Below are 57,671 nucleotides of genomic sequence, written 5' to 3' on the forward strand. Positions count from 1 at the left end.
CCTTCTTGGCTTCTTCTTCGGCTTTCTTCTTGGCTATATCTGCCAATTGTTTCTCTTCTGCCTTCTTGGCTTCGGCGGCTTTCTTCGCGTCGTCGGCTTTCTTGGCTTCATCAGCCTTCTTCGCCTCGTCCGCTTTCTTCGCCTCATCGGCCTTCTTGGCTTCCTCGGCCTTTTGAGCCGCTTCTTCTTTCTTTTGTTCCGCAGCCTTCACCGCTTCCTGCTCGACCTTTTTCTGCTCCATCTGCTCGACTTCGGTCTGGCGTGCGGCGGATTTCTTCGCCTCACCCGCAATCTTCTGATTGGTCTGGGTGGTTGCCTGACTTTTCGATTTCAGCTGGTACAGGGTCGCCTGGACAATCGGCTTGGCCGGCGGCAGCTCCGGGGTCAGGGCGAAACTGACGAACAGCATGCCGAACACCAGCACGTGCAAGCCAATCGCCCAGACACTAGGCCAGAAGTAGCTTTCCGAGGCGGACGGCTCTCGCTGTTGCTGCATCAGGGCGCCTCGGTGATCAAGCCAACGTTACCGACCCCGGCTTTCTGCAACCCGCCCATGGCGCCCATGACGGAGCCATAATCGACGGACTTGTCGCCACGGATGAAGACCTGGGTACGCTTGCCGCCTTCAGTGCCGGCGCGAATGATCTTGGTCACCGCGTCGGTCATCTGTGGCAGGGTCATGGCCCGGTCCTGCTGCTTCTCGGTGTCGACTTCGCTGCCAAGGTTCCAGTAGTAGGTCTTGTCCGACTTGATCGAAATGGTCAGCACCTGGGTGTTGTTGTCCTGCGGCAAGGCTTCGCTGGAAACCTTGGGCAGATCCACTTTCACGCCCTGATTGAGCATCGGCGCAGTCACCATGAAGATGACCAGCAGCACCAGCATCACGTCGATGTAAGGCACTACGTTCATCTCGGCGACCGGCTTGCGCTTGTGTCGGGCTCGAGTGATTAAAGCCATCGGGAAATACCTGCTTATTCTTCGCTGGTGTGCACTTTGCGGTGCAGGATCGCCTGGAATTCATCGGCGAAGGTGTAGTAGCGGCTCAGCAAGGTTTCGCTGCGGGCAGAGAAACGGTTGTAAGCGATAACGGCCGGGATCGCGGCGAACAGACCGATCGCGGTGGCGATCAGGGCTTCGGCGATGCCCGGTGCCACGGTGGCCAGGGTTGCCTGTTGGGCGCTGGCCAGACCACGGAAGGAGTTCATGATGCCCCAGACGGTACCGAACAGACCGATGTACGGGCTGACGGAACCGACGGTGGCGAGGAACGGCAGGCTCTGCTCGAGCTTTTCTTCTTCACGGGAGATGGCGACGCGCATGGCACGGGCCACACCTTCCATTACCGCTTCAGGGTCGACACCTGGCTGCTGACGCAGACGGGAGAACTCCTTGAAGCCGGCACGGAAGATCTGCTCGACACCCGAATCCGGATCCGGGTTGCTGCCGGCCTGACGGTAGAGTTTGGACAGGTCGATACCCGACCAGAAGCGCTCTTCGAAGCTCTCCAGGGCACGTCGACCGGCGCGCAGCAGGTTGCTGCGCTGAAAGATCATGATCCATGAGGTCACCGATGCGGCTACCAGGGTCAACATTACCAACTGCACCACGATGCTGGCATTGCTGACCAGGCTCCACATGGAGGAATGGTCGACGACGTTAGCTTCCACGCTTTATCTCCTGCTTTGAGTGTGTACCCGTGCCGACCGCGTCGGCAAAGGCCGCACGCAGGTCTTCGGGAAGGGCCCGGGGTTTCAAACTGTTAGTGCGCACACAGGCCACCAGAAACTGCCCTTCGCAGAGCAGCACATTATCCGTTGCCCGCCTGACCTGCTGTCGAAAGCGCAGGCTGGCACGGTTCAATTCGATTACATCAGCGCTTACCAGAAGCTCGTCGTCCAGTCGCGCCGGCGCGTGATAACGCGCTTCGCTGGAATGCACGACGAACAACAGGTCCTCCCCTGCCAGCGCCGACTGGGCAAAGCCCAGCTCCCGGAGCCGCTCGGTTCGAGCCCGTTCCATAAACTTGAGGTAATTAACGTAATACACGATGCCGCCCGCATCGGTGTCCTCGTAATAAACGCGACAACGATGTGCGAACGGCTCAAGCCCGTTTTGCGCGCGCATACTCTAGTGCTTACTCCTCGGGTTGCCAATCCGGCCAGGCAACTGTTTTTCATTGTTCGAAGGCTTTACCGCAAAAGTACCGTCCTGAGACAGTACAAACGCTGAATAAATCGACAATAAATGTGTATTAATCGTCCACGGCATCGAGAAACTCGTCTACCACGGGCATCTCGCCCATTCGTGTCGGAATGTTTAAACCAAAATGCAGGTACGCGTGACGAGTAACCACCCTGCCCCGCGGCGTCCGCATGATGTAACCCTGCTGAATCAGGTAAGGCTCGAGCACGTCTTCAATGGTGTGCCGTTCTTCGCTGATCGCTGCCGCCAGACTGTCGATGCCCACCGGACCACCGTCGAATTTCTCGATCATGGTCAACAGCAGACGCCGGTCCTGATGATCGAAACCGTGCTCGTCGACATCCAGCAGATTGAGCGCCAGATCCGCGACAGCCTTGGTGATGTGGCCCTTCGCGCGGACTTCGGCGAAATCCCGCACCCGGCGCAACAGTCGGTTGGCGATCCGCGGCGTACCACGGGCGCGGCGGGCAATCTCGAAAGACCCTTCGGGATCCAGCGGCAGGCCGAGGATGCTCGCCGAACGGCTGACAATCGTCGCCAGGTCAGCGGTGCTGTAGAACTCGAGACGCTGGACAATACCGAAACGGTCACGCAACGGGTTGGTCAACATGCCCGCCCGCGTCGTCGCGCCAACCAGAGTGAACGGCGGCAGATCGAGCTTGATCGACCGCGCCGCCGGCCCTTCACCGATCATGATGTCGAGCTGGAAATCTTCCATCGCCGGGTACAGCACTTCTTCGACGATCGGCGAGAGGCGATGGATTTCATCGATGAACAGCACGTCGTGCGGCTCAAGGTTGGTCAACAGCGCCGCCAGATCCCCCGGACGTTCCAGCACCGGGCCGGACGTGCTCTTGATCGACACGCCCATTTCCTGGGCGATGATGTTCGCCAGCGTGGTTTTACCCAGCCCCGGCGGACCGAAGATCAGGGTGTGGTCGAGGGATTCGCTACGGCCACGGGCGGCCTGGATAAACAGTTCCATCTGCTCGCGAACGGTCGGCTGGCCGATGTATTCGGCCAGGCTGACGGGACGTATCGCCCGATCCTGGACTTCTTCGCGCTCACGCGGGCTGTGCGTGGCGGCGATCAGACGATCAGCTTCAATCACTTAAATCATTCCCTTCAGGGCGCGTCGAATCATGTCTTCGCTGCTCAGGCCTTTCTCTTTGATCGCGGAAATCGCCTTGCTCGCTTCCTGTGGTTTGTAGCCCAGGGAAATCAGCGCGCTGACCGCATCGTTCTCGGCGGTGTTGACCGGCGCGGGGCCGTCCGGCTGGTTCGGCACCAATGCGAACATGGCCGGCGAGGTTTCCCAGGCCTTGAAGCGATCCTTGAGTTCGACCAGCAGACGCTCGGCAGTTTTCTTGCCCACGCCCGGCACCTTGGTCAACGCCGAGGTGTCCTGGGACTGCACGCAGCGGATCAGCTCGTCGACTTCCAGACTCGACATCAAGGCCAGGGCCAGTTTCGGCCCCACACCATTGAGACGGATCAACTCGCGAAAAAAGTCTCGCTCACGCTTGCCGGCAAAACCATAGAGTAACTGCGCGTCTTCGCGTACGACCAAATGGGTGTGCAAGGTCAGCGGTTCACCGACCGACGGCAGACGATAAAGGGTGGTCATGGGCACTTCCAGCTCATACCCGAGGCCGTTTACATCCAGAATCAGGTGCGGCGGCTGTTTCTCAGCCAGAGTGCCGCGCAAGCGTCCAATCACGTTTCAGATCCTTGAGCGTTGGCCAGCCGTGGGCTGGCGACCGACAGAACATGGATTGACGGCCGACGACCCAGGCGCGAAATCCACATTCCGTGAAATTGACTGCTGATGCTATCAGAGACGCAGGCGCCCGCCACGACTGCGTGCCGTTCCCAAGCCGTGCGGCAACAGACTGGAGCGGGTGTGGGCGTGACAAATGGCAATCGCCAGGGCATCCGATGCGTCGATTTGCGGTTTGCTGGTCAGCTTGAGCATGTGCATGACCATCATCTGCACCTGCTCTTTATTGGCAGCGCCAGTTCCCACCACAGCCTGCTTGACCTGGGTGGCCGTGTACTCGGCGATTTCCAGGCTTTCTTCGGCGCCAGCAACGATAGCGGCCCCACGGGCCTGCCCGAGCTTCAGCGCCGAATCGGCGTTTTTCGCCATGAACACCTTTTCGATGCCCATAGTGACCGGGCCGTAGGTCTGGATGATTTCCCGCACGCCGCGATAGACGATCTGCAACCGTTCATGCAGCTCGCCGGCGCCGGTGCGGATACAACCCGAGGCGACGTAGATGCAACCGCCGCGTCCGGTATCGCGAACAATGCCGTAACCGGTAATGCGCGAACCGGGGTCGATACCAAGAATTAAAGTCATAAGCCTGCTGGTTCGAAAAAACACAAAAACAAATGTGGGAGATCCCGTGCTTGAGGGTAAGCCTCAAACACGGAATCTCCCACATTGAATCGTAGTCGCTCTTAACCGAGCTGAGCGGCCACGTCTTCCGGAATGTCCGCGTTGGAGTAGACGTTCTGCACGTCGTCCAGGTCTTCCAGCATGTCGATCAGCTTGAGCACCTTCTCCGCGCCCTCCAGATCCAGTTCGGCGCTGGTGGTCGGCTGCATGACGATTTCCGCGTCATCACCCTTGAAGCCGGCGGCTTCCAAGGCATTGCGTACCGCGTAGAAACCGGTGAACGAGGTGAACACGTCGATCGAGCCGTCTTCGTGGCTGACCACGTCGTCGGCATCGGCTTCCAGCGCCGCTTCCGTCAGTGCGTCTTCGTCGACGCCCGGGGCAAAGCTGATCTGCCCCTTGCGTTCGAACAGGTAGGCTACCGAACCGTCGGTACCGAGGTTGCCGCCACACTTGCTGAACGCGTGGCGAACAGCTGCTGCGGTGCGGTTGCGGTTGTCGGTCATGCACTCGACCATCACCGCCACGCCACCCGGGCCGTAACCTTCGTAGGTCAGCTCTTCAACGTTGTCGGCTTCGGTCGCGCCGGCGCCACGGGCCACGGCACGGTCGATGATGTCGCGGCTCATGTTGGCGCCCAGTGCCTTGTCCAGTGCCAGACGCAGACGCGGGTTGGAGCCCGGATCACCGCCGCCCTGACGGGCCGCCACGGTCAGCTCGCGGATCCACTTGGTGAAGATCTTGCCTCTCTTGGCATCCTGGCGTTCTTTGCGGTGCTTGATGTTCGCCCACTTGGAATGACCTGCCATAACTCGCTCCGAATTCTCTTGAACAATGCCCGCCATGCAAGTGCATCGGCCAGCAAAAAAATCTTGTTTTCAATCACTGCAGAAAGAAAAAAGGCGCATCCGAAGATGCGCCTTCAGGCCCGTCTTACTCGGCCTTTGGCGTTTCGCGCAAACGAATGTGCAATTCGCGCAATGCCTTCGCATCCACGACACCCGGCGCCTGCGTCATCACGTCGGCAGCACTCTGGGTTTTCGGGAAGGCGATCACTTCACGGATCGACTGAGCGCCGGTCATCAGCATCACCAGACGGTCCAGACCGAAGGCCAGACCACCGTGCGGCGGCGCGCCGTATTTCAGGGCGTCGAGCAGGAAGCCGAACTTCTCTTCCTGTTCCGCTTCGTTGATGCCCAGCAGACGGAACACCGCCTGTTGCATCTCTTTACGGTGGATACGGATCGAACCGCCGCCCAGCTCGGTGCCGTTCAGCACCATGTCGTAGGCACGGGACAGAGCGCCGGCCGGGTTGGCTTCCAGCTCTTCCGGCGAGCACTTCGGCGCGGTGAACGGGTGGTGCAGCGCCGAGAAGCTGCCGTCGTCGTTCTCTTCGAACATCGGGAAGTCGACGACCCACATCGGCGCCCATTCGCAGGTCAGCAGCTTCAGGTCGTGACCGAGCTTGATACGCAGCGCGCCCAGGGCTTCGCTGACGATCTTGGCCTTGTCGGCGCCGAAGAACACGATGTCACCGTCGACTGCGCCAACGCGATCGAGGATCACGTTCAGGTTGGCTTCCGGGATGTTCTTCACGATCGGCGATTGCAGACCGTCAACACCGGCAGCACGCTCGTTGACCTTGATGTACGCCAGGCCCTTGGCACCGTAGATGCCGACGAACTTGGTGTAGTCGTCGATCTGCTTGCGCGGCATGCTCGCCCCGCCTGGTACGCGCAGTGCGGCGATACGGCATTTCGGATCGTTGGCAGGGCCGCTGAAGACCTTGAAATCAACTTCTTTCAGCTGATCGGCCACGTCGACCAGCTCCAGCGGGTTACGCAGGTCCGGCTTGTCGGAACCGTAACGGCGCATGGCTTCTTCGAACGTCATGTGCGGGAATTCACCGAATTCCAGATCCAGCACTTCCTTGAACAGGTTGCGGATCATGCCTTCGGTCAGGCCCATGATGTCTTTTTCGTCGAGGAAGCTGGTCTCGATGTCGATCTGAGTGAACTCAGGCTGACGGTCGGCACGCAGGTCTTCGTCGCGGAAGCACTTGGCGATCTGGTAGTAGCGGTCGAAGCCGGCAACCATCAGCAGTTGCTTGAACAGCTGTGGCGATTGCGGCAGCGCGAAGAACGAACCGGCGTGGGTACGGCTCGGCACGAGGTAGTCGCGCGCGCCTTCCGGCGTGGCACGGGTCAGGATCGGCGTTTCGACGTCGAGGAAGCCGTTCTCGTCCAGGTAGCGACGGATGCTGGTGGTCATGCGCGAACGCAGACGCAGCTTCTCGGCCATTTCCGGACGACGCAGGTCCAGGAAGCGATAGCGCAGACGGGTTTCTTCGCCAACGTCGGAGAACTCGTTCAGCGGGAACGGCGGGGTTTCCGACTCGTTCAGCACTTCGAGTTCGTAGCCCAGCACTTCGATCATGCCCGACGCCATGTTGGCGTTGGTGGCACCGGCCGGACGCAGACGCACCTTGCCGGTGATCTTCACGACGTATTCGCTGCGCACGCGATCGGCGGCGGCGAAGCTCTCGGCGCGATCCGGATCGAACACTACCTGGGCCAGACCGTCACGATCACGGATATCGAGGAAAATCACCCCGCCGTGGTCGCGACGACGGTGAACCCATCCGCAAAGGGTAATTTCCTGGCCTTCCAGGCTTTCGTTCAGTTGGCCGCAATAATGGCTGCGCATCATGGTAGTGGTTCGCTTCTCGTAATTCGAAATTCGGTGGAGATCCCGCTGCACTCAAGCACTGTGCAACTAGTGGAAACTCGCGCGTGTCGTTCGACCTGGGTTTGAACCCTAGTCAGATTTGTCGCCACCGGCCAGATTCTTCTTCGCGCCGGTCTTGAAATCGGTTTCGTACCAGCCGCTGCCGCTGAGGCGAAAGCCCGGCATCGACAGCTGCTTCTTGAGTTCCGGCGCCTGGCAGGCAGGACAATCGACCAGTGGTGCGTCGCTGATCTTTTGAATGGCTTCCAACTGATGACCACAGGAAGCACATTGGTAATCGTACATCGGCATGGGGTTGTCTCGGCAATCAGATTGCCAGCACGCGCAGGGCTGTGCGGCGAAAGAGCGGGATTATATCCATTAAATGCGGCCTGTGCAGCCGGAAGACTGCACAGGCCGTCTCGTCAGTGACATCCCGCGCCGTGCATCCCCGGAGAATCCCGTAGACCATGCACCACACACACCACCCGTATCAGACCGCTGAAGTTTTTCACCCCGCCATGGCGCAGGTGAACTTCACGATCGACACGGGACAACAGCGTGCCGACCGAACAGCAATTGTCCTCGGCCATCCGGCCCAGGATGTTCCAGTAAACCTGCTCCAGCCGCATGCAGGTCGCGAACCCGTTCAAGCGTACCGATCGGGACAACGGCCGGATCAGCTCCATGTCGAACCCGCCGAGAAACGGCTCCTCGAACTTGTCCTGCTGTAAAACGACAGCAATGTCGCCTCGCCTGTCTCCACCTTCCATATTGCTGACACTCCTTTGTCATTTCTGCGCCTGTGATCAAGGCGAAATCCTGAGATCTCATTAAAAGCGCAGGTGCAAAGGCAGATCCAGATGACTTTTTGACCATCCACGTAGGATAAGCCAACGCGATACGGAGGATCATGGAGCGGTGGGGTGTCTTCCTTGTTTCCTACCGTCGTGAGTGAAATTTCCGGGGGAACAAGAGAACAGCGCACGAACCATGGATGTCCATGCGCTTCCCTTCATCAAGCCTCGAGCAGTGCGCGCAACATCCACGCGGTTTTCTCGTGAACCTGCATGCGCTGGGTCAGCAGGTCGGCGGTTGGCTCATCGCTGACTTTATCCAGCAAAGGGAAAATCCCCCGCGCCGTGCGGGTGACTGCTTCCTGACCTTCGACCAGCTGCTTGATCATGTCCTCGGCACTCGGCACGCCCACCTCTTCTTTAATGGAGGAAAGACGTGCATAAGTCGCATAGGCGCCCGGCGCTGGGAAACCCAGCGCCCGGATGCGTTCGGCGATCGAGTCGACCGCCAGTGCCAGTTCGTTGTATTGCTCCTCGAACATCAGATGCAGGGTCCGGAACATCGGCCCGGTGACGTTCCAGTGGAAGTTGTGAGTCTTCAGATACAGCACGTATGTGTCGGACAGCAGGCGCGAGAGCCCTTCGACGATGGATTTGCGGTCTTCTTCACTGATACCGATATCGATTGCCATGCTTACCCCCTAACGGCGATTGAAATTCATCCAGCAGGTGTCGGTTCACTGTAGCAAGGCCACCCCCACCCCGCAGCCCCCGTATCGGCCCGATAGAGGCGACAAATCGTCCCACGCGTTGCCGCTGGCCGGCGTGATTTGAGTAGCCGCAGGCTTTGCTGTTAAATAGGCAGTGTGTCGCTACGCCCCGTTTTCCGGGCCTGCGCATAGGCTGATGCCGTGCACGTGTCCAACGCCTCTTATTGTTCCGAAGCGAACCGTGCGCCTTCAGCTCTTCCTTGTGAGCCGTCATAACGTGAGTCAATAAAAATGTTGAAAATCGTCCACCTGCTAATGGGCGCAGCAGCCTTGCTGCTGTCCTTCATACCCAGCCTGAAGTCCGAAGCGGTACCTTACCTGCAACAACCCGATGCACTTTACCTGGCCTTTTTCGGCCTGCTGAACCTGATCCTTGCACCAGTTATCCCTTACTGGAACAAAGGTCCGCGCCAGCATCTGCAAAATCTGGTCAGCGCCCTGCTGGTCCTGACCGTTGTCCTGCAAACACTGACCCTGATCGCGCCGATGCCTGTCATCGCCGGCCAGCCAGCCGTGCTGTTCAGCCTGGTGATCGCACTGGTCGCCGTGGTTCTGCACCTGGCCGTCAGCTTCTACAAATCCTCCCCGGCCGCTGCCGCGCAAAGCTACGACATGAGCAACCGCGATACCGGCACCGTCAAGTGGTTCAATACCTCCAAGGGCTTCGGCTTTATCTCCCGGGATTCCGGCGATGATATTTTCGTGCACTTTCGCGCCATCCGTGGCGAAGGCCACCGCGTTCTGGTCGAAGGCCAGCGCGTGGAGTTCTCGGTGATGAACCGTGACAAGGGCCTGCAGGCCGAGGACGTGATCGCCGCCCTGCCGCGTCGCTGATCCACGTCCCCCGCAATAAAAAAACCGCGAACAGCCAGGCTGTTCGCGGTTTTTTAATGAATGCGTTTTTAACGGGAGCACGCCCGCGCACTTCTCAATAGTGTGGCGGCGGTGCGTCTTCTTCGAAAGAACCGAACTGGCCCACCATCTCTTCCTGGCGCTTGAGTACCGCTGCCATCTGCAATTGCAGACGCTCGACCACTCGCTGCTGCTCCACCAGCACATCGTTCAATGCCTGAATGGTGTCGTCCTGAAACGCCAAGCGACTTTCCAGCTCGGTAACACGTTGTTCGAGGCTCATCACTCAGCCCTCCAGAAAGGTGAAATCTTCGTCCAGCACCAGACGCAGGCGCTCGCGGATCGCGGCCACTTGCTCGGCACTGTAAGGCCTGGCGGGATGTTTGCCCCAGACCGGTGCCGGCCAGGCGGCGTCGTCCCGTTTACGCACGATCACATGCATATGCAGCTGGCTGACCACATTACCCAGGGTCGCCACATTCATCTTGTCGGCGTCGAAGGAATCCTTGAGTACCTCGGCCAGGGTGGTGGTTTCCTGCCACAGGCGCTGCTGGTCGGCGACATCCAACTGAAACAACTCGCTGATATCGTCGCGGCGAGGCACCAGGATGAACCACGGGTAGTTGGCGTCGTTGGACAACAGCAGTCGGCAGAGCGGGAAATCGCCGATAATCAGCGTGCCCTGTTGAAGTCGTGGATCTAAAGCAAACACTGCGCGCACTCCCGGCGAAATGACCTGTTTTCAGCTTAGCGCCCCGCTGTGAAAGCAGCGCGCCAAGCGACTGGACGGCAGCATACCTGCGATTGGAGTGACCTTCACGGCGAACAGCGTTGCCACAAGAATTCCTCCACGCCCCGGAATGTGACATTTATGCCTCGCGCGCACCAGGACAGAACCGGAAATGCGAATAAATCGAGCAAAATGACCGGCGCACACCTCAGCGTTTACGTTCATCCAGCGACCCAACTGTATGAATTCAGTACAGCCTTTGAATTTTTTTGCACCAAAACCGCACAGTGCGTCTACGCTCAGTGCGTCGGGCATCCGCCGAATACTCACCGACGGGGTGAACCGGTAACGTTTTTGGTTGTCGCGCTTCGACTTTCAGGGAGCAACACCATGCGAAGGACGGCGTCAAGCCTGTTTGAAAGGCCCTCGAAGCCCCCGGTTTTATGAGGTTTTTACAGCGTCAGACGAGCACCTTGAAAAAAACCGGAACAATTCAGCGGTTTGTGCACGCTTGTTGCATTCATACCCATATGGACTATAAGCGCACCACAAGAAGTGGATGCCTTGAGCCCCATAAAAACAGTGGCAGGGTTGCCCGATGGAGATTCAAGCGTTTTGCCAAGGGACTCTTTTTTACCGATGCTCAAGCCCTGTAAAACAGCGCTGAAGTTGTCAGTCCCATTGCATTTGGACTGTAAATTTGCGACATCTACCAAGCCGTTTGCGACACGCTCGTAAAGAAGCTGAAAGGTTGGATTCGCAAGTATCGCCAACATGGTCGGCGTGATATAAGTTTGCGCCGACACAAAAAGAAAGAGCCGCCCAGATAATAAAACAGGTGGGACGGCAGTACTCTTCTAAAACCAAAGGAGCAAATCACGATGCGCGTGATGAAGTGGAGCATGATCGCACTGGCAGTTGCAGCAGCAGCCAGTACTCAAGTGGCTACAGCCGCACCGTTTGTAAGTGACCAGGCTGAAGCGAAAGGCTTTGTTGAAGACGCGAAGTTTGATGTGTTGCTGCGCAACTATTACTTCAACCGCGACAAGAAGAACACCACCTCCAATGACCAGAAAGACTGGACCCAGGGTTTCCTGAGCAACTTCAGCTCCGGCTACACCCAAGGCACCGTGGGTGTTGGTGTTGATGCATTCGGTTACCTGGGTATCAAACTGGATGGCGGCGACGGCACCACCGGTTCGGGCAACACCAGCCTCGACTCCCAAGGCCATGCCCACGACTCCCTCGGTAAAGCAGGCGCAGCGATCAAGGCCCGCATCTCCAAAACCGAGCTGAAATTCGGTGAATTCCAGCCAAGCACCGCTCCGGTCTTCGCCGTTGGCGGCTCCCGTCTGATTCCTCAGACCGCTACCGGTTTCCAACTGCAGAGCAGCGAAATCCAGAACCTGGATCTGGAAGCAGGCCACTTCTACTCGGCCTCCAGCCAGGACGAGATGAACAGCAACGGTGAACTGCACTCGCAATACGCCAGTACCACTGATGATCCTGTCACTGGCAGAACCATGGACTTCGCCGGTGGCAAATACGGCGTCACCGACAACCTGAGCGTCTCGCTCTACGGTTCGAAGTTCAAGGACATCTGGAACCAGTACTACGCCAACGTGAACCTCACCACTCCATTCGGTGGTGACACTTCGCTGAACACCGACTTCAACATCTACCGCACCAACGACACCGGTAGTGCCAAAGCCGGCGACATCAGCAACACCACGTTCTCCCTGGCAACCGCGCTGTCGTTCCTGAAAGCGCACACCGTGACTCTGGCCTTCCAGAAAGTCGACGGCGACACCCCGTTCGACTACGTCGGTGTAGGTGACAACAACCGTGGTGGCGACTCGATCTTCCTCGCCAACTCCATCCAGTACTCCGACTTCAACGGTCCTAGCGAAAAATCTGCACAGATTCGTTATGACCTGAAAATGGCCGAGTACGGCGTTCCGGGCCTGAGCTTCATGACCCGTTACGTGAAAGGCTGGGACATCGACGGTAGCAAAATGGATGCTGACAGCCCTTACCGTACGTACGGTTACGGTGAAGATGGCAAACATCACGAAACCAACCTGGAAGCCAAATACGTAGTTCAGACCGGCCCTGCCAAAGATCTGTCCTTCCGTATTCGTCAGGCATGGCACCGTGGTAACACCGACCAGGCTGAAGGTGATATCAACGAGTTCCGTCTGATCGTCGACTACCCACTGTCGATCTTGTAATCGCGAACATTTAGTTCGCGGTAACAACAAAAAGGCCCATCTTCGGATGGGCCTTTTTTGTTGTCTGCTTCTCGTACTAATTGCCTGACCGACAAGTCAGGCAATTAATTAGCAACCTATCATTACACCGCCGATTCCTGAACCACACGAATCACTCGTTGCGGAAAAGGAATATCAATGCCTGCAGTCTTTAAACGATCACGGGACTGTTCGTTAAACATGAACATCACATCCCAGTAATCCGCGGTTTTAACCCAGACGCGCAGAGAAACAGTGATCGAACTGTCACCCAGTGTCGAAATAACAGCCTGAGGTGCCGGATCCTGCAGAACACGATCATCCTTGGCCAGATCCAGCAGCACCTGACGGGCCTTTTGCAGATCGGCTTCGTAATCCACACCTACGTCGAACACAACCTTGCGGGTCGGCTGACGGTTGGTGTTGGTGATGATGCCGTTCGACAGGTTGCCGTTCGGCACGATGATGGTCTTGTTGTCACCGGTGCGCAGCACGGTGTGGAAGATCTGGATGCTGTCGACAGTACCCGCCACACCCTGGGCTTCGATCCAGTCACCGATGCGGAACGGACGGAACAGCAGAATCAGCACGCCGCCGGCGAAGTTCGCCAGGCTGCCCTGCAACGCCAGACCGATGGCTAGGCCGGCCGCACCGATCGCCGCGACGAACGAGGTGGTCTCGACGCCGATCATCGATGCCACGCTGACAATCAGCAGTACCTTGAGAATGATGTTGGCCAGGCTGCTGATGAAACCTTGCAGGGCCAGGTCGGCATTGCGCAGGGCCAGCAGGCCGCCGAGCTTTTGCGTGACCTTGTTGATCAGCCACCAGCCGATGGCCAGGGTAATCACCGCCAGCAACACACGGCTGCCGTATTCCATGATCATCGGAATCCACGCCTGGGACGCCTTGACCAGGTTGTCCACCTCAGCATTCAAATCCATCTTTTATCTCCTGATTGCCGGCTTCCCGGGCTGTAAAAAACCAGCGGCAGAAAGACCGGGCCGTAAAGGGCTCAATCGTTTCTGCCGTTGCTTGGGCCTCGGACGCTTTAAACGCCGAGAGGTTCCCGACCGAAAAGCTTAGTCGCGGAAGTTGTTGAACTGCAGTGGCATGCCGAATTCCTTGGCACGCAGGGCCGCGATGGCTTCCTGCAGGTCGTCACGCTTCTTGCCGGTCACACGCACCTGCTCGCCCTGAATGGCGGCCTGTACCTTGAGCTTGGCTTCCTTGATGTGGCCGACGATCTTCTTCGCCAGTTCCTTGTCGATGCCTTCCTTGAGGACGGCGTCCTGCTTCATCAGCTTGCCCGAGGCGAAGGAATCTTTGACTTCAAGGCACTGCACGTCGATCTTGCGCTTGACCAGGGCCAGCTTGAGGATCTCGATCATCGCTTCCAGCTGGAAATCGGCTTCAGCGGTCAGGTGGACGGTCAGGTCCTTTTCCTTGAATTCAAAGCTGCCCTTGCCTTTCAGGTCATAACGACGATCGAGTTCCTTCACGGCGTTCTCGACCGCGTTGGTGAGTTCGTGTTTGTCCAGTTCGGATACCACGTCGAACGACGGCATGTAATCTCTCCAATAAAAAGGCGCGCTCGTACGGGACGCGGCGCGCTTGGCTTGCGGTTAAAATCGGGCTCATTATAACGGGTCTTTTCCCACCGACACGGCGAGCCTTGCATGCCTGTACCTTACCGAGTGAAAAACTGATGTCCACCCCCTGGCATGTCCTCGGCGCCGGAAGTCTGGGCACGCTCTGGGCCACACGTCTGGCCCGGGCCGGATTGCCGGTCCGGCTGATCCTGCGCGACCTCGACCGCCTGCACGACTATGCAACGGCGGGCGGCCTGACCCTCGTCGAACAGGGCGTGGCCAGCCATTACGCGATCCCCGGCGAAACCCCGGACAGTCCCGGCCCCATCCGTCGCCTGCTGGTGGCCTGCAAAGCCTACGACGCCGAAGCGGCCGTGGCCGGGCTTGCCCATCGCCTGGCACCGGACGCCGAACTGATTCTTTTGCAGAACGGCCTCGGCAGCCAGGAAGCAGTCGCCGCGCGAGTCCCGCAGGCCCGCTGCATCAGCGCCTCCAGCACCGAAGGCGCGTTTCGCGACGGCGACTGGCGCGTGGTATTCGCCGGCCACGGCTACACCTGGCTCGGCGACGCCGGTCATCCTGTCGCGCCGATCTGGCTGGACGATCTTGAGGCGGCAAAAATCCCCCATGAATGGAGCGCCGACATCCTCACCCGCCTGTGGCGCAAACTGGCGCTCAACTGTGCGATCAATCCGCTGACGGTGCTGCACGACTGCCGCAACGGCGGCTTGCAGCAACATCACTGCGAAGTCGCCACGCTGTGCGGCGAACTGACCGAGCTGCTCGAACGCTGCGGGCAACCGGCGGCGGCGGACAACCTGCAACAGGAAGTGGAGCGGGTGATCCAGGCCACGGCGGCGAATTTCTCGTCCATGTATCAGGACGTGGCCAGCAAACGCCGCACCGAGATCAGCTATTTGCTTGGGCATGCCTGCAAGGTTGCAGAGCGTCATCAGTTGAACCTGCCGCATCTCAAGCAGTTGCAGCAGCGCCTGACTGCCCATCTGCACAGTCTCGGATTGCCCGTCGACTGAGCAGCGGCTACGCTGGCCACTTGTTCCTTTGCTGCGATAAACCTGATGCCATTGCGCCAGCGTCTTGAAAACCTGCCGGTCGGCCAGAAACTGCTGGCCGCCCTGCTGGTGCTGTTGACCACCGTATTGCTGGTCGCCAACCTGACCTTTATCAGCGCCGCCTATTACATTTCCCAGGAAAGCATGGCGCCCCAGGCGTTGCAGACCATCGGCCGGCTGGTGTCCAACCCGAGTCTGGTGGCCGAAGCCTTGCAGTCGCCGCAAAGCGCCGAGCGCCTGCTCAAGGAGCTCGACAGCTATTCCCCGCTGCGTGCCGCCGCTTTATATGACGGCAAAGGCGAACGTCTGGCGCAACTGCAACACGGCGACAAACTCAAACTGCCGGAACGCTACCGGCACATCGAAGCCTGGCAACTGACCGAGTTTCGCAGCAATCAACTCATCACCCTGCCGCGCCCCGGCACTGCGCCGGGCCACCTGCTGTTGGTGGCCAGCAGCGAACTGCCAGTCGCGTTCTACACCGGCACACTCACGGCCAGTCTGGGGATCCTGATTTTCAGTGTGCTGCTGTGGCTGGTCATCGCCCGGCAGATCAAGCGCCTGATTACCCGCCCGATCCATCAACTGGAAGAACTGTCCCGCCAGGTGACCCGCGAGGAGAACTACGCCTTGCGCGCCTCCCGGGGTAACCACGATGAAATCGGCAGCCTCGCCGAAGCATTTAACACCATGCTTTCGCGCATCGAGGCCCGGGAGCAGCAACTCAAGCGCGCCCGCGATGACTCGCAAGCAGCTTACGATCAGGCCCAGGGTCTGGCTGAAGAAACCCGCCACACCAACCGCAAGCTGGAGCTGGAAGTCCAGGTGCGCAGCAAGATCGAGAAAAAACTCACCGGGTTCCAGAACTACCTCAACAGCATCATCGACTCCATGCCCTCGGCGCTGATCGCCCTCGACGAACAGCTCTACGTGACGCAGTGGAACCAGGAGGCCAGCGCCCTTTCCGGTACACGGCTCGACGAAGCGCTGAACCAGCCGATCTTCCTCGCCTTCGAGCCGCTCAAGCCGTTTCTGCCGCAACTCAAGCAGACCGTCGAACAACACACGGTGGCGAAAATCGAGCGGGTGACGTGGTTCAAGGACGACGAGCCCAAGCACTACGCCCTCACCTTCTACCCATTGATGGGCGGCGCCGGGCGCGGCGTGGTGATCCGGATCGACGACATTACCCAGCGCCTGTCGCTGGAAGAAATGATGGTGCAGTCGGAGAAAATGCTTTCCGTGGGTGGCCTTGCCGCCGGCATGGCTCACGAGATCAACAACCCGCTGGGGGCGATCCTGCACAACGTGCAGAACATCCGCCGACGCCTGTCACCAGACCTGCCGAAGAACCTCGAACAGGCCGAACAACTGGGCATCGAACTCGATACCGTGAACCGTTATCTGCAAGGTCGGGAAGTCCCGCAACTGCTTGACGGCATCCAGCAGGCCGGCGCCCGGGCGGCGAAGATCGTCACCCACATGCTCAGTTTCAGTCGCCGCAGCAACCGCCAGATGGCACCGTGCGACCTGCCGGCGCTGATCGATCAAGCGGTGGAAATCGCCGGTAACGACTTTGACCTGGCCATCGGCTTCGACTTCAAGGGTCAGGCGATCATTCGCCAGTTCGACCCGGCGCTGGGCCCGGTGCCCGGCACCGCCAACGAACTCGAACAGGTGCTGCTCAACCTGTTGAAGAACGCCGCGCAGGCGATCCACCAGCGCGAAGATGACAGCGAGCCGGGACGGATCACTCTGCGCACCCGACTCAATCCGCCCTGGGCCGAGATTCAGGTCGAGGACAACGGCATCGGCATGAGCGAGAACGTGCGCAAGCGCACCTTCGAGCCGTTCTTCACCACCAAGGAAATCGGCCAGGGTACGGGCCTCGGCCTGTCGGTGTCGTACTTCATCATCACCAACAACCACAAAGGGCAGATGGAAGTGCAGTCGGCGCCGGGGCAAGGCACCTGCTTCACCCTGCGCCTGCCACTGGCGCAACCGGCGCCCATCGCCGCCGAAACCAATCAACTACCGAGGTAAACCATGGGCTTTCGCTTGTCGAAGATCTACACCCGCACTGGCGACAAGGGCGAAACCGGACTCGGCGACGGCCGCCGGGTGCCCAAGGATCACCCGCGCATCGAGGCCATTGGCGAGGTCGATACGCTGAACAGTCAGGTCGGCGTGCTGCTGGCCGGATTGATCGCCGAGCGCGAAACCTGCCCTGGGCTCAATGAACTGATCGACGTGTTGGCGCCCTGCCAACATCGGCTGTTCGACCTTGGCGGTGAACTGGCGATGCCGGAATATCAGGCATTGAACGCAGCAGAAATCGAACGGCTGGAAGCCGCGATCGATCTGTGGAACGAGGAATTGGGGCCGCTGGAGAACTTCATTCTGCCGGGCGGTTCGATACTGATTGCCCAGGCCCATGTCTGTCGCAGCCTGGCGCGCAGTGCCGAGCGGCGTTGCCAGCATTTGAATGCGATCGAGCCGTTGGCCGGGGTTGGCCTGGCGTACATCAATCGCTTGTCGGATCTGTTGTTTGTGGCGGCCAGGCTGATCGCCCGGCGCCAGGGTGTTGCCGAGATTCTGTGGCAACCGGCGGCGAAACCTTCAGATCAGTAGCGACTGTCAGGCCCCCTTCGCGAGCCCGCTCGCGAAGGGGTCAGTCGCATCAATGCTAATTCAGGCCTCAGGCCAGAACGCCCGAATCCCCGCCACACCCTGAGCCCCGGCATTCCATGCTTTTTCGCGCTCCGCCGGGCCGACTCCACCCAACAGGAACACCGGTTTGCTGAAGCTTTCGATCAGCGTCGACGCCTGCTCCCAGCCCAACGGTTGTGCATCCGGGTGAGTCAGGGTCGGCTGCACTGGCGACAGGGTGACGAAATCCACGCCCATCTGCTCGGCCAGCGCCAGTTCTTCAGCATTGTGGCAGGACGCCGCCAACCAGCGCTCCGCCGGCAGCGGACGCCCCGCGGCCGCGTACTTGCGCAACTGCGCCGAAGTGATGTGCCAGCCAGCGGCCGGGAAATCGCCCAGCCACTCGAACGGGCCCTTGATCATCAACTGCGCCTTGCCGGCGCACAGTCCGACCGCGTCTACCGCAAGGTCGCGGTATTTCGGGTCATAACCATTGGGCGCACGCAGCTGGATCAGCTTGATGCCACCGGCGATTGCCTTCTGGATGCCGCGCAGCAAGGCCGGGGTTTCCAGGTCTTCCGGGGTGATCAGGTATTCGGCGGGCAGACGCGCGGCCGCGACGATCGGCTGGTTGGCCGCCGGGAATTCGTAATCCGTCAGCTCCTTGGCCGAAACCCAGGCCAATGGCTGGCCTTCGGCACCATGGGGTTCGCCGGTAAAGCTCGAGACTTCCCAGACATCCAGCAACACCTGTTTGTCCGGGTAATCGTGGCGCACCTTGATCAGCGGCCGCGCGGCGCCGACGACAATGCCCAACTCTTCGTGCAGCTCGCGGGCCAATGCTGTTTGCACCGACTCATCGGCTTCGACCTTGCCACCGGGAAATTCCCAGAGGCCGCCCTGATGCTGGGTATCGGCACGCCGGGCGATCAGAATCTTGCCGCTGCCGTCACGAATGACGGCGGCGGCGACGTGTACACGTTTCACGACTGCAATTCCTCCAGTCCTGCCTTTTGCCAAGCCTTGAAGGCCGGCCACTGGTAGACGGTTTCAACATAGGCTTCATCATCGGCCGACAACTTCACCTGATAGGTGCGCAGGCGCACGGCAATCGGTGCGAAGAACGCATCGGCCAGCGACACCCGACCAAACAGGTAAGGCCCAGGCTCGGTCGCGACGGCGCGGCATTCGGCCCACAGCGCGAGCATGCGCTCGACATCGACCTTCACTTCCGGCGGCACCGGGTTGAGCGGCGCGTCGTGGCTCAGGTTGAACGGCATGTGGTTGCGCATGGCGAAGAAGCCGCTGTGCATCTGCGCGCAGGCGGATCGCGCCTGGGCTCGGGCGAAGATATCGGTCGGCCAGAGTTGTTCGGAAGGAAACTGCTCGGCCAGGTATTCGGCAATCGCCAGAGAATCGGCGACGGTGCCACGGGCGGTTTTCAGCAGCGGCACCTTGGCGGTCGGCGAGTGCGCCAGCAGCCGCTCGCGGGTGTCGGGCTTGCCGAGTTTGACCAGTTCTTCGGTGTAGGGCGCGCCGGTCAGTTCAAGCGCCAGTGCCGCGCGCAGGGACCAGGAGGAAAGCAGTTTGTCGCCGATGATCAGGTGAAGGCTCATGTTCGGGTCCTTTCATGGGACAGAAGAAAAGGAGGTCCGCAGACCTCCCTCTTCGGCAGGGATCAGGTGCGGTATTCGGCGTTGATCTTCACGTACTCGTGGGACAGGTCGGTGGTCCAGATGGTTTCGCTGCAATCGCCGCGACCCAATTCGATACGGATGGTGATTTCTTCCTGCTGCATCACCGCCGAGCCCTGGGCTTCGGTGTAGGTCGCGGCGCGGGCGCCACGGCTGGCGATGCACACGTCACCGAGGAACACGTCGATCTTGCTCACGTCCAGATCCGGCACGCCGGCACGGCCGACGGCGGCGAGGATGCGGCCCCAGTTCGGGTCGGAGGCGAACAGTGCAGTCTTGATCAGCGGCGAGTGGGCCACGGTGTAGCCGACGTCCAGGCATTCCTGGTGATTGCCGCCGCCGTTGACTTCAACGGTCACGAACTTGGTCGCGCCTTCGCCGTCACGCACGATGGCCTGGGCCACGTCCATGCACACCTCGAACACGGCCTGTTTCAGCTTGGCGAACAGCTCGCCTTCGGCACGGGTGATTTCCGGCAGCGCAGCCTTGCCGGTGGCGATCAGCATGCAGCAGTCGTTGGTCGAGGTGTCGCCGTCGATGGTGATGCGGTTGAACGACTTGTTGGCACTGTCCAGCATCAGGTTTTGCAACACGTCGCGGGAGACTTTGGCGTCGGTGGCGATGTAACCGAGCATGGTCGCCATGTTCGGACGGATCATGCCCGCGCCTTTGCTGATGCCGGTGACGGTGATGGTCACGCCGTCATGCTGGAACTGGCGGCTGGCGCCTTTTGGCAGCGTGTCGGTGGTCATGATGCCGGTGGCGGCGGCTTCCCAGTTGTTTTCCGACAGATCGTCCAGCGCGGCCTGCAAGGCGCCTTCGATCTTCTCGACCGGCAGCGGCTCGCCGATCACGCCGGTGGAGTAAGGCAGGATCTGGCTGGCATCAACGCCGGTCAGTTCAGCCAGTTTGGCGGTGGTGCGCTCGGCAGCAGCCAGGCCTGGCTCGCCGGTGCCGGCGTTGGCATTACCGGTGTTGGTCAACAGGTAGCGCACCGGGTTCTGCACGCGTTTCTTGGCCAGGATCACCGGCGCTGCACAGAAAGCGTTCAACGTGAACACGCCCGCCACGGTGGAGCCTTCGGCGCAACGCATCACGACGACATCCTTGCGCCCCGGGCGCTTGATGCCGGCCGAAGCGATACCGAGTTCAAAACCGGCAACCGGGTGCAACGTTGGCAAAGGACCAAGACCAACAGCCATGAATGCGCTCCTTACTCAATGATGTCAGCACCGCCAAGCGTAGTGACGGTGGTGTAAATGGCAAAACGCCGCGACGGCTGGTGCCGGTCGCGGCGCGGGTATTTCAGCGATTGAAACGGGTTTTACTGGATCTGCCCGTGGCAATGCTTGAATTTCTTGCCCGAACCGCAGTAGCACAGTTCGTTGCGGCCCAGCTTCTGCTCGTTGCGCACCGGGGCGGTGGCGAGGGCCACATCGACCTCTTCACCGACCAGTTCCGGTTGCGCTTCCAGGCCAGGAGCCTCGGCGTGTTCGAACTGCATGCGGGCGGCCAGTGCTTCGGCTTCCTGACGCAGGCGTTGTTCTTCTTCGGCCGGATCTTCGCGGCGAACCTGAACGTGCGACAGCACACGGATCGAGTCGCGCTTGATCGAATCCAGCAGCTCGGAGAACAGCGTGAAGGACTCGCGCTTGTATTCCTGCTTCGGGTTCTTCTGCGCATAACCACGCAGGTGGATACCGTGACGCAGGTGATCCATGGTCGACAGGTGGTCTTTCCACAGGTCGTCCAGAACGCGCAGCACGATCTGCTTCTCAAAGGAACGCAGGGCTTCGGCGCCCGCCTGGTCTTCTTTTTCGTTGTACGCGGCGATCAGCTCGTTCATCAGCTTCTCGCGCAGGGTTTCTTCGTACAGGTGATCGTCTTCGTCGAGCCATTGCTGGATCGGCAGCTTCACGCCGAAATCGCTGGCGATCGACGCTTCCAGACCGGCCACGTCCCACTGCTCTGGCAGCGATTGCGGCGGAATGTGCGCGCTGACGGTGGCGTTCAGGACGTCCTGACGGAAATCAGCGATGGTTTCGCCGATGTTGTCCGCGGCCAGCAACGTGTTACGCATGTGATAGATCACTTTACGCTGTTCGTTGTTGACGTCGTCGAACTCGAGCAGTTGCTTGCGGATGTCGAAGTTGCGGCCTTCAACCTTGCGCTGCGCCTTCTCGATGGCGTTGGTCACCATACGGTGCTCGATGGCCTCGCCAGGCTGCATCCCCAGGGCTTTCATGAAGTTCTTCACCCGGTCAGAGGCGAAGATGCGCATCAGGCTGTCTTCCAGCGACAGGTAGAAGCGGCTGGAACCGGCATCGCCCTGACGGCCGGCACGGCCACGCAGCTGGTTATCGATACGACGGGATTCGTGACGCTCGGACGCGATCACCTGCAGACCGCCGGACTCCAGCACTTGCTGGTGACGCTTCTGCCAGTCGGCCTTGATCTGGGCGATCTGCTCAGGGGTCGGGTTTTCCAGCGACGCGACTTCAACTTCCCAGTTGCCGCCCAAAAGGATGTCGGTACCACGACCGGCCATGTTGGTAGCGATGGTCAGGGCGCCCGGACGACCGGCCTGCGCGATGATTTCAGCTTCTTTTTCGTGGAACTTGGCGTTCAGAACCTTGTGTTCGATGCCTTCCTTCACGAGCAATGCGGACATGTGCTCGGAGGTTTCGATGGTCGCAGTACCCACCAGTACCGGACGACCGGCAGCCATGCTTTCCTTGATGTCGTTGACGATCGCCGCATATTTCTCTTCGGCGGTCAGGAACACCAGGTCGTTGTAGTCCTTACGGGCCAACGGTTTGTTCGGCGGAATGACCATAACGTCCAGACCATAGATCTGGTGGAATTCGAATGCTTCGGTATCAGCGGTACCGGTCATGCCGGACAGCTTGGTGTATAGACGGAAGTAGTTCTGGAACGTGGTCGATGCCAGAGTCTGGCTTTCGGCCTGGATATTCAGGTTTTCCTTGGCTTCGATGGCCTGGTGCAAGCCTTCGGACAGACGACGACCCGGCATGGTGCGACCGGTGTGCTCGTCGACCAGCACGACCTGGCCGTCTTGCACGATGTATTCGACATTGCGGTTGAACAGCTTGTGCGCACGCAGGCCGGCGTAAACGTGAGTCAGCAGACCCAGATTATGCGCCGAGTACAGGCTCTCGCCTTCAGCCAGCAGGCCAACACTGGCGAGTTGCTCTTCGATGAACTGGTGACCGGCTTCGTTGAGTTCGACCTGACGGGTCTTCTCGTCGACGGTGAAATGGCCTTCCTGGGTGACTTCGCCTTCGACTTCTTCGACGTGCAGCTTGAGTTTCGGGATCAGCTTGTTGATCTCGATGTACAGCTTGGAGCTGTCCTCGGCCTGACCGGAAATGATCAGCGGGGTACGCGCTTCGTCAATGAGGATGGAGTCGACTTCGTCGATCACGGCAAAGTTGAGTTCGCGCTGGAATTTCTCTTCCATGCTGAACGCCATGTTGTCGCGCAGGTAGTCGAACCCGAATTCGTTGTTGGTGCCGTAGGTGATGTCGGCGGCGTAGGCGGCGCGCTTCTCTTCCGGCGGCTGGAACGGCGTCACGATGCCGACGCTCAGACCGAGGAATTCATACAGCGGACGCATCCAGTTGGCGTCGCGGCGGGCCAGGTAATCGTTCACGGTCACAACGTGCACGCCCTTGCCGGACAGCGCGTTGAGGTAAACGCCCAGAGTACCCACCAGCGTCTTGCCCTCACCGGTGCGCATTTCGGCGATCTTGCCTTCGTGCAGGGTCATGCCACCGATCAGCTGGACGTCAAAGTGGCGCATGCCCATGACACGCTTGCCGGCTTCACGGGCGACCGCGAAGGCTTCGGGCAACAGCTTGTCGAGGGTCTCCCCCTTGGCAATGCGGTCCTTGAACTCTGCGGTCTTGGCGCGCAGTTGATCGTCCGAGAGGGCGACCATCTTCTCTTCGAAGGCATTGACGAGCTGCACCGTCTTGAGCATGCGTTTGATTTCACGCTCGTTCTTGCTTCCAAAAAGTTTCTTTAACAAAGGCGCAAACATATCGGCAGGATCTTCCACACTAAAGGGATGGAGGGCGGCCCCGTGAGTCGCCCGTGCAGCCCTCATGGCCGCATGCGAACGAGCATTCTACCCGGAAACGGTGGTGAGGAAAGTGGGGATATTCCACGATGCTGGCACTGCGCTTTGACGGGGCTCACTTAAAATAGGGGCGTTTTGCTCAACTTCAAGCCGTACAGCGAAGAAGTTAGTCGTTGATTTAATGGGCAAAGCAGGGACAAAAGCAATGGGCGAGTGAAATGGCTGCCATCTGCTACCATGGCGCCTCTGTCACTTCAGGTCCTAGATCATGGCATTTCGCCCTCTCACAGCCAGAGCGCCCGCCGTTCTGCTACGCGAAGCCAGACCGCTGAAAGCCATCCTCGGTCATGCCCAGCGCCTGGCCCATCTGCAACGTCTGCTCGAAAGCCAGCTGCAACCTGCCGCCCGTGAACACTGCCACGTAGCCAAGTGGCGCGGAGGCGAACTGTTGCTGATCGTCACCGACGGCCATTGGGCCACGCGCCTGCGCTATCAGCAGAAACGCCTGCAACGGCAACTGCAGATGTTCGACGAGTTCGCCAATCTGACGCGAATCAAGTTCGCCGTGCGGCCACCGACCATCCAGCGCGAAGCGAGCGGACCGACGATCGACCTGTCAACGGATGCGGCGGCGACCATCCAGGCCACCGCCGACGGGATCAGCGATCCGAATCTGCGAGCGGCACTGGAACGACTGGCCGCCCACGCCAAACCCAAAACCTGAGCCTTGTTGATCAGCGGCGTTTGCTGCCGCCGAGCAATGAACCCATCAGACCGCGCACCAACTGTTTGCCCAGCGAATTCGCCGCCTGGCGCATCGCCGACTTGAGCGCCTGCCCCGCCGCCGTGCCGAGGAATTCTCCGGCCTTGTCCGCCAGACTCGGCTCTTCAGCCGCCGTTTTGCCCGGCGCCGCTTCAGCCTCGGGTGCCAGCCCCTTGCGCCCCATCAGGATTTCATAGGCCGACTCGCGGTCGATCGGCTTGTCATAACGGCCCTTGAACGGCGAACCGGCAATCAGCACCGTGCGCTCGGTCTCGGTCAACGGCCCGATCCGCGATTGCGGCGGTGCCACCAGCACTCGCTGAACCATTTCCGGCGTGCCCTTCTCCTGCAAGGTGCCGACCAGAGCCTCGCCAATCCCGAGTTCGGTGAGCACCGACAAGGTGTCGAACGCCGGATTCGGCCGGAAGCCGTCCGCCACCGCCCGCAGGGATTTCTGTTCCTTGGCGGTGAACGCGCGCAGGCCGTGCTGGATCCGCAGCCCCAGTTGCGCCAGCACATCGTCCGGCAGATCGCCCGGCGACTGGGTGACGAAATACACGCCCACGCCTTTGGAACGGATCAGCCGCACCACTTGCTCCAAGCGCTCTTGCAGCGCCTTGGGCGTGTCGCCGAACAACAAATGTGCCTCATCGAAAAACAGCGCCAGCAGCGGTTTGTCGGCATCGCCGCGTTCCGGCAGTTGTTCGAACAGCTCGGCCAGCAGCCACAGCAGGAACGTCGCGTAGACCTTCGGCGCCTCATGCACCAGACGACTGGCATCCAGCAGATGGATGCGGCCGCGACCGTCAGCGGTCGGTTGCAGAATGTCTTCCAGTTGCAGCGCCGGTTCGCCGAACAACGCTTCGGCGCCCTGCTGCTCCAGCGTGGCCAGACGCCGCAACAGCGCCTGGCTGGAGCCGGTGGTGAACAGCGCCGCGTCTTCGCCCAACAGCTGCGGATTGTCCTTGAGGTGGTTGAGCAGCGCTTTCAGGTCTTTGAGATCCAGCAGCAACAGGCCTTCGCGATCCGCCACCTTGAACGCTGCGTACAACGCCGATTGCTGGCTGTCGGTCAGTTCCAGCAGCGCGCCGATCAGCAGCGGGCCCATTTCACTCAACGTAGTGCGCAACGGATGACCGGACTGACCGTGAATGTCCCACAGGGTCACGGGATACGCCTGAGGCGTGTGCTTGAGCCACGGCATGCCGGCGATGCGCTCGGCGATCTTGCCCTGGGGGATGCCGGCAGCACCGAGGCCGCACAGGTCGCCCTTGACGTCGGCGGCGAACACCGCGACCCCGGCGTCGCTGAACGCCTCGGCCAGACGCTGCAGGGTGACGGTTTTGCCGGTACCGGTTGCGCCGGCCACCAGTCCGTGACGGTTGGCCAGGCGCATGGCCTGGGCGATCGGTTGCCCGGCGAGGTCAGCGCCGATTACAAGTTGCGAAGATTCAGGCATTTGGTCACCCAATGGTTAATCTTTGATCGAGCATGGCCGATAGCTAAAGGTGACAGATGCGACTGACATCCGCATCGGAGATTTCCCTAAGGAGAAGCGGAAATACCTGCTTGTACCCATCAAGCCCACCTGGCGAGTATCTATAGAAGCACGCCCTGAATAATAAGACCTTAGCGGAACCCCAAGCCATGAACAAAAATCTGCGTTTCAGCCATAAAATCCTGCTTGCCGCCGCCCTCATCGTCATTGCCGCCTTCGCCTCGTTCACGCTGTACAACGACTGGTTGCAACGCAATGCGATCCGCGAGGACCTGGACAATTACCTCAACGAGATGGGCGAGGTCACAGCCGACAATATCCAGACCTGGCTCAGCGGGCGCATCCTGCTGATCGAGAACGCGGCCCAGAACATCGCCATCAACCCCGACCCTGCCGCCGTCGCCAGCCTGCTGGAACAGAAAGCCCTGACGTCGACCTTCATGGCGTCTTACCTCGGCGATGCTACCGGGCACTTCACCATCCGCCCGGATGCGAAGATGCCGGACGGTTTCGATCCACGTGTTCGTCCTTGGTATAAAGGTGCGGAAAGCAGCAGCACCTCGACCCTGACCGAACCGTACATCGACGCCGCCACCGGCCAGACCATCATTTCCATCGCCACCGCCGCGAAAAAGGCCGGTCAGAGCGTGGGCGTGGTGGGCGGCGACCTGAGCCTGCAAACCCTGATCAACACCCTCAGCGCCCGGGACTTCTCCGGCATGGGCTACGCGTTCCTGGTCAGCGCCGACGGCAAGATCCTGGTGCACCCGGACAAGGCCCTTGTGATGAAGTCACTGAAGGAAGCCTATCCGCAGGACACCCCGCGCATCAGCAGTGACTTCAGTGAAGTCACCGTCGACGGCAAGACCCGCATCGTCAACTTCACCCCGATCAAGGGCCTGCCGTCGGTGAACTGGTACATCGGTCTGTCGGTGGACAAAGACAAAGCCTTCTCGATGCTCAGCGAATTCCGCGCTTCGGCCGTGATCGCGACCGTGATTGCCGTGGCGATCATCATCGCCCTGCTCGGCATGCTGATCCGCATTCTGATCCAGCCGCTGCACGTGATGACCCGTGCCATGGAAGACATCGCCGACGGCGAAGGCGACCTGACCAAGCGTCTGACCATTCAGAATCAGGACGAATTCGGCGTGCTCGGCACCGCGTTCAACCGTTTCGTCGAGCGTATTCACGGCTCGATTCGCGAAGTGTCATCGGCCACCGGCCAGGTCAACGAAGTCGCCCTGCGGGTGGTCGCGGCCTCGAACTCGTCGATGTACAACTCCGACCAGCAAGCCTCGCGCACCAACAGCGTGGCTGCGGCGATCAACCAGCTCGGCGCCGCCGCCCAGGAAATCGCCCGCAATGCCGCCCAGGCCTCGACCCAGGCCAGCGACGCCCGCGGCCTGGCTGAAGACGGCCAGCAAGTGGTGGAGCGCAGCATCAAGGCCATGAATCAGCTTTCGAGCATGCTCAGCGCATCGAGCAGCAATATCGAATCGCTGAACAGCAAGACCGTGAACATCGGCCAGATCCTGGAAGTGATCACCAGCATTTCCCAGCAGACCAACCTGCTGGCGCTCAACGCGGCCATCGAAGCGGCACGTGCCGGTGAAGCCGGTCGCGGCTTTGCGGTGGTGGCGGACGAGGTGCGCAACCTCGCCCACCGCACCCAGGAATCGGCGCAACAGGTACAAACCATGATCGAGGAGCTGCAAGTCGGCGCCCGCGAATCCGTGAGTACCATGAGCGACAGCCAGCGCCACAGCCAGGACAGCGTGGACATCGCCAACCTCGCCGGCGAACGCCTGAACAGCGTGACCCAGCGCATTGGTGAAATCGACGGGATGAACCAGTCGGTGGCTACCGCAACCGAGGAACAGACGGCTGTGGTCGAGTCGATCAACGTGGATATCACCGAGATCAATACGCTGAACCAGGAAGGTGTCGAAAACCTGCAGGCGACGTTGCGGGCTTGCTCGGATCTGGAGCAGCAGGCTTCGCGATTGAAGCAACTGGTTGGCAGCTTCCGCATTTAAAGCCGCTCTGCCGGTCGTCTTCGTCGTTCACAACTGTCCGACGAAGACGACCGACAATCCCTCCGAAACCGGCCTTGCACCCCACCGCGAAACCCCGACCGAACATCTATTCTTGATAAAGGTCAACCAAGGGAGATCAACGCGGAGGGACGTTCACCGTGCATATCGCCGACATCACCATGTTCTACGCCCCGGCCAGCGGTGGCGTGCGCACCTATCTGGATGCCAAGCACCGCCGGCTGGGAGTCAAGCCCGGCATCCGCCACAGCCTGCTGATTCCCGGCGCGCACTTGGGCGAACGCGATGGCGTCTACACGGTTCCCGCCCCCGCCCTGCCCTTCGGCAAGGGCTATCGCTTTCCCCTGCGCCTGGCTCCTTGGCGAAACGTCCTGCAGGATCTGCAGCCTGATCTGATCGAAGTTGGTGATCCGTACCTCACCGCATGGGCTGCGCTCGATGCGCGTCGACAACTCGATGTGCCAGTGATCGGCTTCTATCACTCGGATCTGCCGCTGCTGGTGGGCAACCGCATGGGCCACTGGGTCACGCCGAATGTCGACGCGTATGTGCGCAAGTTGTACGGCAATTTCGACCGAGTGCTGGCACCCAGCCAGGTGATGGCCGACAAGCTCAGCGGGTTGGGCGTGCGCAACGTCTTCGTGCAACCGCTGGGCGTTGATCTGCACACCTTCCACCCGGATGCCCGCGACGCCGGGTTGCGCAGCGAACTGGGGATCGCCGAGGACACGCGCCTGCTGATCTTCGCCGGTCGCGGTTCCAAGGAGAAAAACCTGCCGGTGCTGCTCGATTGCATGAAACGCCTGGGCCCGCGTTATCACCTGTTGCTGGTCGGCTCGTCGATGCCGGCTTCCGTCCCGGACAATGTCAGCGTGATCGACCGGTTCTGCCCGGCCGCGCAGGTCGCACGGCTGATGGCCAGTGCCGACGCGCTGATCCACGCCGGCGATCAGGAAACCTTCGGTCTGGTGATTCTGGAGGCCATGGCCTGCGGCATTCCGGTGGTGGCGGTGGCGGCCGGAGCGTTCGAAGAAATCGTCAGCGAATCCTGCGGCCTGCTCTGCGCGCCGAACAGTGCGCAAGCCATGGCCAATGCCGTGCGCGAACTGTTCAGTCGCGGGACTGGCGTACTCGGCCAGCAGGCACGCCAACATGTCGAACGGCATTACGCCTGGGACACGGTGGTCGACAGCCTGCTGAGCCATTACCACGCGGTACTCGGCGATTCGGTTCCTCGGGTGGCCAATGGCTGAATTTCACGAGCGCCCGGCGGTAATGCTGGTGCTGCATGACGTGGCGCCCTCCACGTGGGCCGATTATCGAGCGTTCGTCGAAGCCGTTGACCGGTTGGGCAACGTCCCGATGACGTGGCTGGTGGTTCCGGATTTCCATCGACGCGATGCACTTGAAGCCCATCCAGCGTTCTGTCGAAGGCTCGACGAGCGCGTCGCACGCGGCGATGAACTGGCCCTGCACGGCCATTTTCATGAAGACACCGAGCCCGGCCCGCGCACGGCGCGCGACTGGTTCATGCGCCGGGTCTACACCCATGAAGGCGAGTTCTACCAGTTGTCCCGGGAAGCCGCCCTCGCCCGCCTGCGCCCGGGCATCGATCTGTTTCGGCGCCACGACTGGCCGCTGCACGGTTTCGTCGCCCCGGCCTGGCTGATGAGCGACGGCACGCGCCAGGCATTGCGCGAATTGCCGCTGCGCTACACCAGCGATCCGCAGCATCTTTATCACTTGCCGGATTTCACCGCGGTCGAGGCCCCGGGACTGGTCTGGAGCGCACGCAGCGCCTGGCGTCGCGGCATGTCGAAGGTCATCAGCGAACAGCGAGAGCAGCGCTGGCGCCAGGCGCCAGTGATTCGTCTAGGCTTGCACCCGGTGGACATGCGCCACCGCTTTTCCCGGGATTACTGGTGGCGCACCCTTGAACGACTGCTCGCGGACGGACGTGTGCCCATGACCAAAATCGACTGGCTGACGCGCCAGCGCACTCAAGCCGAGCGTGCCGCTTGAGTCGCGGCATTCTGTTGCTGATCGGCCTGCTGGTGGCCGTGGCGGTGCCCGTCCTGCTCGGGGGCGGCGAGACCTGGGGGCGCCTGCAGGCGTTTCCGCTGCGCTGGCTGTTGATCATGTTCGCCATGGTTCTGCTGTGCTGGGGCATCAACACCTTGCGCCTGCGGCTGTTGCTCGGCGATCAGCGTGACCGGGTCACACCCCTCAAAAGCCTCGGGGTGGTGATGGCCGCCGAATTTGCCTGGTGCGCCACACCCGGCGGCAGCGGAGGACCGTTGACGATCATGGCGCTGCTGGCGCGCAGCGGCGTGCGTCCGGCCCGGGGCAGCGCCGTGTTTGCGATGGATCAGTTGAGCGATCTGCTGTTCTTTCTCTGCGCCCTGAGCGGAATTCTGATCTACGCGCTGTTCCAGCATCTCAGCGACCGTATGGAATGGCTGCTGATCGTCAGTGCCCTGTCGTTGACCGGCGGCCTGTTCAGTTGCGTGCTGGTCGCGCGTTATCACCGTCGCTTGATTCGCCTGAGCGGGCGCCTGCTGGCCGGGATGAACGTCGAACCGCGTACCCGACGGCGCTGGGCACGGCAGTTGCTGCACTTTCTTGCCGCTTTCACCGATGCGCTGAAATTACCGTGGCAGACATTGATCAAGGTGTTCGTCCTGACCTGCGTGCACTGGTCGCTGCGTTACAGCGTGCTGTATCTGGCGTTGCGCGGGCTGGGGACGGATGTGCAGTGGGCCTGGACGTTTCTGATCCAGATGCTTTCGCTGGGTGCGGGGCAATTCAGCCTGTTGCCGGGCGGTGCCGGTGCAGCGGAATTGACCTCGGCGGCGCTGTTGGCGCCGATGGTCGGCAAATCGACCGCGGCGGCGGCGATCCTGATCTGGCGGGTGGTGACGTATTACTTCTATCTGCTGGTCGGTGGCCCGGTGTTTCTACTGATGCTGGGCCGGCCATTGCTGAAAAAGCTGCTGAGCGTCAGACAGGCTTCTTGAGGTCATCGTCTTCGTCCTTGAGTTGTTCCCACAGTTCGGCAGCGCCGGGAAACTCCGTGCCATCCTCCGGGCTCAGGTCATCCGGGTCATAGCGGCTGAGGCAGCCCTCGCCGAGCGTGGCGGGCGCCTTGGAAGTGACTTTGTCCAGTGGATCGCTCATCGGTAATGTCCTCAAGGTCCGTGGATCGTTCCCACGCTCTGCGTGGGAACGCAGCCCGGGACGCCCTGCGTCCCAAAGCAGACGCGGAGCGTCTGAAGAGGCATTCCCACGCAGAGCGTGGGAACGATCCTGAATCAGAACACCACGGTCTTGTTGCCGTGCACCAGCACGCGGTCTTCCAGGTGATAACGCAGACCACGGGCCAGCACCATCTTCTCGACGTCACGGCCGAAACGCACCATGTCTTCGATGCTGTCGCTGTGGCTGACACGCACCACGTCCTGCTCGATGATCGGTCCGGCGTCCAGCTCTTCGGTCACGTAGTGGCAGGTCGCACCTATCAGCTTCACCCCGCGCATCGAAGCCTGGTGGTACGGCTTGGCACCGACGAACGACGGCAGGAAGCTGTGGTGAATGTTGATGACCTTATGCGCGTATTCGCGGCACATGTCCGGCGGCAGGATCTGCATGTAGCGCGCCAGCACCACCACTTCGGCATCGTGCTGCTTGACCAGGCGCGACACTTCGTCGAAGGCCGGTTGCTTGTCCTGCGGATTGACCGGCACGTGGTAATAAGGAATGCCGTGCCACTCGACCATGCTGCGCAGGTCGTCGTGGTTGGAAATCACGCAGGAAATCTCGCAATCCAGCTCGTCGCTGTGCCAGCGGTGCAGCAGGTCAGCCAGGCAGTGGGATTCGCGGCTGGCCATCAGCACCACGCGTTTTTTCTGCTCGGTGTCGGTGATGCGCCAGTCCATCGAGAACTCTTCGGCGATCGGTGCAAACTTCTCGCGCAACACCTCGATACCGAAAGGCAGGGAATCGGCACGGATTTCGTGACGCATGAAGAACCAGCCGACCTGGTTATCCGAGTGGTGGCTCGCTTCGGTGATCCAGCCATTGTGGGCCGCCAGAAAGTTACTGACTTTGGCAACGATGCCAACGCGGTCCGGGCAAGAAATCACCAGCCGAAAAGTGCGCATGAGGGGGAAACTCCAGAACTTCGCAAAGGCGGCCATTCTAGCGACTGCGCGGAAAAACTGCAGTATTGATGACCCTCGAAGCCTCACGGCAGGCCGCCGCAGCTTTTTTGACGCCCTCAAACGCCAGAATGATGGCGCAGTAATAGCCATGCATGAACAGGCTTGTGTGAATATCTGTGAAGACTCCATCACATTATTTAACTGAACATTCAATTCACGGCTTTTCAACGTAACTAATTCAAATAAAAACCCCGGTTAAATGTTTACTTGATGAAACAGCCTGACTATTATTGCCGCACTGTCCCCTGCCATCGCGCACTCCCACATAAGGTAGTAATCATGTCCTTGATCAACGAATATCGCGCCACCGAAGAAGCTATCAAAGAGCTGCAAGCCCGTTTGAAGAACCTGTCGCAAGACGACAAACTGCAAGCCGAGCTGGAATTCGAAGGCAAACTGCGCACACTGATGGGCGAATATTCCAAATCCCTGCGCGACATCATCGCGCTGCTGGATCCAGAGTCCAAAACCAAAGCACCACGTGGCGGCGCAGCCAAAACTACCGGCACCAAGCGTGCTCGCAAAGTTAAACAATACAAAAACCCGCACAACGGCGAAGTCATCGAAACCAAAGGTGGCAACCACAAAACTCTGAAAGAGTGGAAAGCCAAGTGGGGCGGTGACGTGGTTGAAGGCTGGGCTACCCTGCTGGGCTAAGCCGCAACCCTTGTCGCAGAGCGCTTCTGTGACACAAAAAAACGCCAGCGAATGCTGGCGTTTTTTTATGCACGGCATTCAAGATGCCGGACATGTTCGATTTCAAAGATCCAAACGTTTGCGCAATGCCTGGACATAGTTCTGCCATTCAACCAACACCTCGGCCTGCATCGGCGCAGCACTAAGCAGCCATTGCTCCATGGCCTCGGCAAAAGATTGCAAGGTATTAGGGGCGCCCCACTCCGGCGCGGACAAGCGTTGCCGGCAAAAGATTTTCCAGCGTTCTTGCTCTTCGAAATTCAACGTATCGGGAAAGTTACGTGCTCGATATCGAAACAACAATTCAGGCAAACGTTCATCATCGAACGGCCATTGCTCTCGCGCCAATTGAGCAGGATCGGTCGTCCTCACTTGCTCACATAAACGACGATCGCGATCACCGATAAATCCGTCGTACAACTGTTGTTCGGGATCTTCACTCGAGGTGAAATCTTCGCTGGCATAAATCGCCGAGACTTTATCTTTCCAAACTTGTTGTGCGTCACTTAGTCGCAATGCACGCGCCTGATACAACGCCATGTCCAGACCCAGACGCTGCTGATCTTCAGCCCTCAGGACCGACAACGGCGCCACCACCGGGCACTTGTTGATGTGAATCAGCTTGAGCGGCACCGGCAACTCGCCTTCGGCCAGATCGTCACGCCGGGTATACAGGCGCTGGCGCAATGTTTCGGCATCCAGGTCGAGCAGGCCCTGCGGGTCCAGGTGCAGATCACAGACAATCAGCGCATTCTTGTTGCGCGGATGCCAGGCCAGTGGCAGCACCACGCCGACATAACTGCGCGCAGCGGAGAAACGACCGGAGATGTGCACCATCGGCTGCAACAGACGAATCTGGTCCATGACCTTCTGTTTGCTGCGCAACTGGAACAGCCAGTCATACAACTTCGGCTGCTTCTCGCGGATCAACCGGGCCAGGGCAATGGTGGCGCGTACGTCCGACAAGGCTTCGTGAGCATTGCCGTGGTCGATGTTGTTGGCGGCGGTCAGGCGTTCGAGCTTGAGCGTCACCTTGCCTTCGTCATCGGTCGGCCAGACCAGCCCGTCCGGGCGCAACGCATAGGCGGCTCGTACTACATCGATCAGGTCCCAGCGACTATTGCCGCCCTGCCATTCACGGGCATAGGGATCGAAAAAGTTGCGGTACAGGCTGTAGCGGGTCATCTCGTCGTCGAAGCGCAGGGTGTTGTACCCAGCGCCGCAGGTGCCGGGAGCCGCGAGCTGAGCGTGAACCCGGGTCATGAAGTCGGCTTCGCTCAAGCCCTGTTCGGCGAGGCGGCTCGGGGTGATGCCAGTGATCGCGCATGCCGCCGGGTGCGGAAGGATGTCTTCGCTGGGCTGGCAGTAGAGATTGACCGGCGCGTCGATTTCGTTGAGTTCGTGGTCGGTGCGGATCCCGGCCACCTGCAACGGGCGGTCGCATCGGGGATTGATGCCGGTGGTTTCGTAGTCGTACCAGAAAATGGAAGTCACGGGCGGTTCCTGAACTGAAGATCGGCAAAGTCTAGGCGTTCGACTGCGGTCGCGGCCAGCGCCGCATCATTCAGTCACCTTTGGTTGAACGATGTGTATGACATAGTTATGTCGTTTCCCCCCGAGAGACTGCTAGCATCGGACGCACTTGCATCCCGATCCGGCAACATCAGGTAGCCCATGCTCGAGACCACAGCACCGCCAAGGAAAGCACCGCTGGCCCCGCCACTGGACACGCGGCACCAGGTCGAAACGCCGGAAGGCATCGACCTGCCGCTGCGTCCCGCCGGCCTGATGGTGCGTGCTGTGGCGTTCACCCTCGATCTGGGGTTGCGCGGGCTGATTTTGGGCCTGCTGCTCATGGTGCTGGCGTTGCTCGGCAAACTCGGTATCGGCCTGGGCTCACTGCTGCTGTTCGTGGTGAGCTGGTGGTACATGGTGTTGTTCGAGGTGCTGCGTGAGGGCCGCTCACCGGGCAAGCAATGGATGGGCCTGCGGGTGGTGCACGACGACGGCACACCGGTCGGCTGGTCAGCCTCGCTGCTGCGCAACCTGCTGCGTTTTGTCGACCTGATGCCGTTCGGCTATTTCCTCGGTGCGATCAGTTGCCTGCAACACCCGACCTTCAAACGCCTCGGCGACATCGCTGCCGGCACGCTGGTGATCTATAGCGAACGCCCGCTCAAGCGCCCGCAATTGCCCGATGCCGAACCCCGCCGCTCGCCGGTCCCGCTGACCCTGACTGAACAACGCGCCCTGCTCGCTTTCGCCGAGCGCCAGGGTGAACTGTCGACGGCGCGGGTCAACGAACTTGCTGCATTACTCGCCCAGCCACTGCACATCAGTGCGCCGAAAGCCGTCGGTGAACTCAACGGCATCGCGCGCGGCCTGCTGGGTCCGTCATGAAGCAAAGCCTTTTCGAAACTCGCCACAAGGCCGAATGGGAGCGTTTCACCCTCGCCCTCGAACGTCTGGAACGCGGCAAGGACACTTCGCAGGTAGCGGAATTTCCCAAGGCTTATCGCCGACTCTGCCAGCACTTGGCGCTGGCGCAGGAACGTGGCTACAGCAGTTTTCTGGTCGACTCGCTGCAACAGCAAGTGCTGCGCGGCCATCAACAGCTTTATCGGCATCGAAGTCAGCTCGGCGCTAACGTGCTGGGTTTCATCCTCGCCGGCTTTCCACGGTTGGTGCGCGCCGAATGGCGCTTCGTGCTGGCCGCCGCCCTGTTGTTCTTCGGCAGCCTGGCCGGTTTCGGTTTGCTGGTTTTCCTGTTTCCGGAGCTGGTCTATAACCTGATCCCCGCCGATCAGGTGCGCGAAATGCAAAGCATGTACGACCCCGCCGCCGGCCATCTCGGGCGTTCGGCCGAACGCGCGGCGAGCGAAGACTGGGTGATGTTCGGTTACTACATCATGCACAACATCGGCATCGCCTTTCAGACCTTCGCCAGCGGTTTGCTGCTGGGGGTGGGCAGTGCGTTTTTCCTGTTCTACAACGGGCTGATCATCGGCGCGGTGGCCGGCCATCTCAGCGAGATCGGCTTCGGCCAGACCTTCTGGTCGTTCGTGATCGGGCACGGTGCTTTCGAACTCAGCGCCATCGCCCTGGCCGGTGCGGCAGGACTGAAACTGGGCTGGGCGTTGATCGCGCCGGGACGCCTGACACGAATCGAAGCCCTGCAGATTGCGGCGCGCCAGAGCATCCTGCTGATCAGTGGCGTGATGCTGTTTCTGTTGATCGCCGCGTTTATCGAAGCCTACTGGTCGTCGCGCACCGGGGTTTCGCCGCAGACCAAATACCTGGTCGGCGCCGGGCTCTGGCTCTGCGTGGCGCTCTATCTGCTATTCGCCGGAAGGACCCGTCATGCGCCTGAGTGATGCGACCGTGGCGATCCGTCCGCGCACCACCTGGGAAAGCATGGATCTGGGCGTGCTCATGAGCCAGCAGCACCGGCGCCTGCTGATGACCAGTTGGGCCATCGTCACACTGCCGCTTTTCGCGGTGCTCAGCCTGTTGTTTTGGGATTCGCCGTCACTCGCCGTGTTCATCTTCTGGTGGCTGAAACCGGCCTACGAACGCTTGCCGCTGTACATCCTGTCCAAGGCACTGTTCGGCGAAACACCCACCTTGAAACAGGCCTTGCGCCAATGGCCGCGCCTGCTAAAGCCGCAACTCCTCGCCAGCCTGACCTGGCGCCGCTTCAGCCTGAGCCGCAGCTTCCTGCTGCCCGTGCTGCAACTCGAAGGCCTCGACGGCACCGCCCGCCAGCAGCGTTTACAAGTGCTGTTGCAACGCAATGCCGGCGCCGCGCAGTGGCTGACGATCATCGGCGTGCATCTGGAAACGGCACTGTGGATCGGCCTGATGGTGTTGTTCTACCTGCTTCTGCCGCAACAGGTCGAAACCGATTGGGACTGGCAAAGCCTGATCTTCGCGGCCGACTACGAATGGCGCTGGCTGGAGCATCTGACCAATGCGTTCCATGCGCTGATCCTTGTCATCTGGGAACCGGTGTATGTCGCCTGCGGGTTCAGCCTGTATCTGAACCGCCGCACCGTCCTCGAAGCCTGGGACATCGAACTGGTGTTTCGCCGTTTGCGCCAGCGTTTGAACAGCAGCGCAATCGGCTTGCTACTGGTGGCGTGTCTGCTGTTGCCGGGGTTGCCCTCAGCCTGGGCTGTCGATCCTGCCACGGCTCCGGATGCGCCGCGCCTCTTGAACCAGCCTTTGACCAGCGAGGCGTCCCGCAACAGCATCAAGGCCTTGCTCGAACAACCGCCGTTCAAGAACAAGGAAACCGTCACCCGTTATCGCTTCGGCGAAGATCCCGCTGCTGCCGAAAAACCCAAGGAAGGCGAAGCACCGCCATGGTTGAAGACCCTGCTCGACTGGCTGAACGGTCGACACCTCGACGGTCTGGCCAAGGCGATCGAAGTCGTGCTGTGGGGCGCAGTTATCGCCGGGCTTGGCTGGCTGGTCTGGCGTTATCGGGATTTTCTGCAAGCGTTCGTCGGCCGCCGTCCGCGCCTGCCCGAACAGATCAAAAGGCCCTTGCCGCAACAGGCCTTCGGTCTGGATCTGCAAAAGGAAAGCCTGCCCGATGACATCGCCAGCCACGCGGAGCAACTCTGGCAAACCGAACCGCGTGCGGCACTGGGTCTGCTGTACCGGGCACTGCTCAGTCATCTATTGCACGACTTCAACCTGACCCTCAAACCCGCCGACACCGAAAACGAAGTGCTGGCCCGGATCGAACAATTGCAGCGACCGGACCTGCTCACTTATAGCCGTCATCTCACCGGCCACTGGCAGAACATGGCCTACGGGCACCGCGTACCGGCGGCGCATCTGCAACAGGAATTGTGTGATGGCTGGCGCACCCTGTTCGGCCACGGAGTTGCCCGTTGAGCCGGCGCACGCTCTGGCTTTTGGGTGGCGCGCTGATCGTCGCCCTGCTCGGTGCGCTGGGCATTTATCTGTACCTCAAAGCCACGCCTTACCAGGCCGAGGTCGATCACGGCCCGTCCCCCGCCGCACAAGCCAATCCCTATCTGGCGGCGGAGATGTTTCTGCGTGAACGCGGAATCGACGTCAGTCATGCCGAAAGCCTCGCCGTGTTGCCCGACATCGACCCGCGCCAGCACACGCTGCTGATGTTCAACGACCGCTCGAAAATGACCCCGCGCCAGGTCGATCAGGTTCTGAACTGGGCCCGGGCCGGCGGAAGGCTGGTGTTCGTCGCCGAATCGATCTGGGATGAGAAGACCGGACAGAGCAACGACCTGCTGCTCGACCGCGTGCAACTGCATCAATCCTTCACCAAGGATCTCAAGGGCACGCCACCGGATGCCGCCGAAGATCCTTACCCCAACCTGACCAAGCTCTATCTGGAAGACGAAGACGCGCCCGCCTATGCCGGGTTCGACACCGCGTTCCACCTCGACGACCCGAAAAACCTCGCCCAGGCCTGGGCCAACAGCGCGAAAGCCACGCACATGATGCAACTGGCTTTCGGCCTCGGCACGATCACCGTGGTCACCGATGCCGACCTGTGGAAAACCCCGGCGATTGCACAGCACGACAATGCCTGGCTGCTCTGGTACCTCAGCGCCGACACCGCCGTGACCTTGTTGTACAACACCGAACACGACGGTCTGTTGACCCTGCTCTGGCGCTATTTCCCGCAAGCCATCGTCGCCCTGTTGGCGCTGATCGGCCTGTGGCTGTGGCATGTCGGCGTGCGTCACGGACCGTTGCAAGCGCCGGCTCCGAGTGGTCGCCGGCAGTTGATGGAACACCTGCGCGCCAGTGCCGATTTCATCCTGCGTCACAACGGTCAACAGACCTTGCTGCAAGCGTTGCAGCAGGACGTCCTGCGCCGCGCCCGCCATCGTCATCCCGGTTTCGACCAACTGAACGTCGCCGAACAATGGCTGGTGCTGTCGCGCCTGACCCGCCAGCCGACCCGTGCCATCAGCCAGGCCCTGAGCCCGGCACCGAAGCGGCGTATGTCCAGCGCCGAATTCTGCCGTCAGGTCGCTCACCTGCAAGCCTTGAGGAACACGCTATGACCGAACACATCGAACCCGGCTCGCCCGGCCACGCGGCCCAGCAACGCCAGCGCGCGAGCCAGTTGGCGCAAGCGGTGCGCGGTGAATTGCAGAAGGCGCTGATCGGCCAGAACCCGGTGATCGACGACGTGCTGACCGCGCTGATCGCCGGCGGTCACGTGCTGCTCGAAGGCGTTCCCGGCCTCGGCAAAACCCTGTTGGTACGCGCCCTCGCTAAGTGCTTCGGCGGCGAGTTTGCACGTATCCAGTTCACCCCGGATCTGATGCCCAGCGACGTCACCGGCCACGCGGTCTACGACTTGCAGACCGAGCAGTTCAAACTGCGCAAAGGCCCGTTGTTCACCAACCTGCTGCTGGCCGACGAGATCAACCGCGCCCCGGCCAAGACGCAAGCCGCCCTGCTCGAAGCGATGCAGGAACGTCAGGTCACCCTCGAAGGCCGGGCCCTGCCGATCGCCCAGCCGTTCATGGTGCTCGCCACGCAGAACCCGATCGAACAGGAAGGCACTTACCCGCTGCCGGAAGCCGAACTCGATCGCTTCATGCTCAAGGTGCGCATGGATTATCCCGACGCCGATCAGGAGCTGGACATGGTGCGTCAGGTCAGCCGCTCGACCCGCGCCGATATGCTCGACGTGCAACCGCTGCGCACCGTGTTGCAGGCCAAGGATGTGCAAGCCCTGCAACGCATCGCCAGCGATCTGCCGCTGGACGAGCAGGTACTCGATTACGCCGTGCGCCTCGCCCGCAGCACCCGCACCTGGCCGGGGCTGACCCTCGGCGCCGGGCCACGTGCCTCCATTGCACTGGTGCGCTGCGCCCGCGCCCGAGCCCTGTTGCGCGGCGGTGAATTCGTGATTCCCGACGACATCAAGGGCTGCGCACTGGCGGTGTTGCGCCATCGCGTACGCCTTGCGCCGGAGCTGGACATCGAAGGGCTGCAAGTCGATCAAGTCCTTCAGCAACTGCTCGACCAAGTACCGGCGCCGCGCCTGTGAAACCCTCGCGCCTGCTGTTGATCTGGCTGGCGACCCTGCTGGTCATCGGCATTGTGCTGGGCGCGTTGCAGGCGCTGGACGTCGAGGTGCCATCGAGCCTGCTGTCGATCAACTGGGGATTGTTGCTGGCGCTGTTTGCGCTGAGCCTGCTGGACGCGCTGCGCCTCAAGCGCCTGCCCTCGCCCCGCGTGCAACGACAGATGCCCGACAGCCTGGCCCTCGGTCGCTGGAGCGAAATCCGGCTGGAAGTCGAACACGACCTCGACCCACCACTGGCCATTCAACTCTTCGACCACGTACCCGACGGCCTCAGCCATGAAAACCTGCCGCTCTCCACCGAGCTGCAACCCGGCCAGCGTAGCCTGATCGGCTATCGCCTGCGCCCGCTCAAGCGCGGCTACTTCACTTTCGAAACCTGCGAACTCAACTTGCCGAGCCCCTTCGGCCTGTGGTCCGGCAAACGCCTGCTGAACATCACCGACCACACCCGCGTCTACCCCGACTTCGCCCGACTCTACGGCGGCCAATTGCTGGCGGTCGACAACTGGCTCAGCCAGCTCGGCGTACGCCAGCGCCAAGGCCGTGGCCAAGGGATGGAATTCCATCAACTGCGAGAATTTCGCGAAGGCGACAGCCTGCGCCAGATCGACTGGAAAGCCACCGCCCGCCACCGCACACCGATTGCCCGGGAATACGAAGACGAACGGGATCAACAGATCATTTTTATGCTCGACTGCGGGCGACAGATGCGCAGTCAGGACGGCGAGCTGTCGCATTTCGATCATGCGTTGAATGCGTGTCTGCTGTTGAGTTATGTGGCGCTGCGGCAGGGGGATGCGGTGGGCTTGTCCACCTTCGCCAGCGATCAGCCTCGGTTTATTGCACCGGTCAAAGGTACGGGGCAGCTCAAGGTGTTGCTCAACGGTGTTTATGATCTGGATAGCACGCGACGTTCGGCGGATTATCCGGCGGCGGTGGATCAGTTGTTGGCCAGGCAGAAGCGTCGGGCGCTGGTGGTGTTGGTGACTAATGTGCGGGATGAGGTTGATGAAGAGCTGCTGACTGCCATGACACAACTGGGCAGGCAACACCGCGTACTCATCGCCAGCCTGTACGAAGAAAGGCTCGAAGACGTGCGGCTGACTCCGGTTCAATCGCTGACGGAAGCGCTGGCCTATTGTGCAACGGTGGATTACTTGAACGGCACGGCAAGACTCCATGAGCAGTTGAGGATTCATGGAGTACCGATCATCAATGCCCGGCCCACCGAACTGGGCGCCGAGTTGGTGGCCCGATATCTGGCCTGGAAAAAAGGCGAGGCCTTGTGACTTCCGGATCAACGGTCCACAACAGGCACAGTCACCCCCTTGCTAACCGAAGTACCGCCGGGGTTTTCCAGGGTGACCCGAAGAGAAACCTGCTCAGAGGTTGAAGTCGGCGACCAGGAGTGCGAGTACTTGCCCTGATTGTCGGTGCTTGATTCCTGGCTTGGCTGTCCATTTCTGGAAACGAAGACTTTCCTGTTCGCCATAGGCTGGCGGGACCGCGTTGCCACAATCAGCGCGGTCATTGTGGTGTACGTGTTAACGAGCACCGGACTGATCGAAGCTGTCACAGACTCGATATCTGCATGGTCAGGAGAATCAAGCGGATCAAGAACCTCATAATTCAAAGTCCCGGATCCGCCAGATGTCTCCTGGACATAGGCAGCCAACTGATGCAAACCAATTTGCGCAGGCATCTCTTGCATCATTGCCAGTCCATTTTCATTGGTCATGGAGGTGCGCGACTGCGAAGTCGGGAAACGCCAAACCACCGGTACGCCTGGTGCAACTCCCCCGTGTCGCTCATAGCGCACTCGGGCCTGTGCTGTCATGGTCTCACCCAGCCAAAATCTGGTTTTGTCACTGGCCAGCTCTGCAACGACCAACTCATCCGGCGGGGCTGACAGTATCAGCGACTTCACATTGTTACCGGCCAGACCGCTTCGAACCGAAGCGATCAATCGCGTTTCACCGGGCACCCTCCAGAACTCGATCGTTGCCTTGCCTTGAGCATCAGTGAATGTCGAAGGCAATATTTGTTCACCCTGCCGCCAGCCCACCTCGATCCCTGACAGCGCCTTCTTGCTAAGAGCCGAAACCACGAAAACATGCGCCGACACTTTTTGCCCGGGATTTCCGCTCGACACATCAACGACCAAATCTTCAATCTGGCACGGTTCGTTCATTGAATAACGAAAGTCGACTGAAGCCGAATCAGCGCCACCGGCAACAGAAGCGGTGACGATACCTGGACCCGCGACTTCGGGAACAAAGCTGATCTGCGCAACCCCCCGATAGTTGGTGGAAGTCACCCGAGACTCCTGCTCCGACAACTCCCACCGGATCGGTAAACCTCTCATGGCCTTTCCGGTCAACACATGGGTTACGGTGACTTCAGCGTTCACTGTTGCTCCCCAATCAACGACCTCAAGAACACTACTGGTCGAGGTAATCCGGGCGACAAGGGCTCGACTTCCCAAAGACAGGGGCTGAACAGGAGAACGTTCCAGCAAGCGAAAGGCAGCCAACTGCAAAGACACACTGGCGTCCTTCACATCTGCATCCTTGAGCTCAAAATCCAGCCCCCGCTCATCCAGCGTGTGGAATTCACCCAACACCCGATTGAATTCGAGCCCGACCTCACTCCGGCCGGGATTAACCAGACCCAGCGCTAACTTTTGATCAAGCAAGGGGCTGCCATCCCTCGCAAAAAGCCGGAAACCGAAGGCCTCACCGCGTCTCGGAAACAACGCGTTGGCTGCCCACACATACCGCTGTGAAGCGCTCACGGAAACATCCGGATCCAGATCCAGATCCAGATCCAGATCCAGCCAGGGATCCGTTGCCAGGGCAGTGAGCTGCGTCCGGGTTTCCGCCGTTGACCCATCGTAAGGATTCGAAGCAACAGCAGTGATGAAGCTTATACCGGCCTGACTCGGCAGTGCATCGTGCCGCGCCCAGCCATCGGCATCTGTCCGTAAGGAAACCGGCCCGGCACTCCCGGTCTGCACCGCGATTTCTGCCCCCTTGACCGGCTGATCATTGAACGCCGAGCCCAAGCGAAACTCGACCCTGGCACGCTCGCCCTTGCTCATGACGGGATCAATGGCAGGACCGCGCGTGGCCAGAATCTTGAGTTTGTGATGGCCCAACTTCAATTGAGTCTGCGCCGTCAGCGACTCTCCATCGATCATGATGGTAGCGGTCTGAGTCATCTCGACATCGGCTGTGCTGTTGGTGAAATCCAGTTGCCTGCGCGCACCACCCGCCGTCATGACGACATCCTCAGTCAGTGGTGGGTTGACCTCCATTCCCGGTGCCAAGGGTGTGATGGCCATTTTCACAGGCAGCCCATGCAGTGCGCTGATCCCATATGGCATATACATCGACTGGTGAGACGTCCACAGGCAGGGATACAACCTGTCGTTACCCGGTTCAGCTGAAACATGATCAAGCATCGCCCGGACCTCACTGGCGAGATCGGCGGCCAGCAGCCGCAAGGGAAACTCGCACTTTTCCGGCAAATGGGAACTGCTGAACGCCAATGTCGAGAACCCGCTGAGATCGGTGCCCGAGGTGATGTGCCACTCAAGGCCGAAAATAGTCATGACCCGAGGAACATCGACTTGCGGGTCCAGCTGAAACCCCGGTAAAGGGGGCGTATTTGCATTCCAGTGCAGTGCAATCGACTTGCCGATAAAGTTGCTGTTCGCAACGGGATCAATCCGCAGCTTGTGCACTCTGCCACGCCGACAGACCACACCCTGAATCAGTCGATCAATCGGTTTCCCGTCCAAAGAGAAGTTGACCTGCTCTTTCCATGCGCTGGTGGGCAAAGCTTTGACGGCGAATGAATGTTCATCCACTGGCGCGTCTTCGTGGCGCTGTACCCGCGCGACGATATTCTGGTCACCGGCATTGGCGGGCAAGTAATCCACGCTTGCCCAGCCATCCACGCCCGTGAGGGATGTGACTGTACCCTTCGGTGTTTCAAACTCGACTTTTACGTTACTGACAGGCTGTCTGTCGCCCTTTTGCACATTCACCATGCAGGTGACGATTTCGCTTTCGTCCACCATCGGCAACTTGTTCGGCCCCCAGGTCTTGCCGATCTCGACTCTGTTGTAAGCCAGCGACAGGGCATTGCCTGGCGATAAATGCTGCAACCTGGAACAACCGAGAACCCAATCAAACAGGCCGTCGCGCTTGTCCTCGAAGGTCGTTGTCCAGAGGACTGTACCGTCAACTACAGGCGCAGGAGCCCCGAAGTTCGGTTGAGCGGTTGCTCCGACGTCCTCTTGTGAATCACCATTTGCCCAGATCAGGAAAAAGTTGGCGGCAATCAGAGGATGCTCCGCAGTAATATCCAGATTGACAGGGAATGACTCACCGCGTTCCGGATAGCGGGTCTTCTCCCCCCAGACGGCCGCTGCCCCACCATCGAACCGAGCCTGTAAGGTTTTGAACGGATCGATAGCAAACGCCCGAACTTCGAAGATATGCGTCGCTTCGCCATCGTCGGACAAAGGGCTGGCAACCGAGGCGATAACCCTGCTCACCCCCTCCTCGGTTGGCGTGCACAGATAGGTCGCTCGACCTTGAGCATCGGTGGGTGCCCGGTGCAAAACCTTCCCGGCCTTATCCTCTGCCCGCCAGACCACCTCACTCGCTACCGGTGCCTGGGTATAGAAGGATCTGACCTGAACCTGCAGCTCCACCGATTGGTTGTACTCGATGACCGGGTACGTCTCGGCCTGTTTGAGTACGAACAGCTCCAAGAGGTGATGCCCCCAGGAAACCAATAGCGGATACGCTGGCGCCGAGTATTTGCTGTAAATCTTCGCCTCCAGCTCATAAGGTTCTTTGCCTGACGGCTGCGGACAATCCAGCAGCCAGTCCAGACTGATGAGCTGAGATGTTCCCAACTCGGGCTCGGCGGTAATGGCCTCCAGCGGGTTATCTTCAATCCACAGGCTGGCCTCGAGATTTTTCCAGACACTCTGCGGATCAACCTTAAACAAAACCCTGTGATGTTGATCCCCGGTAGCCCCCAGGCAGATCGGCACAACGTTGCCCGCGTCGAAACGTTTGCCATCAATGAGAACGGCCCCCCCCCCCAACTTCGGAAGATTCAGCTTTATCTCTATCCCGGTCAGACGAATTTCCACAGAGCTGGGTTCGCCCACACCCCTTGCCGGGCTGCTCAAATTAATCTCCAGCTCATCACCCGCTTGTAAATCCAGGCTGTCCGGCAAATCCTTGCGCATCTCGGTCAGATCAATCGCCAAAGGATCGACATCCTGCAACCCTGTCTTCACCGGCAATTCGATTTCGAACTTTTCGTCACTCCCCCTCTTGTTTACAACCACTAGCCCGGGCGATGACAAATAGGTGGTGTCGTAAAGAAGACGCAGGCCATAACGGACCTCCGCCTGCTGTCCGATCGGCACGATCATCCTTTGCCGAACCGCCGCGCGGTGGGTTAGCGCCATGTACGATACGTTACCGTCGTTCCGGATTTCGACGCCCCCCGGATTGGCCACATCGTCCCAGTGGTCATAGCCCTCAGTCATGTCGCCGTTCATCACGAAATTGTGATCCGTGTCGATGTCGATTTCGTTCATGATTGAGTCCTCTTGGCCTCGACCTTGCGCTCAGCTTCGTTCACCAGTTCCTGCACTTTTCTGGAAAAAGCCAGATCCCCGACCTTGGCGGTGTAAAACACCTTGATCAGGATATCGGTCAGCGATGACAGCATCGGCTTTTGGTTCAAATGCCAGGGAAATACGATCCGCCAGCGCGAAACGACACCGGTGTTTTCGAACGGCAGGGTCATGCCTTCGTCAGCTCTGAGTGATACCACACCGGTATCATCCAGCCCGGTGGACAGGGAAACCTGCTGCCCACTGCTCAGGTTGATCAGCACATCGACAGGCGCAACGCCTCCACCGGAGTGCAGATATTCCAAAGACTCGATCGACGGTTTTGTAGCGATATAGCTGCCGACCTGTATCAGTTTCACCACCACATTTTCGAAGGGCCCGGTGAGCACCGGCAGACTGACTTCGACACGAGAAATCTGGCGGCAGTAATGATCGTGGTAGTCGCGATCGAACAGTAGCTGGATCAGCTCGAAATCCAGTGCGCCCGTTGCCAGCAAGTGGTCCAGCGCATCAGTCCAGTTGTCAAAACCCTTTGGCCGGGTCGCCGGATCATTGAACAATCGTTGTAGTGAAACGGTCTTGACGATCTCCTGGCGTCGCTCATTGCGTTGCAGATATTCCGACCGCATTCGCAACAAACCGGCCTGCAATGTCGCGCCAGCCGTCAAGCCGCGCCGCTGGTCGCTCCAGACATCGGTGTTCAGTTGATAGGCATCGAACTCACAGGTTTCCGCCCGCAAGGCTGTCTGGGCACTCCGGCACAGAGCAACAGCGGCGTCATACGCCTGAAAGTGCAAGGTCTGCAGTTGCCCCATCAACCACTGGTAAAGCTCCAGATTGGTCGCCCGGGTCTGCAGGAACTCGAACAGTCTGAGCGCCTGGCTATTCGCGGCAAGGGTGTGTTCCAGATTGATCCTTGCTGCATTGATGGCCCGTTCCTGACCTGCAATCTGGGCACTGATCGCATTCTTTTCAGTATTGGCCTGTTTACGCAGCAACCACCAATCCTCTCGGCGACGACGATAGCTTTCGGAGGTGGCCGTCTTGTCGGCACTGGCGCGCTGCACGTCTGCGGCCATCCGAAAACCAAATCCCACGGCACTGACCAGATAAGCCGGCTCATGATTGCCATTGGACAATCCAAAGATTTTGGGGAACGCATGGATTACCGCTGCCCCCATCTCAAAGCCAGTGGCCAGAGAAGCGAGGCCCGAAGCGGCTTCAACATGCTCCATGACTTTGAACTCATCGGGAGAAATGTGCTTGTCGTACAGATCGGCGTAGTGCAGCTCTCGCTCTTCGGCCATGGTTCTGCTGTGCTGCAACGCCGTAAGGCCCTCGACCTCACGTGCTATGGATTCTTCCTGTGCCCGACGAGCGAATTCGCCAAGCTCAGTCAAATGGCGTTGCTGCAACGTCTCCTGCTGGACACGATCCTGCTGCTCAAGCAGACGCTGTACTTCGTTCCCCAGCTCCTGCAGGTACTGCACCATCTGCAACGCTGCATTGAACAGTACGTCCCAGCGATAGACCGCAACTCGCAACTGTCCACCCATCGGTCGCACCGGTCCCGCCTTACCGGCTGCCAGGCGATTCAACAACTCACTTGGATCCATGGCGGTAAAAAGAGGGATGGATGCAAGCTTGCCGTCGATTGTCCGACCATGGCGAATGTTGTCGATACGCTGATCAGGCAGGTCAAAGAACGTCAGCAAACGCGGGCTGACCGGTATATTGAAAGAACGCGTGCCGTACACACCCAAATACTGAGTACGCGCAGCCCTGACCGGTAAATCCTCTGTTCGCAGCTGCAATGTCGTTTCAAACTCCGCGAGGGCCGGTCGGGTCTGCATCTCTCCCACAAGTTCACCAAGTTCCTTTGCAACCCAGCGATTGACGCTACGGGTATCCGGCCTGGCTCCCATCAGCGATCGGGCCCGGACATACTGCAGCTTGGCGGCCGTCAGGCTGTCCCGCGTCATCTGGCGATAGAGCCAGTCACCCCAGGCGATGAGGTTGTTCACATACTCGAGGAAAATCACGACCTTGTAATGCCAGGGCGATGAATAGGCGATGGCATCCGGATCCCCCGGTGCGAAGACTTCATAGCAATAGCAGATGTCGGGCTTTTCCACGTCCAGAGGCCGGCAATGCCAGTATTGCGGCCTTGCCGGGGTATCACCCTGCGCCGGTTTAGCGGGCGACTGCGGCTCGAATATGAAATGCAGCCAGCGCTGGGCCGCCTCAAAACGGTTCTCGTCACGCAGCCGGACGGCAATCAGATGTGGCAGGTGAAAAAACAGCTCCCAGAAAAACAGACCATTGGCACCATCGAACGGACCGTTCGGCTCGACCTGGCTTTCGGGCAAAGGCGGCTCCTTCGGAAACTGCGTCGCCCAGTCCAGCAACACGCCGATCGATACACTGGAGCGCAACACCAGTTCGTGACCGATCAACGTATTGAGCCGGACGTATTTCAACTTCAGAACGTTTGCCGGTTGGTTGAAGGCCAGAAACTGGGCGCCCTGCGCATCGGTGTCATGGATGTACGGTAGAGGTCCATGATCACCGAGCGTGGCGGGGACTGTCAGGACGAGGGTTCGCTCACCGTAGTCTGCGGCGCCTGTCAGTTTCACGGTGAGCGTGCTGCTGTTGAACCCTGTTCGCTTGATCTCCTGCCATTTCGTTGCCCATCCACCGGAACTCGAGTAACTGGCAGTAACTGGGTCCGGGTCACCACCAGTGGTGAATTCGACTTTCAGCGTGAACTCAACGTTCGTGCCACCGCCACGTGAGACATGGGCACAATGCCCCTGAACCCAGAGCGAGTGCTCAGTAGCGCTGTTACGCACGATATAAGCCTTGATCCCCAGGTACTCGGCCAGCGTGCCGGGCTTGGTGATCTCACTGTCAACGGCCGGAAACAGCTTCGGCTGCATCTTTTGCTGAAGCGTACGGCGCTCGACAAACAGGTGATTGGCCAGGTAATCCATGACCGCCGTTTCGTCCTTCACTTTGCGAAACAGCGAGTCACGGGTTTCATAGATAGCGACAGACACCACAGACGACGTACCGACTTTGGGCTCGGCATTGGTCACATGTACCGCCAGCCTGCCCTTGGGATACGAGGTATCGATCTCGTCGCGCAAAATTACCGCGACCAGCCGGCAACCCTTCGAAACGTCCTTGTCCGTCTGCAGCAGATGCAAGCGAATGGGTGGCGACCAGCTGTCGTCCAGCGCGATGAACGCCACCATGACTTCCAGCTCATGGAGGCTTTGCAGTTGACCCGCGTTATCGAAAACACCCGGGCGCCATTGGACCCAGACCATGCACGCCCGGCCTTCCCAAAAGACCATCCGACAATCCAGCACAGTGTCATCGGTGGGAATGTCGGCAGATTTCCATTCTCGCCAGTCAGTCGGGTTGACCGATGGCGAGTCGAAGGCGAGTTTGATGTTCGCTTCACGCCAGAACCAGCCAAAAGGTGCAACACGTTGCCTGCCCACCAGGTAATAATGCGTCTCCAGCGGATTGGCCCCATCCAGATAACCGGTCTTGACGTTCAGATTGCACGTTTCTTCAAAGCTGCGCAGGTAGCGCTGAGCGCCCTTGAGCACCGAATCGTCAGTGATCGAGGTCTGATTCACATAACTCTCAAGAGCCCTGAACAAACCGGTTTTGCGGATGCGCACATAAGGCGTGATGTAATCCTCAGGTGTGCACAACAGCAGCATGCTTGCCGACCACGACCCGTAACTGCTGGCGAGATCCCACTCTTGCAGAAGGTCAGGATCGAACTCCCGCCCGTCGTACCCCGGTTCAAATTTCTGCAACACCGCAAAAAGGTAGGACTGCAAACAGCTCCTGGCCTCCGCCACCCACGAGGTTTCAATTTCGTCGCTGTCCAGCGGATCGGTGCGCAGCCATTCCCAGAGGTCATCCGCCGATTGGGTATTCATCGGAAAGGGATGACTGGCCTTGTCATGTTTTGCGTGAAGACAGAAATCAATCAACGCATTGCGACGCAGGGCTGACAGCTCACCTGAAGTTTTGTTGAGCATCACCATCTCCTGTCACTGTTTGCGTTGCTTGCGGGGCGCCGGTACTCGCCGGCGATGAAGAAGGTTTTCGACAAACCACACTTCCCGGAATTTAACGGACGTCGAGTTTTGGGCTGTCGCTGTAACCTTGACGTTGACCCGCTCGGTACCGGTGAATGTCACCTCGGTACGCCCCTGTTGATCAGTGACAGTCTCGATCTCACCCTGAGGCAGCGGATCGAGTTTCCAGGTCACCGAGGCGCCTGCGATGGGGTTGTCGTAGTCGTCCAGGACAATGGCGCGGTAGGTCACCGGCGTTCCGATCAGCACGGTGCTGTCGGGCACGGGGAAAGGGTTTTGGGCTCTCAAATGGAGTGTGGCCATATCCGGCCCGATTTCGATCCTCGGTGCGGCCGTCTCCTCACCCAGATCCAGCCTGAAAACGGGAGTGACGCTGCCCATCCGGCTGTCCGGGAAAAACTTCACCGTCGCCGTGCCGTTGACGTCGGTGGTGATCATTGAAGTTTCAAACCGGCCCAGCGTGGTGGCGCAATGAACATTGACGTTCAATCGCGCCTGGCCTTCGCGGTTCTTTACCGTTACGGTAAATTCGGCAAATTCGTCCGGTTTGTTAGCGATCAACCTGACGGGGTCGGGCACCGTCGTCCAGTGCACGATCACGTCCAGCCCCACGGCCATGACGTCGTCAGCGTAATTCGGTTCGGTCGTGGTCGTCAGGCTGGCTCTGACAAGGTCTGCGACGTACTCATAGTCGGCATATTCGCTGTCCGGTGGCAGCTTCCCGAGCTCGAGGAGTGTCCTGGCACTCTGACCGGTCTTTTGGGCAAACAAGCGAATGCGTGTCAGCACATCGAGCTGTTGCAGGGTCACGACCAGGCCTTTCGACGGATTCACATGGGCAGCGCAGATGCGCACCTCATCCACGCTCCAGTTGAACAGCTCGGCGAGCCACTTCGCGGCTCGCTCCTGGACCAGCTCAAGCCCGTGATTGCTCAGGTTGGCCGGCAGCGCGTTAACGCGGCGCAGATAGTCAACCAGCCTCGTTTCCGGCTGATCACTCATGCCCAGGGCACGTTTGTAGACTGTCAGGTAATACAACGCTGAAAGGTCGAATGCGTCGACCGAGTGCAGACCGAACCATTCGCGATACCCGGTCGCGATGAAGTGAGTGAGAAATTCACCGCTGAGTTCCAGCCTCGCGACCACGGCGCTGCGTCTCGAGAACTCGGCCAACACCTGCAGAACAGGATCGCTCGACGGGTCTTCCCGCCGCAGCACAGTAGCGCTGTCCTTGGAGGCTTCCGGCAATCCGAGCACCTGAGCCAATACGAAATGCACATTTGCGCCGGACCAGCCAAGCACCTGCAGAACCAGATCCGGCTTCAGACCGCTATAAGCAGCCAACCCCTCCTGAACCATACTGTTCTGACTGGCGCGGCAACGCAGCACCACCGCCAGAATCAGCGCCACCAGACCTGTATCGAGGCTCCCCGTCTCCAACAACACGGCCCGCTCCGTCATTTCCCGGGCGTGGGCTTCGTAGGTCTGATCCGCTGACTCAACAAAATCACGAATCAGTCCCTGTTCGTCAACCAACGCCCTCAACGCCCGCAGCCACTGGCGATTGTTCGACAAGGGCTCGATACCGGCCATTTTCAGTACATCTTCCGTCACCCGAGCCACCGGGACCTGCCGACGCCATTGATCAAACAACGAGAGTTGTCTTTCATCGGGCCGGCTCGGTGGCCAGGCTGTTGCTTGTTGCACCACCCAGTGCACCGGCAACTGCGCGGTCCGGGCCCATTGCACGCCATCCATCAAGGCATGCATCACACTCAGTACGTCCGGCTTACCCGCTGATTGTTGGTTGTTGATCTGCGGCACGCCGGCCAGTGCGTTCACCCAGACCTGACCTCCCGTCAGATTCAACAACAGGACCGCCTCGATCGGAGTAATCCCCAGTAACCGGGGCAGCCTGACCATGCGATAAAAACCGGACACGATCGGCAAGCTGCACTTGAGTTCAGCCAGGCCGTGAGCGGCGGCAATCAGGTTGGCGAGGTAAAAATAGGTTTCCAGATCAATACCCAGGCCTGCGCACAATTGCTTGACCGTAATCAGGTCGGCAGCGGTCACGGGAATCACCGGGAAGGATCGGTCATCAAGTACCAAAGGACGAGAACCGGTGGCACCACTGTTGAAAACTCGATCGTATTGGGCACGCTCCGTGCCGCGCCCGAAAACGCAAAGCGGCCCGATAAAGGCGGCGAAGTCTTCTGCGGTGCATCCAAAGACCTCCCGCAGTGCCTGGAACAGCCCGATAGCTCGCAGAGTATTGCTTGTGATCCAGTAGCGAGAGGGGGTCGGCGGGGGCACTTCAGCGAGCATTGCCGCAACGATCAGTCGATCGGTTTCGTCACTGGCCAACCGCAACCAGTCAGTCAGTCGCAATATACGATTGGCACGATCAACCCGCTCGGAATGGTCGGGCTCGTCGGGCTCGTCGGGCCTCCCCATATTCTCGAAACGATTGAGAAGGCCCGAGTCCGTTTTGACAATGGTAATGGACGGGGTCTTTGCCTCATGAACAAAGACAGACCCATGGTCCTTGCCTGTAACAGGGCCCGTGACGACACCCGGCGCATTTTCGGACAGGAAGGGAGTGAAACCTTCAATCGAAAGCAATGCCTCAAGCGCCGGCGTATCCAGCTTCGTTCTTTCATTGAAAACGTGGACGAGCCTCAGATTACCAATCGAAATTCCCTTGAGACCGAGGTATTTCTGGTAGAACTCGTCGCCCCCGTCTGGAAAATGACTCGCCTCGGTCAGGATTGTCCGCTGTGATGGACTCAACCGTGAAGCTTGAACGAGGGCGTCATCCGACTTGTCGCTCCACGGTGCCGAACGAAGAAAGCACGGATACTGCAAATCGCACAGACGCACCACGCTGCCCACCGATTCGCCATGTCCCTTCAGTACATGATCGAGCGTAACCCAAGGCCAGTGAAAGGGCAGTTCCCGAGGAAAGGCCTTCTGGTTCAACGCCTCATCGAGGTTTTGAATGGGCCCCTGCGTGGCGGTGATGAAGTGCTCCATGATGTGGCTGATCACTTCCACCGACGGCACTGCACCATGGACGGCCTTGACATCGATCAGCAGTTTTTCGAGATCCGTACGCCGGCCAACCAGCGGAAGGTCCTTGCCATCGGTTTCCCCCAGCCGATGCAATGCCCAATGCAACAGGGCTGTCAGATACGCCGCAGGCGAGTGAATGGCTTCGATCGCATCAGGCGGGCATAACGCGTCGAAGTTCGGCTTGAACAACAAGGCGTAAGTCGGACCGTTATTGAGCCCCGAACGCGCAACAGCTCTGGCATCTCTGGCAGTCAACTGGTGTTCGATGAACTGCCGCAATACCACGGTCGACAGCACATTGAGGCGCTGCTGGAACTCCCCGGCCTGCTGCCGGTTCAGGCCAAAATCGTGCATCAACCCGTCGACGCCTTTCTGCGCCAGTACGGCAACCGATCCCCCCGCCTTGAAAAAACGTGTCAGAGCCGTCGTGGACGAGCGCTTGGGTTTACCGACCGCTTGAGTGAACATCTTCTGAGCGATCTGAGCGGGAGAGCGGTACATGTGGATGCTCCTGGGTCTGAAACGAGTTCCAGTAAAGGAACGGCGCCTTTCGCATGGTGCCTGCAAAGGATTTGGCGTCATCGAGCGGGTGGCGTCTACTGTCAGAACTGACAGTAGACTTGACCTTTGGTCGGATTAAGCCTGACTTGGCGGTTCGTCAGGCGGCGCGACATCGAATCGCTTGCTGTCCGCTGGCATGGAATGTTTTCCACCCACGACCTGTACGGCACAGGCCCATTGCGGGCCAGCAGGCAGATTTCGCTCCGATATTCCGGCCCAACGTCCGCCGTTGGTCACAAGAGACTTGGCATGTTTATCCTCGGAGTCATACCAGGCGACCACATCAACCTTCGGACCCGCCAGAGCACCGCCTGCGAATCTGGGCGTTGCTCCCTCCCACTTGCCCTCCGACGGTTCGTTGAATGAGGGTGGGGGCGCAAGGCGCTGCAGGGGTCTTGCCTCGGACCAACCGGAGTGGAACTCCCCCTTGCGCTGCTCGGTGACGAGTGAAAGGTCGGTGCCGGTCCCTGGGATTTCGATCCGGCAAAACCATGTCCCGTTTTCCTGGACCTTGGCCTGCCCCAGCTCCGCACCACCCGGCAAAGCAACCACGACGGTATCTCTTGCGTATCCGAACCCGCAGATCACCGCAGTACGTCCGACAGCCTCACCACTACCTGGCGTTTCAATGTATGCCTTGTCGGGAACGATCGTGACCTGCACATCCTCGCTAAGTGGCGACTCCTGATCCTTGAAATACTGCCTGGCTTTCAGTACGCATGGCCCCACTGGCCGTGTGAAATTCTGTTTGAAATATCCATCGCCAAAATGCGGATAAATACGAAAGGGAACGCCGTCGAGATACACATCGACCTCAGTCCGGACGAATCCTTTCCCTGCTCTGGCATAACCTTCGACCGTGAATGTACGGGGGACCGATGTTCTTGTTGTTGGAAAGTCGATCCTTGGCGCATACAAAACCACTTTGAAAGCGACCGAAGTGCTGGGCAGCGATTGCAAGTCACCCAGCACCTGTATGGCGAAAACGGTTTGGGTCAGGTAGTCGAGTTCCGTGAGCTGTACCGACCAGGCATTCCCTGTTGCGAGCGTCTCTCCCAACCGGTCGAGGGTCACGAAATCGAAAACGCTGATCGTGAAGCCGTCGATCCCGCCGGTGCCGTGCAATACCGGCAAATGATCCGTTTGCCCACCGGGTGGTGGGGTGATCACCGGTACGCTCACCGCTATATCGAAGGACATGGACACCGGATTAGAGGTTTGCCCGCCGAAAGTCTGCGTGACCGTGACCAAGTGCCTGCCGGGGCGAAACGCCGTGGGGCGCTGGAAGTCCCATTGCCCGTTCTTGTCCGTATCCGTAACCGGATAGGGGGTAGTATCGTCGCTGAACTTGATCGTCAGCACCGCTCCCGGCCAGCATTGGCCAGCAACCGTTGCAAACAAGCCGTTCGGGGTCACTTTTTCGATAACGGCAGGGGGGGCGGAGATGACCACCGAAACAGGCGGTTGAACCCTTTCCGATTGCAGCATTGTGAACCACTGAATGGCCGTAACCTGATACGTACCAGGAGCCCAGCGTGCTGTTGCCGTGCTGGTCCAGGTCGTATCTTCGGAAACGTCGACGATCGGCACGATCGCGGAGCTGGCGCCTTCCAGTCGGACCTCGATTCTGGAGGCCGGTTGACCGGACCAGTTCCTGCCCGTACCGGAAAACGTAGGAATGCCGTCCGGGCTGACGCGCACACTCAATGTTGGACGAGGAACAGGCACCACGACCGTGGTGCCCTCCGATATCCAGTCCGAATAGATCGGCTGCCCTACACCGTCGGGCACACTTTGTCGGCCACCGATCAGCGAAGTACCCGGCAACCAATCGGGAAAGAACACCGACCAGGGAGACGTTGTCACGGTAAAGGAGTGGAGAGGCGTCCCGTTGTTCACGACGTGGAGATAGAACGTCGCACTGATATGTCCGACACCTCCGAGGGTCACCTTGCCTTGGGCATCGACCTGTACCGTCAGTTTGCTCGGTTGCGGGGGTTTTATTTTAAATGGCCGATAATCGCTTCGATCGGAAGGCACTCCCAAAGTCTGCTGGGCAGTAAGGCGGACTTCGCCGGGAGCGATACTGGCCGGGATAACGACCGGTACACTCCAGTCATTCCCTGCTACCGATTGAAGAGAGCCAACCACCGCATCATTCAGATCGAGATGGATCCTCATGATGGCCCCGACCTCGCCCCCGGTGCCGCTGACCGTGAATGAACGGTTCTGTTCTGATTGGGCGGCGGGTTGGGTAATGACAGGCAATCCGGGCAAAACGAAAACAGGCACCTTGTCGGACCATGTCGTTTCCCCGGCATAGTCCTGGCTTACATGAAAAGTGAACCGCCCGATGGGGAGCGGTGTGGTCAGCCGTATGCTCCACTGTCCGCCTTGGGCCGTTCCAGATCCATAGAGAATCACCCCACTATCAGCCTCGTAGACCTTGATTGTCGCTCCCGAATGGCCCTTGCCATTGATCACCGGTTGACGCTCTCGCAGCGAGTCACCGGATTTTGGAGAGTCAATGGTGACAGCAGCCACCACCAGATTCACAGTGACACGGTTGGACTCGTCTGAAACAGAATTCCGGATAGTCTGTTTGGCGTAGAAAGTCAGCGTCTTAAGGCCGGGGGGAAAGGCGACAGAGGCAGTCCAACTTCCATCGGTCGCAATAACCGCAGTAGCGAGTTGAGCACCGCCATTGGCATTATGCAGGGTGATAGTTCCAGCGTTAGGAATGCCTCGCGTGCCGGTAACCGTGAATGGAGTCGTTGCCACATTCCCTGAGGGGCTTGTAATGACGGGCGTGGCGGGCTTGAAGGTGAGGACGATGTCCACATCCATTTCTACGTCACTGGCACCAGATCTGTCATAAATGTATTTGAAGTAAACAGTGGCGCTCCCGCTCGGTGAATTAATCCACCCGGTAGCTTCCAGCGTATTCCACTGGCCGTTTTGGTTACCTATATCATTCCAGGTGAAATCCCATGTGTTCTGACTGCTGGCTCTGACATATAAGTTGCCCTTTGTCCCTCCATTAGCCTTGGCGTTATAACGTGATGTTCTGCACTTGAATTGACTACCGTCCGCAGTAAATTCACTGAAAAATTCCAAACTGCACCAATAGGCAGTGCCTGCAACGGTTTTGTACGCTCTGATCTCTTGTCGTTCCTCCAAAACTTCATCTGACTGGATGAATGATGGCAACGTCGAAATGCTCGTGTCTGGAACATCATTTTCAATGGTGCCTTCTTCATGATCTTCCATAACCTGCTCCTCGACGGGATGTATAGGACACGAGCTGACCGTTCTCATTAATGCCAATTCGGTTATGGCCGACACCTGTAAAATCTGACAGTCCCGACAAACGGTAACTCTTCCCACAGCCCGGTTCGGCAGCGTCCTGCAAGTCGTAACAACGGGCTACGACGGCTTGTGCCATTGCCTACAAATCACTCAGAATCCGCCGGCTTGTGCGCCTTGGCGTTGCCCCGTAACTTGATCCGTGTCGCTGCCAATCAGCGGCCGGGTTTAGTCGCTCGGGCAGGTATTACGAAAGGTGTATAAGCGTCATCAAGTCGGGTACTCCCTATCCCCGCACTCGATGGTGGCTGTACGCAGGGCGCCCTCGGGCGCGCCGGTTTTTCGTAATTCCTCCCGGTCGACTAACCTGCGTTCAGCCGCCACCCCTCGTTTAGTCGCGAGGTGGTGGCAGGCCCACTAGAGGATTTACGTTTATGTTCAAAGCAACTCCAAATCCACCACTGGACACCGACCCAACAGAACCGTCCGATCAACCCGATCCGGTCTCCCCCTACGCCTCCGTCGATTCAAAGAAACTCCACGACGCCGCTCACCGGGCTCTGGATTTCTACCTCAATCCCTCGCCCGAAAAACCGCGCAATTCCGTGGATCGCCGCATGCAGATGTTCAAGGTCGATCCCGAGATCAACCCCGAAGCCATCGCCATCCAGACCTACGAAACCTTTTCGTCAGTCAGCATCCTGCTGCTCGACCTGGCCGACAGCCTGGACGACAAGCCGCGGCATCTGGCGATGGCGAT

At 59.6% G+C, this 57,671-nt stretch carries 47 protein-coding genes and 1 pseudogene (1 of these 48 running past the window's edge); 19 read left to right on the forward strand and 29 right to left on the reverse strand.

What is annotated here, in order from left to right:
- The 12 genes from tolA to EIY71_RS02305 form a co-directional block, all read right to left on the reverse strand.
- Positions 1 to 496 (reverse strand): cell envelope integrity protein TolA (tolA, locus tag EIY71_RS02250; protein WP_134020334.1); only part of this gene is annotated, 496 nt, incomplete at its 3' end.
- On the reverse strand, positions 496 to 948 hold the full coding sequence (gene tolR, locus EIY71_RS02255; RefSeq protein ID WP_162130475.1) for a protein TolR: 453 nt from the start codon (positions 946 to 948) through the stop codon (positions 496 to 498). The genes tolA and tolR, both read right to left, overlap by 1 nt.
- Positions 949 to 971: 23 nt before the next feature.
- On the reverse strand, positions 972 to 1,667 hold the full coding sequence (gene tolQ, locus EIY71_RS02260) for a protein TolQ (RefSeq protein WP_007912733.1): 696 nt from the start codon (positions 1,665 to 1,667) through the stop codon (positions 972 to 974).
- Positions 1,657 to 2,124: a tol-pal system-associated acyl-CoA thioesterase gene (gene ybgC, locus EIY71_RS02265; protein WP_007951203.1), complete on the reverse strand. Its 468-nt coding sequence runs from the start codon at positions 2,122 to 2,124 to the stop codon at positions 1,657 to 1,659. The genes tolQ and ybgC overlap by 11 nt, the downstream gene beginning before the upstream one ends.
- Positions 2,125 to 2,251: 127 nt before the next feature.
- Positions 2,252 to 3,313 carry a Holliday junction branch migration DNA helicase RuvB gene (gene ruvB, locus EIY71_RS02270; protein ID WP_085745203.1) on the reverse strand — a complete coding sequence of 354 codons (1,062 nt, stop codon included), beginning with the start codon at positions 3,311 to 3,313 and terminating at the stop codon, positions 2,252 to 2,254.
- Positions 3,314 to 3,922: a Holliday junction branch migration protein RuvA gene (gene ruvA / locus EIY71_RS02275; protein WP_007951205.1), complete on the reverse strand. Its 609-nt coding sequence runs from the start codon at positions 3,920 to 3,922 to the stop codon at positions 3,314 to 3,316.
- Between the two features lie 114 nt (positions 3,923 to 4,036).
- Positions 4,037 to 4,564, reverse strand: a complete 528-nt coding sequence (gene ruvC / locus EIY71_RS02280) for a crossover junction endodeoxyribonuclease RuvC (protein WP_007951206.1) — start codon at positions 4,562 to 4,564, stop codon at positions 4,037 to 4,039.
- 101 nt (positions 4,565 to 4,665) lie between these two features.
- Complete coding sequence (locus EIY71_RS02285; protein WP_085745204.1) at positions 4,666 to 5,412, reverse strand: YebC/PmpR family DNA-binding transcriptional regulator; 747 nt, start codon at positions 5,410 to 5,412, stop codon at positions 4,666 to 4,668.
- A gap of 124 nt (positions 5,413 to 5,536) precedes the next feature.
- A complete protein-coding gene (aspS, locus tag EIY71_RS02290) occupies positions 5,537 to 7,312 on the reverse strand; it encodes an aspartate--tRNA ligase (protein WP_007951209.1) in 1,776 nt (591 codons plus the stop codon).
- 108 nt (positions 7,313 to 7,420) lie between these two features.
- The gene (locus tag EIY71_RS02295; protein WP_007951210.1) at positions 7,421 to 7,642 is read right to left on the reverse strand and encodes an FmdB family zinc ribbon protein; all 222 of its coding nucleotides are present in this window, start codon (positions 7,640 to 7,642) and stop codon (positions 7,421 to 7,423) included.
- A 113-nt stretch (positions 7,643 to 7,755) separates the two neighbouring features.
- Entirely contained in the window at positions 7,756 to 8,103 is a 348-nt protein-coding gene (locus tag EIY71_RS02300) for a ribbon-helix-helix domain-containing protein (RefSeq protein WP_085745205.1), read from the reverse strand.
- 245 nt (positions 8,104 to 8,348) lie between these two features.
- Entirely contained in the window at positions 8,349 to 8,819 is a 471-nt protein-coding gene (locus EIY71_RS02305; protein WP_039766007.1) for a Dps family protein, read from the reverse strand.
- A 309-nt stretch (positions 8,820 to 9,128) separates the two neighbouring features.
- Here EIY71_RS02305 and EIY71_RS28830 point away from each other — a divergent pair, with 309 nt between their 5' ends.
- A complete protein-coding gene (locus EIY71_RS28830) occupies positions 9,129 to 9,731 on the forward strand; it encodes a cold-shock protein (RefSeq protein WP_007951213.1) in 603 nt (200 codons plus the stop codon).
- A gap of 94 nt (positions 9,732 to 9,825) precedes the next feature.
- Here the strand turns inward: EIY71_RS28830 and EIY71_RS02315 are convergent, their stop codons facing one another.
- From EIY71_RS02315 to EIY71_RS02325, 3 genes are all read right to left on the reverse strand, one after another.
- Positions 9,826 to 10,032 carry a SlyX family protein gene (locus EIY71_RS02315; RefSeq protein ID WP_007951214.1) on the reverse strand — a complete coding sequence of 69 codons (207 nt, stop codon included), beginning with the start codon at positions 10,030 to 10,032 and terminating at the stop codon, positions 9,826 to 9,828.
- 3 nt (positions 10,033 to 10,035) lie between these two features.
- Positions 10,036 to 10,461, reverse strand: a complete 426-nt coding sequence (locus tag EIY71_RS02320; protein ID WP_134020337.1) for an HIT domain-containing protein — start codon at positions 10,459 to 10,461, stop codon at positions 10,036 to 10,038.
- A gap of 470 nt (positions 10,462 to 10,931) precedes the next feature.
- Positions 10,932 to 11,285: a hypothetical protein gene (locus EIY71_RS02325; RefSeq protein ID WP_134020340.1), complete on the reverse strand. Its 354-nt coding sequence runs from the start codon at positions 11,283 to 11,285 to the stop codon at positions 10,932 to 10,934.
- 75 nt (positions 11,286 to 11,360) lie between these two features.
- Here EIY71_RS02325 and EIY71_RS02330 point away from each other — a divergent pair, with 75 nt between their 5' ends.
- On the forward strand, positions 11,361 to 12,710 hold the full coding sequence (locus tag EIY71_RS02330) for an OprD family porin (RefSeq protein WP_134020343.1): 1,350 nt from the start codon (positions 11,361 to 11,363) through the stop codon (positions 12,708 to 12,710).
- Positions 12,711 to 12,832: 122 nt separating this feature from the next.
- On the opposite strand, the gene EIY71_RS02335 is transcribed toward EIY71_RS02330, so the two are convergent.
- Both EIY71_RS02335 and EIY71_RS02340 read right to left on the reverse strand, forming a co-directional pair.
- Positions 12,833 to 13,672, reverse strand: coding sequence for a mechanosensitive ion channel family protein (locus tag EIY71_RS02335; RefSeq protein ID WP_007951217.1), 840 nt, complete (start codon positions 13,670 to 13,672; stop codon positions 12,833 to 12,835).
- A gap of 138 nt (positions 13,673 to 13,810) precedes the next feature.
- Positions 13,811 to 14,296, reverse strand: a complete 486-nt coding sequence (locus tag EIY71_RS02340) for a YajQ family cyclic di-GMP-binding protein (protein WP_007951218.1) — start codon at positions 14,294 to 14,296, stop codon at positions 13,811 to 13,813.
- Between the two features lie 140 nt (positions 14,297 to 14,436).
- On the opposite strand from EIY71_RS02340, the gene EIY71_RS02345 reads away from it, so the two are divergent.
- The 3 genes from EIY71_RS02345 to EIY71_RS02355 are packed head-to-tail and all read left to right on the forward strand — an operon-like array spanning position 14,437 to position 18,024.
- Positions 14,437 to 15,354: a putative 2-dehydropantoate 2-reductase gene (locus EIY71_RS02345; protein ID WP_085745208.1), complete on the forward strand. Its 918-nt coding sequence runs from the start codon at positions 14,437 to 14,439 to the stop codon at positions 15,352 to 15,354.
- Positions 15,355 to 15,399: 45 nt separating this feature from the next.
- Complete coding sequence (locus EIY71_RS02350) at positions 15,400 to 17,436, forward strand: HAMP domain-containing sensor histidine kinase (protein ID WP_085745209.1); 2,037 nt, start codon at positions 15,400 to 15,402, stop codon at positions 17,434 to 17,436.
- 3 nt (positions 17,437 to 17,439) lie between these two features.
- Positions 17,440 to 18,024, forward strand: a complete 585-nt coding sequence (locus EIY71_RS02355) for a cob(I)yrinic acid a,c-diamide adenosyltransferase (protein WP_102717262.1) — start codon at positions 17,440 to 17,442, stop codon at positions 18,022 to 18,024.
- 60 nt (positions 18,025 to 18,084) lie between these two features.
- Here the strand turns inward: EIY71_RS02355 and EIY71_RS02360 are convergent, their stop codons facing one another.
- The 4 genes from EIY71_RS02360 to secA all read right to left on the reverse strand — a co-directional run bounded on the left by EIY71_RS02360 (position 18,085) and on the right by secA (position 23,799).
- A complete protein-coding gene (locus EIY71_RS02360) occupies positions 18,085 to 19,029 on the reverse strand; it encodes a Nudix family hydrolase (protein WP_129973137.1) in 945 nt (314 codons plus the stop codon).
- The gene (locus tag EIY71_RS02365) at positions 19,026 to 19,658 is read right to left on the reverse strand and encodes a glutathione S-transferase family protein (RefSeq protein WP_102687247.1); all 633 of its coding nucleotides are present in this window, start codon (positions 19,656 to 19,658) and stop codon (positions 19,026 to 19,028) included. The genes EIY71_RS02360 and EIY71_RS02365 overlap by 4 nt, the downstream gene beginning before the upstream one ends.
- A 62-nt stretch (positions 19,659 to 19,720) precedes the next feature.
- Positions 19,721 to 20,938 (reverse strand): bifunctional glutamate N-acetyltransferase/amino-acid acetyltransferase ArgJ, encoded by a 1,218-nt coding sequence (gene argJ / locus EIY71_RS02370; RefSeq protein WP_129973138.1) that lies wholly within the window; start codon positions 20,936 to 20,938, stop codon positions 19,721 to 19,723.
- A gap of 122 nt (positions 20,939 to 21,060) precedes the next feature.
- The gene (gene secA, locus EIY71_RS02375; protein WP_085745213.1) at positions 21,061 to 23,799 is read right to left on the reverse strand and encodes a preprotein translocase subunit SecA; all 2,739 of its coding nucleotides are present in this window, start codon (positions 23,797 to 23,799) and stop codon (positions 21,061 to 21,063) included.
- A gap of 307 nt (positions 23,800 to 24,106) precedes the next feature.
- Here secA and EIY71_RS02380 point away from each other — a divergent pair, with 307 nt between their 5' ends.
- Positions 24,107 to 24,562 (forward strand): DUF721 domain-containing protein, encoded by a 456-nt coding sequence (locus EIY71_RS02380; protein ID WP_134020346.1) that lies wholly within the window; start codon positions 24,107 to 24,109, stop codon positions 24,560 to 24,562.
- 10 nt (positions 24,563 to 24,572) lie between these two features.
- Here the strand turns inward: EIY71_RS02380 and EIY71_RS02385 are convergent, their stop codons facing one another.
- Positions 24,573 to 26,060 carry a helicase HerA-like domain-containing protein gene (locus EIY71_RS02385; protein ID WP_129973139.1) on the reverse strand — a complete coding sequence of 496 codons (1,488 nt, stop codon included), beginning with the start codon at positions 26,058 to 26,060 and terminating at the stop codon, positions 24,573 to 24,575.
- 188 nt (positions 26,061 to 26,248) lie between these two features.
- Here EIY71_RS02385 and EIY71_RS28885 point away from each other — a divergent pair.
- The 5 genes and pseudogenes from EIY71_RS28885 to EIY71_RS02405 form a co-directional block, all read left to right on the forward strand.
- A pseudogene (locus EIY71_RS28885) lies at positions 26,249 to 27,280 on the forward strand (cache domain-containing protein); the annotation flags it as partial.
- 93 nt (positions 27,281 to 27,373) lie between these two features.
- Positions 27,374 to 28,138 (forward strand): methyl-accepting chemotaxis protein, encoded by a 765-nt coding sequence (locus EIY71_RS28890; protein WP_371855245.1) that lies wholly within the window; start codon positions 27,374 to 27,376, stop codon positions 28,136 to 28,138.
- A gap of 158 nt (positions 28,139 to 28,296) precedes the next feature.
- Positions 28,297 to 29,409 (forward strand): glycosyltransferase family 1 protein, encoded by a 1,113-nt coding sequence (locus EIY71_RS02395; RefSeq protein ID WP_085745215.1) that lies wholly within the window; start codon positions 28,297 to 28,299, stop codon positions 29,407 to 29,409.
- Complete coding sequence (locus EIY71_RS02400) at positions 29,402 to 30,178, forward strand: DUF2334 domain-containing protein (protein WP_085745216.1); 777 nt, start codon at positions 29,402 to 29,404, stop codon at positions 30,176 to 30,178. The genes EIY71_RS02395 and EIY71_RS02400 overlap by 8 nt, the downstream gene beginning before the upstream one ends.
- On the forward strand, positions 30,175 to 31,173 hold the full coding sequence (locus EIY71_RS02405; protein ID WP_085745217.1) for a lysylphosphatidylglycerol synthase transmembrane domain-containing protein: 999 nt from the start codon (positions 30,175 to 30,177) through the stop codon (positions 31,171 to 31,173). Before EIY71_RS02400 ends, EIY71_RS02405 begins: the two co-directional genes overlap by 4 nt.
- Here EIY71_RS02405 and EIY71_RS28520 read toward each other — a convergent pair.
- Together EIY71_RS28520 and purU are read right to left on the reverse strand one after the other, a co-directional pair.
- On the reverse strand, positions 31,157 to 31,333 hold the full coding sequence (locus EIY71_RS28520) for a hypothetical protein (protein WP_166673414.1): 177 nt from the start codon (positions 31,331 to 31,333) through the stop codon (positions 31,157 to 31,159). The two genes, EIY71_RS02405 and EIY71_RS28520, sit on opposite strands and share 17 nt — an antisense overlap.
- Positions 31,334 to 31,467: 134 nt before the next feature.
- Positions 31,468 to 32,316: a formyltetrahydrofolate deformylase gene (gene purU, locus EIY71_RS02410; protein ID WP_011335666.1), complete on the reverse strand. Its 849-nt coding sequence runs from the start codon at positions 32,314 to 32,316 to the stop codon at positions 31,468 to 31,470.
- A 339-nt stretch (positions 32,317 to 32,655) separates the two neighbouring features.
- Here purU and mvaT point away from each other — a divergent pair, with 339 nt between their 5' ends.
- Positions 32,656 to 33,033, forward strand: coding sequence for a histone-like nucleoid-structuring protein MvaT (gene mvaT, locus EIY71_RS02420; RefSeq protein WP_007951234.1), 378 nt, complete (start codon positions 32,656 to 32,658; stop codon positions 33,031 to 33,033).
- Positions 33,034 to 33,135: 102 nt separating this feature from the next.
- On the opposite strand, the gene sbcB is transcribed toward mvaT, so the two are convergent.
- Entirely contained in the window at positions 33,136 to 34,566 is a 1,431-nt protein-coding gene (gene sbcB / locus EIY71_RS02425) for an exodeoxyribonuclease I (protein ID WP_102687244.1), read from the reverse strand.
- 180 nt (positions 34,567 to 34,746) lie between these two features.
- Here sbcB and EIY71_RS02430 point away from each other — a divergent pair, with 180 nt between their 5' ends.
- The 6 genes from EIY71_RS02430 to EIY71_RS02455 are packed head-to-tail and all read left to right on the forward strand — an operon-like array spanning position 34,747 to position 41,466.
- Positions 34,747 to 35,472 (forward strand): RDD family protein, encoded by a 726-nt coding sequence (locus EIY71_RS02430; protein WP_085745220.1) that lies wholly within the window; start codon positions 34,747 to 34,749, stop codon positions 35,470 to 35,472.
- Complete coding sequence (locus EIY71_RS02435) at positions 35,469 to 36,446, forward strand: stage II sporulation protein M (protein ID WP_134020349.1); 978 nt, start codon at positions 35,469 to 35,471, stop codon at positions 36,444 to 36,446. Before EIY71_RS02430 ends, EIY71_RS02435 begins: the two co-directional genes overlap by 4 nt.
- Positions 36,433 to 37,977, forward strand: coding sequence for a DUF4129 domain-containing protein (locus tag EIY71_RS02440; RefSeq protein WP_134020352.1), 1,545 nt, complete (start codon positions 36,433 to 36,435; stop codon positions 37,975 to 37,977). The genes EIY71_RS02435 and EIY71_RS02440 overlap by 14 nt, the downstream gene beginning before the upstream one ends.
- Positions 37,974 to 39,140: a DUF4350 domain-containing protein gene (locus tag EIY71_RS02445; RefSeq protein ID WP_102687240.1), complete on the forward strand. Its 1,167-nt coding sequence runs from the start codon at positions 37,974 to 37,976 to the stop codon at positions 39,138 to 39,140. Before EIY71_RS02440 ends, EIY71_RS02445 begins: the two co-directional genes overlap by 4 nt.
- A complete protein-coding gene (locus EIY71_RS02450) occupies positions 39,137 to 40,138 on the forward strand; it encodes a MoxR family ATPase (RefSeq protein WP_102687239.1) in 1,002 nt (333 codons plus the stop codon). Before EIY71_RS02445 ends, EIY71_RS02450 begins: the two co-directional genes overlap by 4 nt.
- Positions 40,135 to 41,466: a DUF58 domain-containing protein gene (locus EIY71_RS02455; protein WP_134020355.1), complete on the forward strand. Its 1,332-nt coding sequence runs from the start codon at positions 40,135 to 40,137 to the stop codon at positions 41,464 to 41,466. Before EIY71_RS02450 ends, EIY71_RS02455 begins: the two co-directional genes overlap by 4 nt.
- An 8-nt stretch (positions 41,467 to 41,474) precedes the next feature.
- Here EIY71_RS02455 and EIY71_RS02460 read toward each other — a convergent pair whose 3' ends face one another.
- The 4 genes from EIY71_RS02460 to EIY71_RS02475 form a co-directional block, all read right to left on the reverse strand.
- Complete coding sequence (locus tag EIY71_RS02460) at positions 41,475 to 45,806, reverse strand: hypothetical protein (protein ID WP_134020358.1); 4,332 nt, start codon at positions 45,804 to 45,806, stop codon at positions 41,475 to 41,477.
- On the reverse strand, positions 45,803 to 49,909 hold the full coding sequence (locus EIY71_RS02465) for a neuraminidase-like domain-containing protein (protein WP_102687234.1): 4,107 nt from the start codon (positions 49,907 to 49,909) through the stop codon (positions 45,803 to 45,805). Before EIY71_RS02465 ends, EIY71_RS02460 begins: the two co-directional genes overlap by 4 nt.
- 12 nt (positions 49,910 to 49,921) lie before the next feature.
- Positions 49,922 to 53,545: a Tc toxin subunit A gene (locus EIY71_RS02470; RefSeq protein ID WP_158247727.1), complete on the reverse strand. Its 3,624-nt coding sequence runs from the start codon at positions 53,543 to 53,545 to the stop codon at positions 49,922 to 49,924.
- A gap of 135 nt (positions 53,546 to 53,680) precedes the next feature.
- Positions 53,681 to 56,875, reverse strand: coding sequence for a hypothetical protein (locus EIY71_RS02475; RefSeq protein WP_134020361.1), 3,195 nt, complete (start codon positions 56,873 to 56,875; stop codon positions 53,681 to 53,683).
- A 470-nt stretch (positions 56,876 to 57,345) separates the two neighbouring features.
- On the opposite strand from EIY71_RS02475, the gene EIY71_RS02480 reads away from it, so the two are divergent.
- Positions 57,346 to 57,671, forward strand: partial view of a DUF6124 family protein gene (locus EIY71_RS02480; protein ID WP_134020364.1) — the 5' portion only. The gene runs 79 nt beyond the window's last position; only the first 326 of its 405 coding nucleotides appear in the window; its start codon is at positions 57,346 to 57,348; the stop codon falls past the right edge of the window.

This window comes from Pseudomonas sp. CH235, from assembly GCF_004368175.1.
GTDB lineage: Bacteria > Pseudomonadota > Gammaproteobacteria > Pseudomonadales > Pseudomonadaceae > Aquipseudomonas > Aquipseudomonas paraglycinae.

Excerpts from the sequence above, each read along its gene's own strand:
- EIY71_RS02400 (WP_085745216.1), top strand. The coding sequence starts at position 29,402 with ATGGCTGAATTTCACGAGCGCCCGGCGGTAATGCTGGTGCTGCATGAC.
- secA (WP_085745213.1), bottom strand. The coding sequence starts at position 23,799 with ATGTTTGCGCCTTTGTTAAAGAAACTTTTTGGAAGCAAGAACGAGCGT.
- EIY71_RS02355 (WP_102717262.1), top strand. The coding sequence starts at position 17,440 with ATGGGCTTTCGCTTGTCGAAGATCTACACCCGCACTGGCGACAAGGGC.
- EIY71_RS28830 (WP_007951213.1), top strand. The coding sequence starts at position 9,129 with ATGTTGAAAATCGTCCACCTGCTAATGGGCGCAGCAGCCTTGCTGCTG.
- EIY71_RS02385 (WP_129973139.1), bottom strand. The coding sequence starts at position 26,060 with ATGCCTGAATCTTCGCAACTTGTAATCGGCGCTGACCTCGCCGGGCAA.
- EIY71_RS02435 (WP_134020349.1), top strand. The coding sequence starts at position 35,469 with ATGAAGCAAAGCCTTTTCGAAACTCGCCACAAGGCCGAATGGGAGCGT.
- EIY71_RS02335 (WP_007951217.1), bottom strand. The coding sequence starts at position 13,672 with ATGGATTTGAATGCTGAGGTGGACAACCTGGTCAAGGCGTCCCAGGCG.
- EIY71_RS28890 (WP_371855245.1), top strand. The coding sequence starts at position 27,374 with ATGTACAACTCCGACCAGCAAGCCTCGCGCACCAACAGCGTGGCTGCG.
- EIY71_RS02285 (WP_085745204.1), bottom strand. The coding sequence starts at position 5,412 with ATGGCAGGTCATTCCAAGTGGGCGAACATCAAGCACCGCAAAGAACGC.
- aspS (WP_007951209.1), bottom strand. The coding sequence starts at position 7,312 with ATGATGCGCAGCCATTATTGCGGCCAACTGAACGAAAGCCTGGAAGGC.
- argJ (WP_129973138.1), bottom strand. The coding sequence starts at position 20,938 with ATGGCTGTTGGTCTTGGTCCTTTGCCAACGTTGCACCCGGTTGCCGGT.
- EIY71_RS02330 (WP_134020343.1), top strand. The coding sequence starts at position 11,361 with ATGCGCGTGATGAAGTGGAGCATGATCGCACTGGCAGTTGCAGCAGCA.
- EIY71_RS02450 (WP_102687239.1), top strand. The coding sequence starts at position 39,137 with ATGACCGAACACATCGAACCCGGCTCGCCCGGCCACGCGGCCCAGCAA.
- purU (WP_011335666.1), bottom strand. The coding sequence starts at position 32,316 with ATGCGCACTTTTCGGCTGGTGATTTCTTGCCCGGACCGCGTTGGCATC.
- ruvC (WP_007951206.1), bottom strand. The coding sequence starts at position 4,564 with ATGACTTTAATTCTTGGTATCGACCCCGGTTCGCGCATTACCGGTTAC.
- EIY71_RS02295 (WP_007951210.1), bottom strand. The coding sequence starts at position 7,642 with ATGCCGATGTACGATTACCAATGTGCTTCCTGTGGTCATCAGTTGGAA.
- mvaT (WP_007951234.1), top strand. The coding sequence starts at position 32,656 with ATGTCCTTGATCAACGAATATCGCGCCACCGAAGAAGCTATCAAAGAG.
- EIY71_RS02380 (WP_134020346.1), top strand. The coding sequence starts at position 24,107 with ATGGCATTTCGCCCTCTCACAGCCAGAGCGCCCGCCGTTCTGCTACGC.
- EIY71_RS02340 (WP_007951218.1), bottom strand. The coding sequence starts at position 14,296 with ATGCCGTCGTTCGACGTGGTATCCGAACTGGACAAACACGAACTCACC.
- EIY71_RS02315 (WP_007951214.1), bottom strand. The coding sequence starts at position 10,032 with ATGAGCCTCGAACAACGTGTTACCGAGCTGGAAAGTCGCTTGGCGTTT.
- EIY71_RS02350 (WP_085745209.1), top strand. The coding sequence starts at position 15,400 with ATGCCATTGCGCCAGCGTCTTGAAAACCTGCCGGTCGGCCAGAAACTG.
- EIY71_RS02300 (WP_085745205.1), bottom strand. The coding sequence starts at position 8,103 with ATGGAAGGTGGAGACAGGCGAGGCGACATTGCTGTCGTTTTACAGCAG.
- EIY71_RS02470 (WP_158247727.1), bottom strand. The coding sequence starts at position 53,545 with ATGTACCGCTCTCCCGCTCAGATCGCTCAGAAGATGTTCACTCAAGCG.
- EIY71_RS28520 (WP_166673414.1), bottom strand. The coding sequence starts at position 31,333 with ATGAGCGATCCACTGGACAAAGTCACTTCCAAGGCGCCCGCCACGCTC.
- ybgC (WP_007951203.1), bottom strand. The coding sequence starts at position 2,124 with ATGCGCGCGCAAAACGGGCTTGAGCCGTTCGCACATCGTTGTCGCGTT.
- EIY71_RS02430 (WP_085745220.1), top strand. The coding sequence starts at position 34,747 with ATGCTCGAGACCACAGCACCGCCAAGGAAAGCACCGCTGGCCCCGCCA.
- EIY71_RS02475 (WP_134020361.1), bottom strand. The coding sequence starts at position 56,875 with ATGGAAGATCATGAAGAAGGCACCATTGAAAATGATGTTCCAGACACG.
- EIY71_RS02465 (WP_102687234.1), bottom strand. The coding sequence starts at position 49,909 with ATGCTCAACAAAACTTCAGGTGAGCTGTCAGCCCTGCGTCGCAATGCG.
- EIY71_RS02440 (WP_134020352.1), top strand. The coding sequence starts at position 36,433 with ATGCGCCTGAGTGATGCGACCGTGGCGATCCGTCCGCGCACCACCTGG.
- EIY71_RS02365 (WP_102687247.1), bottom strand. The coding sequence starts at position 19,658 with ATGAGCCTTCACCTGATCATCGGCGACAAACTGCTTTCCTCCTGGTCC.
- EIY71_RS02305 (WP_039766007.1), bottom strand. The coding sequence starts at position 8,819 with ATGGCAATCGATATCGGTATCAGTGAAGAAGACCGCAAATCCATCGTC.
- EIY71_RS02460 (WP_134020358.1), bottom strand. The coding sequence starts at position 45,806 with ATGAACGAAATCGACATCGACACGGATCACAATTTCGTGATGAACGGC.
- EIY71_RS02345 (WP_085745208.1), top strand. The coding sequence starts at position 14,437 with ATGTCCACCCCCTGGCATGTCCTCGGCGCCGGAAGTCTGGGCACGCTC.